The organism is Klebsiella sp. BDA134-6, from assembly GCF_015601345.1.
In the GTDB taxonomy this organism is placed as follows: Bacteria; Pseudomonadota; Gammaproteobacteria; order Enterobacterales; family Enterobacteriaceae; genus Klebsiella; species Klebsiella grimontii.
Genome location: NZ_CP064784.1, coordinates 5,685,951 through 5,742,184 on the forward strand (window position 1 = coordinate 5,685,951; position 56,234 = coordinate 5,742,184).

General features: G+C 57.1%; 56 protein-coding genes (2 of these 56 cut by a window edge). 30 read left to right on the forward strand and 26 right to left on the reverse strand.

The features are described 5' to 3' along the window. The 3 genes in view from ulaD to araD are tightly spaced (each overlapping or abutting the next) and all read left to right on the forward strand, a layout consistent with a single transcriptional unit that may run on beyond the window. Positions 1-390, forward strand: partial view of a 3-keto-L-gulonate-6-phosphate decarboxylase UlaD gene (gene ulaD, locus IYV58_RS26385; RefSeq protein WP_049113623.1) — the 3' portion only. The gene continues 273 nt to the left of window position 1, outside the view; only the last 390 of its 663 coding nucleotides appear in the window; its start codon lies off the left edge, out of view; it ends in the stop codon at positions 388-390. Further along, the gene (locus tag IYV58_RS26390) at positions 383-1,243 is read left to right on the forward strand and encodes an L-ribulose-5-phosphate 3-epimerase (RefSeq protein ID WP_004126521.1); all 861 of its coding nucleotides are present in this window, start codon (positions 383-385) and stop codon (positions 1,241-1,243) included. The genes ulaD and IYV58_RS26390 overlap by 8 nt, the downstream gene beginning before the upstream one ends. Continuing rightward, a complete protein-coding gene (gene araD / locus IYV58_RS26395) occupies positions 1,237-1,935 on the forward strand; it encodes an L-ribulose-5-phosphate 4-epimerase (protein WP_004126523.1) in 699 nt (232 codons plus the stop codon). The genes IYV58_RS26390 and araD overlap by 7 nt, the downstream gene beginning before the upstream one ends. Before the next feature lie 188 nt (positions 1,936-2,123). On the opposite strand, the gene IYV58_RS26400 is transcribed toward araD, so the two are convergent. Continuing rightward, complete coding sequence (locus tag IYV58_RS26400) at positions 2,124-2,927, reverse strand: AraC family transcriptional regulator (RefSeq protein WP_195729335.1); 804 nt, start codon at positions 2,925-2,927, stop codon at positions 2,124-2,126. Positions 2,928-3,179: 252 nt separating this feature from the next. Between IYV58_RS26400 and IYV58_RS26405 the strand changes: the two genes are divergently transcribed. Next, positions 3,180-4,580: an MFS transporter gene (locus IYV58_RS26405; protein ID WP_195729336.1), complete on the forward strand. Its 1,401-nt coding sequence runs from the start codon at positions 3,180-3,182 to the stop codon at positions 4,578-4,580. 10 nt (positions 4,581-4,590) lie between these two features. Further along, complete coding sequence (locus IYV58_RS26410) at positions 4,591-6,552, forward strand: glycoside hydrolase family 127 protein (protein WP_049113620.1); 1,962 nt, start codon at positions 4,591-4,593, stop codon at positions 6,550-6,552. A 107-nt stretch (positions 6,553-6,659) separates the two neighbouring features. Here IYV58_RS26410 and selB read toward each other — a convergent pair whose 3' ends face one another. The 5 genes from selB to IYV58_RS26435 form a co-directional block, all read right to left on the reverse strand. Next, positions 6,660-8,501: a selenocysteine-specific translation elongation factor gene (gene selB / locus IYV58_RS26415; RefSeq protein ID WP_087828420.1), complete on the reverse strand. Its 1,842-nt coding sequence runs from the start codon at positions 8,499-8,501 to the stop codon at positions 6,660-6,662. Beyond that, a complete protein-coding gene (gene selA / locus IYV58_RS26420; RefSeq protein ID WP_004126533.1) occupies positions 8,498-9,886 on the reverse strand; it encodes an L-seryl-tRNA(Sec) selenium transferase in 1,389 nt (462 codons plus the stop codon). Before selA ends, selB begins: the two co-directional genes overlap by 4 nt. Positions 9,887-9,981: 95 nt before the next feature. After that, positions 9,982-10,590: a glutathione S-transferase gene (locus IYV58_RS26425; protein ID WP_004126536.1), complete on the reverse strand. Its 609-nt coding sequence runs from the start codon at positions 10,588-10,590 to the stop codon at positions 9,982-9,984. Between the two features lie 91 nt (positions 10,591-10,681). After that, positions 10,682-11,818, reverse strand: a complete 1,137-nt coding sequence (locus IYV58_RS26430; protein WP_024359733.1) for an HlyD family secretion protein — start codon at positions 11,816-11,818, stop codon at positions 10,682-10,684. Between the two features lie 3 nt (positions 11,819-11,821). Then, positions 11,822-12,193, reverse strand: coding sequence for a DUF3302 domain-containing protein (locus tag IYV58_RS26435; protein WP_087828417.1), 372 nt, complete (start codon positions 12,191-12,193; stop codon positions 11,822-11,824). Positions 12,194-12,728: 535 nt separating this feature from the next. Here IYV58_RS26435 and IYV58_RS26440 point away from each other — a divergent pair. The 3 genes from IYV58_RS26440 to mtlR all read left to right on the forward strand — a co-directional run bounded on the left by IYV58_RS26440 (position 12,729) and on the right by mtlR (position 16,506). Then, positions 12,729-14,639 carry a PTS mannitol transporter subunit IICBA gene (locus tag IYV58_RS26440; protein WP_049114682.1) on the forward strand — a complete coding sequence of 637 codons (1,911 nt, stop codon included), beginning with the start codon at positions 12,729-12,731 and terminating at the stop codon, positions 14,637-14,639. A gap of 125 nt (positions 14,640-14,764) precedes the next feature. Beyond that, positions 14,765-15,913, forward strand: coding sequence for a mannitol-1-phosphate 5-dehydrogenase (mtlD, locus tag IYV58_RS26445; RefSeq protein WP_049114683.1), 1,149 nt, complete (start codon positions 14,765-14,767; stop codon positions 15,911-15,913). After that, a complete protein-coding gene (gene mtlR / locus IYV58_RS26450; protein ID WP_004137764.1) occupies positions 15,910-16,506 on the forward strand; it encodes a mannitol operon repressor MtlR in 597 nt (198 codons plus the stop codon). The genes mtlD and mtlR overlap by 4 nt, the downstream gene beginning before the upstream one ends. Here the strand turns inward: mtlR and IYV58_RS26455 are convergent. Next, a complete protein-coding gene (locus IYV58_RS26455) occupies positions 16,495-16,719 on the reverse strand; it encodes a hypothetical protein (RefSeq protein WP_112166023.1) in 225 nt (74 codons plus the stop codon). The two genes, mtlR and IYV58_RS26455, sit on opposite strands and share 12 nt — an antisense overlap. A gap of 274 nt (positions 16,720-16,993) precedes the next feature. Between IYV58_RS26455 and IYV58_RS26460 the strand changes: the two genes are divergently transcribed. The 5 genes from IYV58_RS26460 to trmL all read left to right on the forward strand — a co-directional run bounded on the left by IYV58_RS26460 (position 16,994) and on the right by trmL (position 21,947). Further along, positions 16,994-17,356: a YibL family ribosome-associated protein gene (locus IYV58_RS26460; RefSeq protein ID WP_004126558.1), complete on the forward strand. Its 363-nt coding sequence runs from the start codon at positions 16,994-16,996 to the stop codon at positions 17,354-17,356. Between the two features lie 346 nt (positions 17,357-17,702). Next, positions 17,703-19,358 carry an L-lactate permease gene (gene lldP, locus IYV58_RS26465; RefSeq protein WP_195729337.1) on the forward strand — a complete coding sequence of 552 codons (1,656 nt, stop codon included), beginning with the start codon at positions 17,703-17,705 and terminating at the stop codon, positions 19,356-19,358. After that, a complete protein-coding gene (lldR, locus tag IYV58_RS26470; RefSeq protein WP_004126569.1) occupies positions 19,355-20,128 on the forward strand; it encodes a transcriptional regulator LldR in 774 nt (257 codons plus the stop codon). Before lldP ends, lldR begins: the two co-directional genes overlap by 4 nt. Then, positions 20,128-21,357, forward strand: coding sequence for an FMN-dependent L-lactate dehydrogenase LldD (lldD, locus tag IYV58_RS26475; protein ID WP_142468112.1), 1,230 nt, complete (start codon positions 20,128-20,130; stop codon positions 21,355-21,357). The genes lldR and lldD overlap by 1 nt, the downstream gene beginning before the upstream one ends. A 116-nt stretch (positions 21,358-21,473) precedes the next feature. Next, positions 21,474-21,947 (forward strand): tRNA (uridine(34)/cytosine(34)/5-carboxymethylaminomethyluridine(34)-2'-O)-methyltransferase TrmL, encoded by a 474-nt coding sequence (gene trmL, locus IYV58_RS26480; protein ID WP_004126574.1) that lies wholly within the window; start codon positions 21,474-21,476, stop codon positions 21,945-21,947. Positions 21,948-22,052: 105 nt separating this feature from the next. Here trmL and cysE read toward each other — a convergent pair whose 3' ends face one another. From cysE to IYV58_RS26505, 5 genes are all read right to left on the reverse strand, one after another. Then, positions 22,053-22,874, reverse strand: coding sequence for a serine O-acetyltransferase (gene cysE, locus IYV58_RS26485; protein ID WP_004106845.1), 822 nt, complete (start codon positions 22,872-22,874; stop codon positions 22,053-22,055). 80 nt (positions 22,875-22,954) lie between these two features. Further along, entirely contained in the window at positions 22,955-23,971 is a 1,017-nt protein-coding gene (gene gpsA, locus IYV58_RS26490) for an NAD(P)H-dependent glycerol-3-phosphate dehydrogenase (protein ID WP_049114115.1), read from the reverse strand. Further along, positions 23,971-24,438, reverse strand: a complete 468-nt coding sequence (gene secB, locus IYV58_RS26495; RefSeq protein ID WP_004106849.1) for a protein-export chaperone SecB — start codon at positions 24,436-24,438, stop codon at positions 23,971-23,973. The genes gpsA and secB overlap by 1 nt, the downstream gene beginning before the upstream one ends. A 59-nt stretch (positions 24,439-24,497) precedes the next feature. Continuing rightward, positions 24,498-24,749 (reverse strand): glutaredoxin 3, encoded by a 252-nt coding sequence (gene grxC / locus IYV58_RS26500; RefSeq protein ID WP_004106850.1) that lies wholly within the window; start codon positions 24,747-24,749, stop codon positions 24,498-24,500. A 111-nt stretch (positions 24,750-24,860) separates the two neighbouring features. Further along, positions 24,861-25,292 (reverse strand): rhodanese-like domain-containing protein, encoded by a 432-nt coding sequence (locus tag IYV58_RS26505; protein WP_004126582.1) that lies wholly within the window; start codon positions 25,290-25,292, stop codon positions 24,861-24,863. Between the two features lie 245 nt (positions 25,293-25,537). On the opposite strand from IYV58_RS26505, the gene gpmM reads away from it, so the two are divergent. Genes gpmM through IYV58_RS26520 form a run of 3 tightly spaced genes read left to right on the forward strand, consistent with a single transcriptional unit; the run spans position 25,538 to position 29,299 of the window. Then, the gene (gpmM, locus tag IYV58_RS26510) at positions 25,538-27,082 is read left to right on the forward strand and encodes a 2,3-bisphosphoglycerate-independent phosphoglycerate mutase (protein WP_004126585.1); all 1,545 of its coding nucleotides are present in this window, start codon (positions 25,538-25,540) and stop codon (positions 27,080-27,082) included. 9 nt (positions 27,083-27,091) lie between these two features. Continuing rightward, on the forward strand, positions 27,092-28,363 hold the full coding sequence (envC, locus tag IYV58_RS26515; protein ID WP_004126588.1) for a murein hydrolase activator EnvC: 1,272 nt from the start codon (positions 27,092-27,094) through the stop codon (positions 28,361-28,363). A gap of 3 nt (positions 28,364-28,366) precedes the next feature. After that, complete coding sequence (locus tag IYV58_RS26520; RefSeq protein ID WP_004126591.1) at positions 28,367-29,299, forward strand: divergent polysaccharide deacetylase family protein; 933 nt, start codon at positions 28,367-28,369, stop codon at positions 29,297-29,299. Here IYV58_RS26520 and IYV58_RS26525 read toward each other — a convergent pair. The 3 genes from IYV58_RS26525 to kbl form a co-directional block, all read right to left on the reverse strand. Beyond that, entirely contained in the window at positions 29,296-30,093 is a 798-nt protein-coding gene (locus IYV58_RS26525; RefSeq protein ID WP_112166030.1) for a glycosyltransferase family 2 protein, read from the reverse strand. The two genes, IYV58_RS26520 and IYV58_RS26525, sit on opposite strands and share 4 nt — an antisense overlap. A gap of 161 nt (positions 30,094-30,254) precedes the next feature. Further along, positions 30,255-31,280 (reverse strand): L-threonine 3-dehydrogenase, encoded by a 1,026-nt coding sequence (gene tdh, locus IYV58_RS26530; protein WP_004126597.1) that lies wholly within the window; start codon positions 31,278-31,280, stop codon positions 30,255-30,257. Positions 31,281-31,289: 9 nt separating this feature from the next. Further along, the gene (kbl, locus tag IYV58_RS26535) at positions 31,290-32,483 is read right to left on the reverse strand and encodes a glycine C-acetyltransferase (protein WP_004126601.1); all 1,194 of its coding nucleotides are present in this window, start codon (positions 32,481-32,483) and stop codon (positions 31,290-31,292) included. 214 nt (positions 32,484-32,697) lie between these two features. Between kbl and rfaD the strand changes: the two genes are divergently transcribed. The 5 genes from rfaD to IYV58_RS26560 are packed head-to-tail and all read left to right on the forward strand — an operon-like array spanning position 32,698 to position 37,725. After that, positions 32,698-33,630, forward strand: a complete 933-nt coding sequence (gene rfaD, locus IYV58_RS26540; RefSeq protein ID WP_004126603.1) for an ADP-glyceromanno-heptose 6-epimerase — start codon at positions 32,698-32,700, stop codon at positions 33,628-33,630. A 9-nt stretch (positions 33,631-33,639) separates the two neighbouring features. Beyond that, on the forward strand, positions 33,640-34,698 hold the full coding sequence (gene rfaF, locus IYV58_RS26545; protein ID WP_195729338.1) for an ADP-heptose--LPS heptosyltransferase RfaF: 1,059 nt from the start codon (positions 33,640-33,642) through the stop codon (positions 34,696-34,698). A 3-nt stretch (positions 34,699-34,701) separates the two neighbouring features. Continuing rightward, positions 34,702-35,673 (forward strand): lipopolysaccharide heptosyltransferase RfaC, encoded by a 972-nt coding sequence (gene rfaC, locus IYV58_RS26550; RefSeq protein ID WP_004126608.1) that lies wholly within the window; start codon positions 34,702-34,704, stop codon positions 35,671-35,673. Continuing rightward, a complete protein-coding gene (locus tag IYV58_RS26555; protein ID WP_004126611.1) occupies positions 35,673-36,581 on the forward strand; it encodes a hypothetical protein in 909 nt (302 codons plus the stop codon). The genes rfaC and IYV58_RS26555 overlap by 1 nt, the downstream gene beginning before the upstream one ends. Then, positions 36,559-37,725, forward strand: a complete 1,167-nt coding sequence (locus IYV58_RS26560) for an O-antigen ligase family protein (RefSeq protein ID WP_195729339.1) — start codon at positions 36,559-36,561, stop codon at positions 37,723-37,725. The genes IYV58_RS26555 and IYV58_RS26560 overlap by 23 nt, the downstream gene beginning before the upstream one ends. 26 nt (positions 37,726-37,751) lie before the next feature. Here IYV58_RS26560 and IYV58_RS26565 read toward each other — a convergent pair whose 3' ends face one another. Further along, on the reverse strand, positions 37,752-38,834 hold the full coding sequence (locus IYV58_RS26565) for a glycosyltransferase family 9 protein (protein WP_004126617.1): 1,083 nt from the start codon (positions 38,832-38,834) through the stop codon (positions 37,752-37,754). 21 nt (positions 38,835-38,855) lie between these two features. Further along, positions 38,856-39,818: a polysaccharide deacetylase family protein gene (locus IYV58_RS26570; protein WP_195729340.1), complete on the reverse strand. Its 963-nt coding sequence runs from the start codon at positions 39,816-39,818 to the stop codon at positions 38,856-38,858. Between the two features lie 111 nt (positions 39,819-39,929). Here IYV58_RS26570 and rfaQ point away from each other — a divergent pair, with 111 nt between their 5' ends. The 7 genes from rfaQ (at position 39,930) to coaD (ending at position 46,863) form a co-directional block, all read left to right on the forward strand. Continuing rightward, complete coding sequence (gene rfaQ / locus IYV58_RS26575) at positions 39,930-41,006, forward strand: putative lipopolysaccharide heptosyltransferase III (RefSeq protein WP_049115843.1); 1,077 nt, start codon at positions 39,930-39,932, stop codon at positions 41,004-41,006. Beyond that, positions 41,003-42,130 carry a glycosyltransferase family 4 protein gene (locus IYV58_RS26580; protein WP_004126625.1) on the forward strand — a complete coding sequence of 376 codons (1,128 nt, stop codon included), beginning with the start codon at positions 41,003-41,005 and terminating at the stop codon, positions 42,128-42,130. Before rfaQ ends, IYV58_RS26580 begins: the two co-directional genes overlap by 4 nt. 2 nt (positions 42,131-42,132) lie before the next feature. After that, positions 42,133-43,227, forward strand: a complete 1,095-nt coding sequence (locus IYV58_RS26585) for a glycosyltransferase (protein ID WP_112166040.1) — start codon at positions 42,133-42,135, stop codon at positions 43,225-43,227. A 30-nt stretch (positions 43,228-43,257) separates the two neighbouring features. Continuing rightward, on the forward strand, positions 43,258-44,247 hold the full coding sequence (locus IYV58_RS26590) for a glycosyltransferase (protein WP_172879829.1): 990 nt from the start codon (positions 43,258-43,260) through the stop codon (positions 44,245-44,247). Positions 44,248-44,339: 92 nt separating this feature from the next. Then, positions 44,340-45,614, forward strand: coding sequence for a lipid IV(A) 3-deoxy-D-manno-octulosonic acid transferase (gene waaA / locus IYV58_RS26595; protein ID WP_004126633.1), 1,275 nt, complete (start codon positions 44,340-44,342; stop codon positions 45,612-45,614). Beyond that, positions 45,614-46,390, forward strand: a complete 777-nt coding sequence (locus IYV58_RS26600; RefSeq protein WP_049115847.1) for a glycosyltransferase family 2 protein — start codon at positions 45,614-45,616, stop codon at positions 46,388-46,390. The genes waaA and IYV58_RS26600 overlap by 1 nt, the downstream gene beginning before the upstream one ends. Then, complete coding sequence (gene coaD, locus IYV58_RS26605; protein ID WP_004106901.1) at positions 46,387-46,863, forward strand: pantetheine-phosphate adenylyltransferase; 477 nt, start codon at positions 46,387-46,389, stop codon at positions 46,861-46,863. Before IYV58_RS26600 ends, coaD begins: the two co-directional genes overlap by 4 nt. A 101-nt stretch (positions 46,864-46,964) precedes the next feature. Here the strand turns inward: coaD and mutM are convergent, their stop codons facing one another. The 9 genes from mutM to radC all read right to left on the reverse strand — a co-directional run bounded on the left by mutM (position 46,965) and on the right by radC (position 54,445). Then, on the reverse strand, positions 46,965-47,774 hold the full coding sequence (gene mutM / locus IYV58_RS26610; protein ID WP_049112648.1) for a bifunctional DNA-formamidopyrimidine glycosylase/DNA-(apurinic or apyrimidinic site) lyase: 810 nt from the start codon (positions 47,772-47,774) through the stop codon (positions 46,965-46,967). Positions 47,775-47,837: 63 nt separating this feature from the next. Next, positions 47,838-50,171 carry a TonB family protein gene (locus IYV58_RS26615; RefSeq protein ID WP_195729341.1) on the reverse strand — a complete coding sequence of 778 codons (2,334 nt, stop codon included), beginning with the start codon at positions 50,169-50,171 and terminating at the stop codon, positions 47,838-47,840. After that, on the reverse strand, positions 50,172-50,819 hold the full coding sequence (locus tag IYV58_RS28420) for a hypothetical protein (RefSeq protein ID WP_227676874.1): 648 nt from the start codon (positions 50,817-50,819) through the stop codon (positions 50,172-50,174). A gap of 186 nt (positions 50,820-51,005) precedes the next feature. Next, positions 51,006-51,545, reverse strand: a complete 540-nt coding sequence (locus IYV58_RS28425; protein ID WP_227676876.1) for a hypothetical protein — start codon at positions 51,543-51,545, stop codon at positions 51,006-51,008. Continuing rightward, entirely contained in the window at positions 51,535-52,260 is a 726-nt protein-coding gene (locus IYV58_RS26625; protein ID WP_049112654.1) for a PP2C family serine/threonine-protein phosphatase, read from the reverse strand. The genes IYV58_RS28425 and IYV58_RS26625 overlap by 11 nt, the downstream gene beginning before the upstream one ends. 4 nt (positions 52,261-52,264) lie before the next feature. Next, positions 52,265-52,942: a vWA domain-containing protein gene (locus IYV58_RS26630; protein ID WP_004126649.1), complete on the reverse strand. Its 678-nt coding sequence runs from the start codon at positions 52,940-52,942 to the stop codon at positions 52,265-52,267. Between the two features lie 195 nt (positions 52,943-53,137). Next, positions 53,138-53,305, reverse strand: a complete 168-nt coding sequence (gene rpmG / locus IYV58_RS26635; protein WP_003024094.1) for a 50S ribosomal protein L33 — start codon at positions 53,303-53,305, stop codon at positions 53,138-53,140. 20 nt (positions 53,306-53,325) lie between these two features. Continuing rightward, on the reverse strand, positions 53,326-53,562 hold the full coding sequence (gene rpmB / locus IYV58_RS26640; RefSeq protein ID WP_002436699.1) for a 50S ribosomal protein L28: 237 nt from the start codon (positions 53,560-53,562) through the stop codon (positions 53,326-53,328). Between the two features lie 217 nt (positions 53,563-53,779). Next, on the reverse strand, positions 53,780-54,445 hold the full coding sequence (gene radC, locus IYV58_RS26645) for a RadC family protein (RefSeq protein WP_004126657.1): 666 nt from the start codon (positions 54,443-54,445) through the stop codon (positions 53,780-53,782). 175 nt (positions 54,446-54,620) lie between these two features. Between radC and coaBC the strand changes: the two genes are divergently transcribed. Together coaBC and dut are read left to right on the forward strand one after the other, a co-directional pair. Beyond that, positions 54,621-55,832, forward strand: coding sequence for a bifunctional phosphopantothenoylcysteine decarboxylase/phosphopantothenate--cysteine ligase CoaBC (gene coaBC / locus IYV58_RS26650; RefSeq protein WP_071988288.1), 1,212 nt, complete (start codon positions 54,621-54,623; stop codon positions 55,830-55,832). Further along, positions 55,810-56,234, forward strand: partial view of a dUTP diphosphatase gene (gene dut / locus IYV58_RS26655; protein WP_004126662.1) — the 5' portion only. The gene runs 34 nt beyond the window's last position; 425 of the gene's 459 nt are visible here — the first part of the coding sequence; its start codon is at positions 55,810-55,812; its stop codon lies beyond the right edge, outside the window. Before coaBC ends, dut begins: the two co-directional genes overlap by 23 nt.

Below are 56,234 nucleotides of genomic sequence, written 5' to 3' on the forward strand. Positions count from 1 at the left end.
CTCGCCACGGTCGAGAAAGGCCACGCCGTGGCCCAGGCCTGCGGCGGTGAGATTCAGATGGAGCTGTTCGGCAACTGGACGCTGGATGACGCCCGCGCCTGGTACCGTACCGGCGTCCATCAGGCGATTTACCATCGCGGACGCGATGCCCAGGCCAGCGGGCAGCAGTGGGGGGAGGCGGATCTGGCGCGCATGCAAGCGCTCTCCGACATCGGCCTTGAGCTATCGATCACCGGCGGCATTACCCCGGCGGATCTGCCGCTGTTCAAAGATATCAACGTCAAAGCCTTTATTGCCGGGCGTGCGCTGGCAGGCGCCGCCCATCCGGCGCGGGTTGCCGCCGAATTCCACGCGCAAATCGACGCTATCTGGGGAGAACAGCATGCGTAGCCACCCGTTAGGTATTTATGAAAAAGCGCTGGCGAAGGATCTCAGCTGGCCTGAGCGGCTGGTGCTGGCCAAAAGCTGCGGTTTTGATTTTGTCGAAATGTCGGTGGACGAGACCGACGAACGCCTTTCGCGCCTGGAGTGGACCCCGGGCCAGCGGGCATCGCTGGTGAGCGCAATGCTGGAAACCGGCGTCGCCATCCCCTCAATGTGCCTGTCCGCCCATCGCCGTTTCCCCTTTGGCAGCCGCGATGAAGCGGTACGCGATCGGGCGCGGGAGATCATGACCAAAGCCATCCGCCTGGCGCGCGATCTGGGGATCCGCACCATCCAGTTGGCGGGTTACGACGTTTATTACGAAGAGCACGATGAAGGCACCCGGCAGCGTTTTGCCGAAGGGCTGGCCTGGGCGGTAGAACAGGCCGCTGCCGCGCAGGTAATGCTGGCGGTGGAGATCATGGACACCGCCTTTATGAACTCCATCAGCAAATGGAAAAAGTGGGACGAGATGCTTTCGTCACCGTGGTTTACCGTCTACCCGGACGTCGGCAACCTCAGCGCCTGGGGAAACGACGTCACCGCCGAGCTGAAGCTGGGCATCGATCGTATCGCCGCCATCCACCTGAAAGATACGCTGCCCGTGACCGACGATAGCCCCGGACAGTTCCGCGACGTGCCGTTCGGCGAAGGATGCGTCGATTTTGTCGGCATTTTTAAGACGCTGCGCGAGCTGAACTACCGCGGTTCATTTTTGATTGAGATGTGGACGGAGAAAGCCAGCGAGCCGGTGCTGGAGATTATCCAGGCCCGGCGCTGGATTGAATCACGGATGCAGGAAGGGGGATTCACATGTTAGAACAACTGAAAGCCGAGGTACTGGCGGCAAACCTGGCGCTCCCGGCGCACGGACTGGTCACCTTTACCTGGGGCAACGTCAGCGCGGTCGATGAAACGCGCAAGCTGATGGTCATTAAGCCCTCCGGCGTCGAGTATGAGGTGATGACCGCCGACGATATGGTGGTCATAGAGATCGCCAGCGGTAGAGTCGTTGAAGGCGCTAAAAAACCCTCTTCGGATACGCCAACGCATCTGGCGCTTTATCGCCGCTATCCGCAGATAGGCGGGATCGTGCATACCCACTCCCGCCACGCGACGATCTGGTCGCAGGCCGGGCTCGATCTCCCCGCCTGGGGTACCACCCACGCCGACTACTTCTATGGCGCGATCCCCTGTACCAGACGGATGACCGTTGAGGAGATTAACGGCGAGTATGAGTATCAGACCGGCGAGGTGATTATCAAAACCTTTGAACAGCGCGGCCTGGATCCGACGCAAATCCCGGCGGTATTGGTCCATTCGCACGGCCCGTTTGCCTGGGGTAAAGATGCGGCCGACGCCGTACATAACGCCGTGGTGCTGGAGGAGTGTGCCTATATGGGGCTCTTCTCGCGCCAGCTGTCGCCACAGCTGCCGGATATGCAGTCTGAACTGCTCGATAAACACTATCTGCGTAAACACGGCGCAAACGCCTATTACGGACAAAACTAACACCTCGGGACTCCCCGGATCGCGGCTAACGCCTTATCAGGGCTACCGGCGGTCTGCGGTCCCGTAGCCCGGGCAGGCGCTTTGCGCCGCCCCCGGGGAAAGCGTGCAGGATGTTGCAGAATTCTCCCGGAGGCGATGCTGCGCATCAGTCCGAGCTGCCCGTCCCCGTCGGGAAAAGCCCATCAACCCTACGCCGAATTAATATGTTCCTTGCAGTAACGACGCTTCCACGCCGCCGGCGTCAGGCTGGTGTGCTTGCGGAAAATCTTGCGAAAATAGCCAACATCGTTAAACCCGCATTTCATCGCCACCTCGGTAAGCGACAGGGAATCGCTGATAAGCAGCTTTTCCGCCGCCCTTACCCGCTGACGGTGCAGCGCTTCGGTTAACGTCAGCCGGAAAACATGGCGATAAACGCGCCCCAGATAATCCACATTGCAGTGCAGCTCCTGCGCCAGTGTGGATGCGGAAAGGGGCAAATGAAACCGGGTACGAATGATTTGCTGCGCTCGCCACGCCAGCGCGTTACCGGGACTGTCGGCGGGCTGTTCGCCTGCTGCCGCCGAAATTTGCTGCAAAATCAGCAACAGAATCAGCTCCAGCGCCACGCTACGATGAATATTTTCCTGCTCGCGTAAGAATTGGCGGAACAACGAAATAATATACTGCGGGTCATTAAAGCGCATGTGTTGTGGAATAGAAAGCAGCGTATCACCCTCACCCGACATCACTTCAAAATGCAGCCAGTAGAATTTTAAATCTGCCGGAAACTGTCCGATCCCCACATGTAATCGCTGCGGCCAGAGCAGCAAACTGTCCCCGGCATTGACGCTAAAAATCTCGTTGTTTTCGCGAATCGTTAATGTCCCTTTTTCCACAAAGATTATTTCCCAGGAGTGAAGCCGGCGCGCCGGATGGCTGCCGACGCCGCGGGAAATAAACAATCCGCCGTTCTGCACTTTAATCGGAAGTGACATGGATAATTCAAGCATAGATATTCAATATTCCGCTTTTAATATCATTAACAACCCCTATTCCCTTTGATTATTCACGATAAAATAGCCGTCTGCTGGATCGAAATCACATTTTTAGCATCAGGTCGGAATCGTCCTCTTTTTATACTTTTCCCTTCCCTTGTTGCCCCCAACATTTGGTGCAGAATAAATAGCGTAATTTGCAAATAACACAATTAAAGCCCGCACTTCAGTGGGATATTATTCGCACATCCTCTCCGGGAGTTATTTATGACTTCGGCTCCGATTACCACAACTGATTTGGCACAGCGTGCCCAGGACGACAAATTATCCCTTCGGGAAAAAATAGGCTACGGACTCGGCGACGCGGGCGGGACGGTGATTACCTGCCTGATCATGAACTTTTTAACTTTTTTCTATACCGATGTCTTCGGCCTGACGCCCGCGCTGGTCGGGACCCTATTCCTGGCCCTGCGCGTTTTCGACGCTGTTTCCGACCCGATCATGGGCGTGCTGGCCGACCGTACCCAGAGCCGCTGGGGACGCTTTCGTCCCTGGCAGCTGTGGATTGCCGTGCCAATCGGCGTTATCGGCGTCCTGACGTTTACCGTGCCCGACGCCAGCATGGGGGTAAAAATCGCCTGGGCGTTCGGCACCTATCTGCTGCTGTCGGTGAGCTACACCGCGATTAACGTCCCCTACTGCGCGCTGATCAACACCATGACCACGCGCCATAGCGAGGTTATCTCATGTCAGGCATGGCGTTTTGTGCTGTGCGGCGTGGCGGGATTCTTAGTCTCCGTTGGGCTGCCGTGGCTGGTGACAGCGCTCGGCAAGGGCGATACCGCGCAGGGCTATCAGTACGGCGTCGGCGTACTCTGCGCCATCGCGGTGGCGATGTTCCTGTGCTGCTTCTTCTGGGTTCGCGAACGCGTCTCGCTGGATGTCATGGGGAAATTTACCCTGCGCGAGCACATCGCCGGGCTGCGTAAAAACGACCAGCTGCTGCTGATGCTGGTAATGTCGTTCCTGCTGATCAACGTTTTTAATATCCGCGGCGGCGGCTATATGTACTTCATCACCTACGTGCTGGGCGGCTCCACCGGCTACACCTCGCTGTTCTTCACCATGGTAACCTTCGCCTCGATTGCGGGCTCCGTGATCATCAACCTGCTCTCGCGCCGCTTCGATACCGTCAAACTCTACTACTACACCAACCTGGTGCTAGCCGCGCTGGCCGTGGCGATGTGGTTTTTGCCAACCGGGCAAGCGTACCAGACCCTGTGGCTGGTCGTCATTCTCGGTAACGGCATTATTCTCGGCTTTACCCTTCCGCTGCACTTTTCGCTGATGGCCTTCTCCGACGACTACGGCGAATGGAAAACCGGGGTGCGCTCTTCCGGGATGAACTTCGCTTTTAACCTGTTCTTTATCAAGCTGGCATGGGCTTCCAGCGCCGGCATTATCAGCGTCGTGTTTATCTACGTGGCTTATCAGCCGGGCGTGGAAAACCAAACGGCCTCATCCCTGGCGGGCATCTCCTCAATGGAGACCCTGCTGCCCGCCCTGTTCCATCTGATGCTGGCCTTCACTATTCGCGCCTGCAAGCTTAACAATCCTATGATGGCGCGCATTGCCACTGACCTGCGCACGCGTCACGTTCAGTCTTAAGGAGTCCGTCATGCCCGTTATGGAAGTCGATCTGCACAAACTGAAAATCAACGACCCGTTCCTCGGCCAGTACCAGCAACTGGTACGCGATGTCGTCATCCCCTACCAGTGGGATGCGCTTAATGACCGCATCGAAGAGGCGGACCCGAGTCATGCGATAGAGAACTTCCGCATCGCCGCCGGTCGACAGGAGGGCGAATTCTACGGCATGGTCTTTCAGGACAGCGACGTGGCGAAATGGCTGGAGGCGGTGGCCTGGTCGCTGTGCCAGAAGCCGGACGCCGGGCTGGAAAAAACTGCCGACGAGGTGATTGAACTGGTCGCGGCCGCCCAGTGTGAAGATGGCTATCTGAATACATATTTCACGGTCAAAGCGCCAGAGGAGCGCTGGACAAACCTCGCCGAATGCCATGAACTATACTGCGCCGGGCACATGATTGAAGCGGGCGTCGCCTTCTTCCAGGCCACCGGAAAACGTCGTCTGTTGGATGTCGTCTGCCGCCTCGCTGACCACATCGATAGCGTGTTTGGCCCCGGAGATAATCAGCTGCACGGCTATCCTGGCCATCCGGAAATCGAGCTGGCGTTAATGCGCCTGTACGACGTCACTCAGGAGCCGCGCTATATCGCGCTGGTGAAGTACTTCGTTGAGGCGCGCGGAACGCAGCCGCATTTTTACGATATCGAATATGAGAAGCGCGGCAAAACTTCTTACTGGAACACCTACGGTCCGGCGTGGATGGTGATGGATAAGCCCTACAGCCAGGCGCATCAATCGATTTCCGAACAGCCGGTCGCCATCGGCCACGCGGTCCGTTTCGTCTATCTGATGACCGGTGTTGCCCATCTCGCCCGTTTAAGTCAGGACGAGGGCAAGCGCCAGGATTGTCTGCGTCTGTGGAAAAATATGGCCCAGCGTCAGCTGTATATCACCGGCGGCATCGGTTCGCAGAGCAGCGGGGAGGCCTTCAGCAGCGACTATGACCTGCCAAACGACACGGTCTATGCCGAAAGCTGTGCTTCCATTGGCCTGATGATGTTTGCCCGCCGGATGCTGGAGATGGAAGCCGACAGCCAGTACGCCGACGTGATGGAGCGCGCGCTGTATAACACCGTGCTGGGTGGAATGGCGCTCGACGGCAAGCACTTCTTCTACGTCAACCCGCTGGAAGTGAATCCAAAATCCTTAAAATTCAACCATATTTACGATCACGTTAAGCCCGTCCGCCAGCGCTGGTTCGGATGCGCCTGCTGCCCGCCGAATATCGCCCGCGTGCTCACCTCGCTGGGGCACTATATCTACTCGCCGCACGACGACGCCCTGTACATCAACCTGTATGTCGGCAACAGCGTGGAGATCCCGGTCGGCAATGAGGCACTGCGCCTGCGCATCAGCGGCAACTATCCATGGCAGGAACAGGTGAAGATAGTCGTCGATTCATCTTCACCTGTGCATCATACCCTGGCCCTGCGCCTGCCGGACTGGTGCGATAAGCCGCAGGTGACGCTCAACGGCGTGCCGGTTACGCAGGACGTACGCAAAGGGTATCTGCACATCAGCCATCTCTGGCAGGAGGGCGACACGCTACAGTTAACCCTGCCGATGCCGGTGCGCCGCATTTACGGTAACCCGCTGGTGCGCCACCAGGCCGGTTTGGTCGCCGTCCAGCGCGGTCCGCTGGTTTACTGCCTGGAGCAGGCGGATAACGGCGAGCAATTGCATAACCTGCAGCTGCCGCGCGACGCCCGGTTTAGCACTGTAGAGGGCAAAGGGATTTTTGCCCGCAAGATACTTCTCCAGGCGCCTGGCTATAAGCAAACGGCGGAAGATGCCGAAAACCAGGCTCTGTGGAACTATGACCGTGCGCAGTCCTCCCGTCAGCCGCAAGTATTAACCTTTATTCCGTGGTTTAGCTGGGCCAACCGCGGCGAAGGCGAGATGCGTATCTGGGTGAACGAGACGGAAGCGTAAGTGTGAACATTCCCCGGTGGCGCTGTGCTTACCGGGGCTACAAGGTTTGTGCGTTATCGTAGCCCGGGTAAGGCGTTCACGCCGCGACCCGGGACAACCTGCTTATTCTAAAGGAACAATGCCTTATCGCGCAGAATATGGTCATTACCGCGACGACGGGTAAAGCCGATACGGTCGAAATACTCGAGGATCTGAATCGCCAGCTTACGCCCGACGTTCAGGGTATCGCGAAAATCCGCCGCGCAGGTTGAGCCTCTTTCCAGATCCAGCTCGCGGATCATTTTGGCAAACGCCACAATCCGATCGTTGCGATAGTAGCGATCTTTAACGATCGCGGTAATCATCCCCTGCTGCGCCGCCTGGCGTAATACCGCCCGCATTAACGACTCTTCTACGTTGGCTTCACGCGCCAGATCGCGAACCCACCATGGCTCATCGGCAAACAACCCGGCAACCCGCTGCCAGATGGCCTGCTGCTCGTCGGTAAAGCCCGCTTTATGCTCCGGCAGATGCAGCCAGCCGTGGTGGCTATGAACAATACCGCTTTCACGCATCTGCTCAATCAGCAGCAGCACCAGCGCTTCATCTTCCATCGGCAGCGCAATACGCCGCAAGCGTTCGCGGCCCGGCCCGGGCTCATCGCGATGCTGGTCGTGGTAACGCGCCAGGGCGTCGAGCAGTTTCCGTTGCCAGCGCGCGGCGAGCGGGGCGCTCAGCAGACTATTGCCCGCCTGCAGGTAATCAGGACGGTTAATCAGCGCCTTCAGCCCTTCGTCGCTGAGCTGACGCGCCCAGGCGAAATCATCGAGGCGCACCGCATCGCGCTGAAGGTGAATATCCAGCGCCTGGACGTCATCGCCCTGCGCGGCGGCCAGCGCGTGCAGCCACTGTAAATACTCCGGCTTACGCTTGCCCCGGCGCGGCGGATTGAGGGTCACCACTCGCGCGCCGGCCAGCGTCAGGCGCGCGGAAATATCGCGCAGCACCAGACGGTCGTTATCCGCCAGCCGCAGCGGCGTATCGAGAACCAGCTCCGCCAGCGCGCCTTCGAGCAGCGACACGCGGCCGGTAATATGGCTGGCGGCATGGTGGATATGCAGCGGCTGCCACTGGCTAAGCGGCGTGTGGCACTGGAGTTCGACAATGACCCGTTCAGAGGCTTCCGGCGGCCGTAGCGACAGCAGCCAGTCACCGCGGTTGAGATCCTCTTTTTGCGCATCGCCGACAATATTCAGGGCGATGCGCTGACCGGCCCACGCTTTTGCCACCGGCTGATTCTGCGCGTGCAGGCCGCGCACGCGCATCGGTTTATCGACGCCGGTCAGCCACAGCGTATCGCCAACGTTAATCTCGCCGGATAACGCCGTCCCGGTGACCACCAGCCCCGCACCTTTGACGGTAAACGCCCGGTCGATCGCCAGGCGAAAACGCTGATGCTGCGGGTGAGCGCGCGCGGAAAGCTGCAGGAGATGATCGCGCAGCCCGGCGATACCCAGACCTTCCGTCGCCGCGACGGCGAACAGGGTCGCGCCGGTAAAGCCGAACTCCGCCAGCACCGCCTCGACCTCCGCCTTCACTTCCTCAACCCGCGCCGTTTCTACGCGGTCCGCTTTGGTCAGCGCCACGGTTAACGTCGGCTGCCCGGTAAGCTGGAGGATCGCCAGATGCTCGCGCGTCTGCGCCATCACCCCATCATCGCAGGCCACCACCAGCAGCGCGTGATCGATACCGCCAACGCCGGCCAGCATATTGGACAGAAACTTTTCGTGACCGGGGACGTCGATAAAACCCAGCACCCGCCCGTCGGGCTGCGGCCAGTAGGCGTAGCCGAGGTCGATAGTCATCCCGCGCGCTTTCTCTTCCGGCAGGCGATCGGCGTTGATGCCGGTAATCGCCTGCAGCAGCGTGGTTTTGCCGTGGTCAACGTGGCCGGCAGTGGCAATAATCATCTCAATAACATCTCCATAAACCGGGTTTCATCCTCAAGACAGCGCAGATCCAGCCACAGGCGGCCATCGTAGATCCTGCCAATAACCGGCACGGGCAACAGACGCCAGCGCGCCGCCAGGGCTTCCAGCCGGCTGCCGCGGCCATCGCGCGGGGTCAAGGTCAACGCCGCGCTGGGCAAGCGGTCCACCGGCAGCGAGCCGCTACCAATCTGCGACAGGCATGGCTCAACTTGCAGGTCAAAATCAGCATAATGCGCAGCCAGCGCGGCCTGAATGCGCTCGCCCTGCAGGCGAATCTCGTCCGCCTGGCGAGTCAGCAGACGCAGGGTCGGCAGTTCAGCGGCCAGCTTTTCCGGATGCAGATAGAGGCGCAGCGTCGCCTCGAGCGCCGCGAGGGTCATTTTATCCGCCCGCAGGGCGCGCTTGAGCGGGTGGTTCTGCAAACGGTCGATCAGCGCTTTTTTACCGACGATAATTCCCGCCTGCGGACCGCCCAGCAGTTTATCGCCGGAGAAGCTCACCAGGCTGACGCCGGCGGCAATCATCTCCTGCGGCATCGGCTCTTTCGGCAGGCCGTACTGGCTTAAATCAACCAGCGAGCCGCTGCCGAGATCGGCGACCACCGGGATATTCAGCTCGCGGCCAATCTCCGCCAGCGTCGCCTCATCGACCGCTTTAGTAAAGCCCTCGATGCTGTAGTTGCTGGTGTGCACCTTCATCAGCAGGCCGGTATTGTCATTCACCGCCTGACGATAATCTTTCGCGTGGGTGCGGTTCGTGGTTCCGACCTCATGCAGGACACAGCCCGCCTGGCGCATCACGTCGGGAATACGGAACGCGCCGCCGATCTCCACCAGCTCGCCGCGCGACACCACCACCTCACTGCCGCTGGCGGTTGCCGCCAGCATCAGCAGCACCGCTGCCGCATTGTTGTTGACGATACAGGCGTCTTCCGCGCCGGTGATCTGGCAAAGCAGGTCGGCCAGCGCGCGATCGCGGTGGCCGCGTCCGGCATCGTCAAGATCGTATTCCAGCGTCACCGGCGCGCGCATCGCCTGGGTCACCGCCTCCACCGCCGCTTCCGCCTGAATCGCCCGCCCAAGGTTGGTGTGTAGCACGGTACCGGTCAGGTTGAACACCGGGCGCAGCGCACTTTGCTGTCTCTGCGTCAAACGACGCGAGGTCTCCATTAGCCACGCTTCGCACCAGTCCGGCAGCGCCTGGTTCAGGCGGATGTATTCCCGCGCCTCGTCCAGCATCTGACGCAGCAGCGCCACCGTCTGGGCATGACCGTATTGCATCAACAGCGGTGAAAATGCGGGGTCGCGGAGTAAACGGTCGATGGCCGGAAGCCGGGTATAAAGCGCACGAATTTCGCTAGTCATGAATGAACCTATTTTCCCCCCTCCCAACGGGAGAGGGAGTCAACAAATGAGCAGCAATTGTAATGCCTCCGCGCAAAAACTGTTACCTGTCTGGGTCAACTCACCGGCGGTTCAGTGCGCGCAAAGCTGGCGCGTTGAAAGAGGGAATCCACCAGCCGAACCAGCTTCGGTCGAGTAGCGCACCAGCCCGGCGCGACGCGACGGAAATTGAGATAAGCAATGGCGCAGGCGGTCGAAATGGTTGCCAGATTGACCTCATCAGGACGTAATGTCCCGTCACCTGCATACCCTTCCAGCGCATCAAGCCCGCGCGCAATTTTTTCGCGCTGGCGCAGCAGTTCGCTTTCCGACTGCTGGGCCGCCGGGCGCGTTTTCTCCCGTACCAGCGTTTGCGCAGCCTCCATCACGCCATCAGCCAGCGCTTCAATTTGACGCAATTTCAGCGCGGCCTTCGGTGCCACAGGCAACATATCCGGCGCGATGCCGAGCAGCTCCAGATATTGCGCAATAATGGGCGAGTCGTACCAGCATTCACCGTCGTCGGTGACCAGAGCGGGTACTTTTCCCAGCGGATTATACTGCGCCACGCCGTTGGTCTCGTGGTAAGGGAATTCGTTGACGAACTCGAAGGGGATCGCTTTTTCCAGCAATATGACGGAAATTTTGCGCACAAAGGGACTGGTGTAGCTGCCGATCAGTTTCATTGCCTGCTCCTTTCGCCAACAAAGTAGTAAGTATGGCGCAGACGCAGGCAAATAGCAGAGAGAGCAATCACCTCATGCCGGACCGACCCCGCTAATGGTCCAGATAGAGATAGTGCATCCAGCTGGTCATCCGCAGCAGCACCTTGCGCATCACCGAAACGTGGGTGAAATGATCGGAGTAGACCGCCACTTGGGCGTAAATGCCGTCAGGCAGGGCGTCTACGGCGGCATCAGGCTCCAGCTCAATGGTCGCCAGCACGCCGTCGGTGCCCGGCGTCACCGTCAGCGCCTGCAGCGTGCCCTGCGCCTGGTATGTTCCCCCCGGCACGACTGGCAGGATGCTAACCAGCTTGCCGCGAAAGACCTGTCCCGGCAGCGCGTTGAACACCGCTTCAGCATCGTCACCCTTCTCCAGCCTGAGCAGCGAATTTTGCCGGAACTGCGCCACAATCAGCCGTTTTTGCTGGGGGATAAAGACCATCACCGGACGCAGCGGCAGCGAGGCGGCATAGGTCCCAGGACGAATTAACACCTGGGTGATATAACCATCGCTGGGCGCGCGCACGGTCGTCTGATCGAGGTTATATTTCGCCTCCGCCAGCTGCGCGCGCAGGCTCACCACCTGCGACTGCTCACCGTTTATCATGCTGTCGAGCTGGCTCTGGATCTGTGCCTGCTCCGCGACAGACCCTTTCACCATTGCATCCTGCGCCAGATAGTTTTGCCGGGCATTATCGATATCGCTTTCAGAAAACGGATTGACCCGCGCCTGGCTTCCTTTCAGGTAGCGCTGATAATCCTTGTACAGACGGTCGCGCTCCGCCGAAACGCGCGTGGTATTGGCCTGAGCCTCAGAAAGCTGGGCTTTAAGGGTATTAATGCTGTGCAGCGCAGTAACAAGGTCGGCCTGCAGCCTGTCCACCCGGGCCTGATAACGCGCCGGATCGATGGTAAACAGCACCTCGCCCTTTTTAACCCGTTGATTTGCTTTATCCGTGACGCTGCTGACCACCCCGGTGACTTGCGGCGTAATAGGAATAGAAATAACCGCTTTTTGCGCGGTAAAGGTATACGGGTGGTTATAGTTCATTAATAAAATAAGCGCGCTAACAATAAATACGCCGCCCAGCGCCGCGGTGGGAACCGTCCATTTATTTACCGGGATCTTAAATATTTTAAATATTGACCAGGCAATTGCCACATAGGTCAAAATAATTAGCAGATCCATGAGTTATTTCTCCACCGAAGGAGGTTGAGCTGACGGTCTAAGACCGTTTATTTGCTGCTCGAGCGCGATAACCCGCTGGCGCAGTTCGCTGATTTCGTCCCCCTCTTCCACCGCCTCAGACGGCGTCTCGTCCCGCCGATGCTGCATACCCCAGCCGCGTTCTGGCCGGTAAAGCGTGGCCCATATCCATAAAAACGGCCAGATGACGTGCAGCGTAAAAAGGCTCACCCAGCCCGCGACGTGAATCGCATCGGCATGCGGATGATTACGTTTCTTCGCGATCAGGTAAGGAATATCATGAAGAATGATGATTCCATAAAAAATCACCAGAAATACAAAGATCAGAACACCGAGCGCAAAATAATTGAGAAACATAATTTCCTCGGATTTACGCTAATTATTTTCAGGATATGTGCCGGGCCGGATGAAAAATGGGCCGACAAAATGAGCATAATTCACCCGTATCATTTTCGCCATTGATGACTAAAATGTTCTTTAAGCGATCGCGTTGCTGAGTGACGTATCAGCAAGCGGAACGCGGCATAACCTGCGCGAGATCACACCAGGCTAAATCCTGGTGAAAATATTTTGTGATAAACATCACAGATAAATAACAAAGTGCCAAAGTAAATTTGTGATTTTCATCACATAAAAATGCATTATCCCCCCTTAAAACCCGGTCTGTTGTTTATTTACACATCCATTTTGTGATGCAGATCACTACAAAAGACCGTCATCGCCCTATATTCATGTGATCCAAATCACATAAAAATCCATCGACTGGACAGCTTAACGATTCAGTGCCAGATTTCGCACTATCACTCAGGGCCCGGCTACCTCTGCCGCCTTATTAACAACAAGCCTCGGGCTTTCAGCCTGCCGATAGCAAAAACAGAAGAAGGGGTGTTTTATGTCATCCGATATCAAGATCAAAGTGCAAAGCTTTGGTCGTTTCCTCAGCAATATGGTGATGCCAAATATCGGCGCGTTTATCGCGTGGGGTATTATCACCGCTCTATTCATTCCGACAGGATGGTTACCGAACGAAACGCTGGCGAAGCTGGTTGGTCCGATGATCACCTATCTGCTGCCGCTGCTGATCGGTTATACCGGCGGTAAGCTGGTTGGCGGCGAGCGCGGCGGCGTGGTCGGCGCGATTACCACCATGGGCGTTATCGTCGGCGCGGATATGCCGATGTTCCTCGGCTCCATGATCGCCGGCCCGCTGGGCGGCTGGGCAATTAAAAAATTCGACGTCTGGGTAGACGGTAAGATCAAATCCGGTTTTGAGATGCTGGTGAATAACTTCTCCGCAGGCATCATCGGTATGATCCTCGCCATTCTGGCGTTTCTCGGCATTGGCCCGGCGGTTGAAGTCCTGTCGAAAATTCTGGCCGCAGGCGTTAACTTCATGGTGGCGCACGAGATGCTGCCGCTGGCGTCTATCTTTGTTGAACCGGCGAAAATCCTGTTCCTCAACAACGCCATTAACCACGGTATTTTCTCGCCGCTGGGTATTCAGCAATCCCACGAGCTGGGCAAATCGATCTTCTTCCTGATCGAAGCTAACCCAGGTCCGGGGATGGGCGTCCTGCTGGCGTATATGTTCTTCGGCCGCGGCAGCGCCAAACAGTCTGCGGGCGGTGCGGCAATCATCCACTTCCTCGGCGGTATCCACGAGATTTACTTCCCGTACGTGCTGATGAACCCGCGCCTGATTCTGGCCGTTATCCTCGGCGGGATGACCGGCGTATTCACGCTGACCATCTTTAACGGCGGTCTGGTCTCTCCGGCTTCCCCGGGCTCCATCCTGGCCGTGCTGGCGATGACGCCGAAAGGCGCCTACTTCGCTAATATCGCCGCGATTGTCGCCGCGATGGCCGTTTCCTTCGTGGTCGCAGCGGTTCTGCTGAAAACCAGCAAAGTGAAAGAAGAAGATGATATCGAAGCCGCGACCCGTCGCATGCACGATATGAAAGCCGAATCCAAAGGCGCCGCTACTCCGCTGGCCGCTGGCGATGTCGCGAACGACCTGAGCCACGTACGTAAAATCATCGTCGCCTGCGACGCCGGTATGGGCTCCAGCGCCATGGGCGCAGGCGTGCTGCGTAAGAAAGTGCAGGATGCCGGGCTGAGCAATATCTCCGTGACTAACTGTGCGATTAACAACCTGCCGCCGGATGTGGACCTGGTCATCACCCACCGCGATCTGACCGAGCGGGCGATGCGTCAGGTGCCGCAGGCGCAGCATATTTCGCTGACTAACTTCCTCGACAGCGGCCTGTACACCAGCCTGACTGAACGTCTGGTTGCGGCGCAGCGCCATACTGACAACGAAGAGAAAGTCCGCGATAGCCTGAAAGACAGCTTCGAGGCGGCTGACACCAACCTGTTCAAACTCGGCGCGGAGAACATCTTCCTCGGTCGTAAAGCGGCGACCAAAGAAGAAGCGATTCTGTTTGCCGGCGAGCAGCTGGTGAAAGGCGGCTACGTTGAGCCGGAATACGTCCAGGCGATGCTGGACCGTGAAAAGCTGACCTCCACCTATCTGGGTGAGTCTATCGCGGTACCGCACGGCACGATTGAAGCGAAAGATCGCGTCCTGAAAACCGGCATCGTCTTCTGCCAGTATCCCGAAGGCGTGCGCTTCGGCGAAGAAGAGGACGAGGTGGCTCGCCTGGTTATCGGTATCGCGGCTCGTAATAACGAGCATATTCAGGTCATTACCAGCCTGACGAACGCGCTGGACGATGAATCTGTGATTGAGCGTCTGACGAAAACCACCAGCGTTGAAGAAGTTCTGACGCTGTTGAAAGGGTAATTTGTCTCCCGGCGGTGCGCCGGGAAACGCCCCCCTCTCTCCTTAGTCATGGGGAGAGGGTTTGGGTGAGGGAAAAGCCTCACCCCAGCCCTCTCAGGTAAAAACATTAATTTAAGGTTAATACTATGAAAGCATTACATTTTGGCGCAGGTAATATCGGTCGTGGCTTTATCGGCAAACTGCTGGCGGACGCGGGGATACAGCTGACGTTTGCGGATGTAAATCAGGTCGTTCTTGATGCCCTGAATGCCCGTCATAGCTATCAGGTTCACGTAGTCGGCGAGAACGAGCAGGTTGATACCGTTTCCGGCGTTGATGCCGTCAGCAGCATCGGCGATGAAGTCGTGGAGCTGATCGCCCACGTGGATCTGCTGACCACCGCCGTCGGCCCGGTCGTGCTCGAGCGCATCGCACCGGCGATTGCCAAAGGCCTGGCTAAACGCAAGGCCCAGGGCGTTACGGCCCCACTGAATATCATCGCCTGCGAGAATATGGTTCGCGGCACCAGCCAGCTTAAGGGCCACGTTTTTAACGCCCTGGCCGAAGAGGATAAAGCCTGGGTTGAAGCCAACGTCGGCTTCGTTGATTCCGCCGTTGACCGCATCGTTCCGCCGTCCGCTTCCGCCACTCACGATCCGCTGGAAGTCACCGTGGAAACCTTCAGCGAGTGGATTGTCGACAAGACCCAGTTCAAAGGCGAACTGCCGAACATCCCAGGTATGGAATTAACCGATAACCTGATGGCATTTGTCGAACGTAAGCTATTCACCTTAAACACCGGACATGCTATAACCGCCTACCTCGGAAAACTGGCGGGCCACCAGACGATTCGCGACGCGATTCTTGATGAGAATATTCGCGCTGTGGTCAAAGGGGCAATGGAAGAGAGCGGCGCGGTGCTGATCAAACGCTATGCCTTTGATGCGCAAAAGCACGCTGCATACATCCAGAAAATTATTGGTCGTTTTGAGAACCCGTATCTGAAAGATGACGTTGAGCGCGTTGGCCGCCAGCCGCTGCGCAAACTGAGCGCGGGGGATCGCTTAATTAAGCCGCTGCTCGGCACGCTGGAATATGGCCTGCCGCATCGGAATCTGGTGAAAGGGATCGCCGCGGCGATGCATTTCCGCAGCGAAGAGGACCCGCAGGCGCAGGAACTGGCGGCGCTGATTGCCGAGAAAGGTCCGCAGGCTGCGCTGGCGCAGATTTCGGGTCTGGACGCGGCAAGCGAAGTGGTGGCGGAGGCCGTTAACGACTACAGCGCCACCAAATGAGGCAAGACCTGGCGCGGTCCGAACCGCGCCCATTACTCATGTCAGATATGCAGGCAATAATGGAAGAAACACAGGCATTTGAAAACCGTGTGCTTGAACGTCTGAATGCTGGCAAAACCGTAAGAAGCTTCCTGATCGCCACCGTTGAACTGTTGACGGAAGCGGTCAATATTCTGGTGCTTCAGGTATTCCGTAAAGACGACTACGCGGTGAAATACGCAGTGGAGCCGTTGCTGGACGGCGACGGGCCGCTTGGCGACCTTTCTGTACGCCTGAAGCTGATTTACGGCCTTGGGGTGATTAGCCGCGCCGAATATGAAGACGCTGAACTGCTGATGGCCCTGCGCGAAGAACTGAACCACGACGGTAATGAGTACAGCTTTACCGACGATGAGATCCTTGGACCGTTTGGCGAACTGCACTGCGTAGCCGCTCTGCCGCCAACGCCGCTATTTGATGAGAGCGATGCGGACCTGCTGGCAATGCAAAAGCTGCGCTACCAGCAGGTCGTACGTTCGACAATGATGCTATCTCTGACCGAGCTGATTTCTAAAATCAGCTTAAAAAAAGCCTTTCAAAAATCAACCCTCTGATTCTGGCTCTTGCTGGTCGCACGTCGGCCGATAAAGCTGACGATAATACTCAAGACGCCGCAGAAATAGCGCTTCTTTATCAGCCGGAATATCCGGCGGTATATGCTGCAAACGCGGAGATTTTTTCAGATATTCCATAAAAGCCTGGCTTGAAGCCATAAAATCTACGGCCTTATCAATAATGCGCGGTACGCCGTCGCCGATTTTCGCCATCACGCTCTCCTCTGCTCGGGAATGATCTTATTAAGGATTAGCCAAAAACAGGCTTTCAGATGAGGAAAACGTGCTGAATGACCGACAGGCTTCACAGAAATGAATATTCGCCAACTCTGGCTAAAAATGATTTTTATGTTCAATAGGTTATTGAATGCCGTTACGGCTGTTATGACCAAAAAACGGCGACGTTTTGATAAATTACTACCCACAACCCAAGCGACAGCACATACTATAGTCTGATAATGCCCCTTTCTTAATAGATTAAGCCATCATGAAAGAAGTCGAAAAAAACGAAATTAAACGTCTGAGCGATCGTCTTGACGCCATCCGCCACCAGCAGGCCGATCTGTCCCTGGTTGAAGCCGCAGAAAAATACGCCGAGCTGGAAAAAGAAAAAACCACCATTGAGGCAGAAATCATCCGCCTGCGTGAGATTCAAGGCCAGAAGCTGAGCAAAGAAGCGCAAAAGCTGATGGACATGCCGCATCGCCGCGCCATCACCAAAAAAGAGCAGGCCGATATGGGCAAACTCAAGAAAAGCGTGCGCGGTCTGGTTGTTGTTCACCCGATGACCGCGCTGGGTCGCGAAATGGGCCTCAAAGAGATGACCGGCTTCGCCAAAACCGCGTTCTAATCCTGTCGTCCCCGGTGGCGGCTAACGCCTTACCGGGGCTATGGGTTCACCGCCGTCTACGAGATGGTAGCCCGGACAGATGCGCAGCATCGCCTCCGGGATCTATTCTGTTTCTAACGCTATTCATCGCCCCAACTGGCCCTACCAATTATTTCTTAAATCGCCCAATGGTTCACATATCCATCATTTTTCGTCACAGACATATTGCTCATCAATAACATTTGATTAACCATTCGTTGTCGTTAATCCTACAATCGCAATTTGGCTGGGCCAATTTTACAAATGATGTGACCTGCTAAGAGCGCAAGACTCAGCACGGCATCATAACGGCCCGATGGAGACCTGCATGAACCTCTGGCAACAAAATTACGATCCGGCCGGCAACATCTGGCTATCGAGTCTTATCGCATCGCTACCGATTCTATTTTTCTTTTTTGCCCTGTTAAAGCTCAAGCTGAAAGGGTACGTTGCCGCGACCTGGACCGTGCTCATTGCGCTCTCCGTCGCTCTGCTGTTCTACAAAATGCCGGTTGACCACGCGCTGGCCTCCGTCATCTACGGCTTCTTCTACGGCCTGTGGCCAATCGCGTGGATTATTATCGCTGCGGTCTTCGTCTATAAAATCTCGGTGAAAACCGGGCAGTTCGACATTATCCGCTCATCGATTTTGTCGATCACCCCGGATCAGCGTCTGCAAATGCTGATTGTCGGTTTCTCCTTCGGCGCGTTCCTCGAAGGGGCCGCCGGTTTTGGCGCGCCGGTCGCCATCACCGCAGCGCTGCTGGTGGGGCTCGGCTTTAACCCGCTGTATGCGGCAGGCCTCTGTCTGATCGTCAACACCGCGCCGGTCGCGTTTGGCGCGATGGGCATTCCGATTCTGGTCGCCGGACAGGTGACGGGCCTCGACAGTTTCGAAATCGGCCAGATGGTTGGCCGCCAGCTGCCGTTCCTGACCATCATCGTGCTGTTCTGGATCATGGCGATTATGGACGGCTGGCGCGGCATTAAAGAGACCTGGCCCGCAGTCATGGTCGCCGGCGGCTCCTTCGCGATTGCTCAGTACCTCAGCTCTAACTTCCTCGGCCCGGAGCTGCCGGACATTATCTCTTCACTGGTATCGCTGGTCTGCCTGACGCTGTTCCTCAAACGCTGGCAGCCGGTTCGCATCTTCCGCTTCGGCGATATGGGCGCATCGCAGGTCGATATGAACCTGGCGCACACCCGCTACACGCCGGGACAGGTGATTCGCGCGTGGTCGCCGTTCCTGTTTCTGACCGCAACCGTGACCCTGTGGAGCGTGCCGCCGTTCAAAGCGCTGTTCGCCCCGGGCGGCGCGATGTACGATTTTGTGATTAATATTTCCGTGCCGTTTCTCGACAAAATGGTGGCCCGCATGCCGCCGGTGGTCAACGAAGCCACGCCTTACGCCGCGGTCTATAAGTTTGACTGGCTCTCCGCCACCGGCACCGCCATCCTGTTCGCCGCGCTGCTTTCCATCGTCTGGCTGCGCATGAAGCCGAAGGACGCGATCTCGACCTTTGGCAGCACGCTGAAAGAGCTGGCGCTGCCGATTTACTCCATCGGCATGGTACTGGCGTTCGCCTTTATTTCTAACTATTCCGGTCTATCCTCAACGCTGGCCCTTGCGCTGGCGCATACCGGCCATGCGTTTACCTTCTTCTCGCCGTTCCTCGGCTGGCTGGGGGTATTCCTGACTGGTTCGGATACCTCGTCGAACGCGCTGTTTGCCGCGCTACAAGCGACGGCGGCCCAGCAGATTGGCGTCTCCGATATCCTGCTGGTCGCCGCTAACACCACCGGCGGCGTGACCGGGAAAATGATCTCCCCACAGTCCATCGCCATCGCCTGTGCGGCGGTCGGTCTGGTTGGGAAGGAGTCGGACCTGTTCCGCTTTACCGTGAAACATAGTCTGATTTTCACCTGCATGGTCGGCGTGATCACCACCCTGCAGGCCTACGTCTTAACCTGGATGATCCCGTGATAGTGATGCCAAAACGCCTTGCCGACGATGTAGCCCGTCGCGTGCGGGCGCTGATTGAAGAACAAAAGCTGGAGGCGGGCATGCGATTGCCCGCCGAACGTCAGCTGGCGGCGCAGCTGGGCGTATCGCGCAATTCCCTGCGCGAAGCGCTGGCGATGTTAGTCAACGAAGGGGTGCTGCTCAGTCGTCGCGGCGGGGGCACCTTCGTGCGCTGGCAGCATGAAGCGTGGTCGGAGCAAAACATCGTCCAGCCGCTGAAGACGCTGCTCTCCGACGACCCCGATTACAGCTTTGATATTCTCGAAGCCCGTCACGCCATCGAAGCCAGTACCGCCTGGCATGCGGCAATGCGGGCAACCGATGCCGAAAAAGAGAAAATCCGCCTCTGCTTTGAAGCCACCCAAAGCGAAGATCCGGACCTGGCCTCGCAGGCCGACGTCCGCTTCCACCTGGCGATTGCCGAAGCCTCGCACAACGTGGTGCTGCTGCAAACCATGCGCGGTTTTTTCGACCTCTTACAGTCCTCAGTCAAGGAGAGCCGCCAGCGGATGTATCTCGTCCCGCCGGTATTCGCTCGCTTGACCGAACAGCACCAGGCGGTCATGGAGGCGATTATCGCCGGTGACCCGGAAGGTGCCAGAAAGGCGATGATGGCCCATTTGGGCTTTGTTCACGCCACGATCAAACGCTTTGATGAAGACCAGGCCCGCCAGGCGCGAATTACCCGCCTGCCCGGTGACCATAACGAAAATTCCAGGGAGAACTTGTGATGATTATTTCCGCCGCCAGCGACTACCGCGCCGCCGCACAGCGTATCCTGCCACCGTTCCTGTTCCACTATATCGACGGCGGCGCTTACGCCGAGCACACCCTGCGCCGCAACGTTGAGGACCTGTCCGACGTCGCGCTCCGCCAGCGTATTCTGCGCAATATGTCGGACCTGAGCCTGGAAACCACCTTATTCAACGAGAAGCTGGCGATGCCGACAGCCCTGGCGCCGGTTGGACTGTGCGGGATGTACGCCCGCCGTGGTGAAGTGCAGGCCGCTGGCGCAGCGGATGAAAAAGGTATTCCGTTTACCCTCTCTACCGTTTCCGTCTGCCCGATTGAAGAGGTCGCCCCGACCATTAAGCGCCCAATGTGGTTCCAGCTATACGTCCTGCGCGACCGCGGTTTTATGCGCAATGCGCTGGAGCGGGCGAAGGCGGCGGGCTGTTCGACGCTGGTCTTTACCGTCGATATGCCGACCCCCGGCGCGCGCTATCGCGACGCTCACTCCGGGATGAGCGGCCCGAACGCGGCAATGCGCCGCTACTGGCAGGCGGTGACTCATCCTCAGTGGGCATGGGACGTCGGATTAAACGGTCGGCCGCACGATTTGGGCAATATCTCCGCCTACCTCGGCAAGCCGACCGGTCTGGAGGACTATATCGGCTGGCTGGCGAATAACTTCGATCCTTCGATTTCCTGGAAAGACCTTGAGTGGATCCGCGACTTTTGGGACGGTCCGATGGTGATCAAGGGGATCCTCGATCCGGAAGACGCCCGCGACGCGGTGCGCTTCGGCGCTGACGGCATCGTGGTTTCCAACCACGGCGGCCGCCAACTTGACGGCGTGCTCTCTTCCGCCCGCGCCCTGCCCGCGATTGCCGATGCGGTTAAAGGCGACATTACCATCCTCGCCGATAGCGGCATCCGCAACGGTCTCGATGTCGTACGCATGATCGCCCTTGGCGCCGACAGCGTGCTGCTGGGCCGCGCATACCTCTATGCGCTCGCCACCCACGGCAAGCAGGGTGTCGCCAATCTGCTGAACCTGATCGAGAAAGAGATGAAGGTGGCGATGACGCTGACCGGCGCGAAAACTATCGGCGAAATCAGCCGTGAATCTTTAGTGCAAAACGCCGATGCGCTGCGGACCTTTGATACGATCGTAGCAGGAAACCCGGCAGTGACCCCTCTCCCCCAGGGAGAGGGAAACGTCCGGCAGGCGGGTTAACGCCATCGGGCTCACAGGCCGGCGCCGGTTTTCTCCCGCACCCTTTCCGCGAGAGGGTCGGGGTGAGGGTTAACCAAATATCTGCTATTCTGCCCCCCCGCAATTAAGGGGGCAGTATGCTGAACATCGTCTTATTCGAACCAGAAATCCCGCCAAATACCGGGAATATCATCCGCCTGTGCGCTAACACCGGCTTCAATCTGCATATTATCGAACCCATGGGTTTTGCCTGGGATGATAAGCGTCTTCGCCGCGCCGGGCTGGATTACCATGAGTTCGCCGCCGTCCAGCGCCATCGTGATTACGCCGCTTTTATTGAAAGCGCAAAGCCGCAGCGTCTGTTCGCCCTGACCACCAAAGGGACCCCGGCGCATAGCGCGGTGAGCTATCAGGATGGCGATTTTCTGCTGTTTGGCCCGGAAACCCGCGGCCTGCCGGCCAGCATTCTCGATGCCCTGCCGCCAGAGCAAAAAATTCGTATTCCGATGATGCCGGACAGCCGCAGCATGAACCTGTCGAACGCGGTGTCGGTGGTGGTGTATGAAGCCTGGCGCCAGCTGGGCTATCCCGGAGCGGTGCTGCGCAGCTAGCCTGAGCGATTCCCGGATTGCGGCGCGTAGGACCTGTCCGGGCTACCGGACAGCGCTCTGTTTTGTAGCCCGGATAGATGCGCAGCATCGTCTCCGGGAAATCAATCAGATACCGTCGCCGTACTCGAAGGTATGGTGTATGCCGTTAAAGTGCTGATCCATATCCATCGCTGGCTTATCGCTCTCCGGCTTGCCCACGATGCGGGCGGGAACGCCTGCGGCGGTGGTATGCGGCGGCACCGGCTGTAGCACCACCGAACCCGCGCCGATTTTTGCCCCGCGTCCGACTTCGATATTGCCGAGGATCTTCGCCCCGGCGCCAATCATCACGCCTTCGCGAATTTTCGGATGACGATCGCCGCTGGTTTTACCGGTACCGCCAAGGGTCACGGATTGTAGAATCGACACATCGTCTTCAATCACCGCCGTTTCACCGACGACGATACCCGTCGCGTGGTCAAGCATGATGCCACGGCCAATCTTCGCCGCCGGGTGGATGTCCACCTGGAACGATACGGAAACCTGATTTTGCAGGAAGATCGCCAGCGCCCGACGCCCCTGATTCCACAACCAGTGGCCGATACGATAGGCCTGCAGCGCGTGGAACCCTTTCAGATAGAGCAGCGGCGTCGAGTATTTGTCCACCGCCGGGTCGCGGGTACGAACCGCCTGAATATCGCAGGCGGCGGAGGCGATCATTTCCGGGTCGGCGGCGTAGGCCTCTTCCACCACTTCACGAATCGCGATGGCGGGCATGATCGGAGAAGCCAGTTTATTCGCCAGCATATAGCTCAGGGCGCTGCCGAGATTTTCGTGCTTGAGTAGCGTGGCGTGGTAAAAACTGGCGAGCATCGGCTCACAGTCAGCTAAAGCCCGAGCTTCGGCTTTAATATTATTCCAGACGATATCCAGTTCTTCACACGGCATTGCTGACTCCAGACGATATAATAATGACCGGCCAGTTCTTTGCTGGCCGGGTCACTCAGGTGATCCAGGTTCCATCGCAGTTAGTTGCTACGCTCGTCCTTGCGTGCACGACCTAATAAGGTCAATGCTGCCTCGCGCGCAATTTTTCCGCAATACAATACCTGATAAATTTCCTCGGTTATTGGCATTTCGACGCCTAAACGCTGCGCCAGAACGCGAACCTCTTTGGTATTGCGATAGCCTTCAACCACCTGACCAATCTTCTCCTGCGCGCTTTGCACGTCCATGCCCTGACCGAGCATCATGCCGAAGCGGCGGTTACGCGACTGGTTATCGGTGCAGGTGAGCACCAGATCGCCTAAGCCCGCCATCCCCATAAAGGTCTCCGGATCGGCGCCAAGCGCCTCCCCGAGGCGGGACATCTCAACCAGCCCGCGGGTAATCAGCGCGGTACGCGCGTTGGCGCCAAAGCCGATGCCGTCAGACATGCCGGCGCCGATAGCGATGACGTTTTTCACCGCGCCGCCGAGCTGCACGCCGATAAAGTCCGGGTTGATATAGACGCGGAAGCTCTTGCCGCAGTGCAGCAGGCTTTGCAAATCATCAGCGAACTGCGGGTCCGTAGACGCCAGCGAGATCGCGGTCGGCAGGCCTGCCGCCAGCTCTTTGGCGAAGGTCGGGCCGGAAATCACCGCCAGCGGAATAGCGTCGCCCAGCGCTTCACGGGCCACGTCCTGCAGCAGGCGTCCGGTTTCGGCTTCCAGACCTTTTGTTGCCCATACCAGACGCGCGTCAGGGCGCATCAGCGGCTTGATCTGGCGCAGAACCTGCCCAAAGACGTGACTGGGCACCACCACGAGAATATCGCGGCTGGCGGCAAGCGCCGTTGCCAGGTCGCTCTCAAGGTGCAGCGTATCCGGGAATGGAACATCGGGAAGGAACGCAGCGTTGCAGCGATCGTTCTGCAGCGTCGCGATATGTTTCGGGTCATGGCCCCAGAGGACAACCTCGTGGCCATTTCTTGCCAGGGTGATGGCAAGAGCGGTGCCGTAAGAGCCGGCACCGATCACAGTCATTGCAGCGTTAAGCGCGTTCATCAGGCATCCTGATGTTGTTCAGCACCTTCGCCAGCCTGCTGCTGCAGATAGTTCATAAACAGCGCATCGAAGTTCACTGGCGCAAGGTTCAGTTGCGGGAAGGTACCGCGAGAAACCAGGCTGGTGATGCACTCGCGCGCGTACGGGAACAGAATGTTCGGGCAGTATGCGCCGAGGCAGTGCGCCATCTGGGTACCGTCGATGCCTTCGATGGAGAAAATACCGCCCTGCTGTACTTCACACAGGAACGCGGTTTCTTCGCCCAGAGAGGCGGTTACGGTTACGCGCAGCACCACTTCATACACGCCTTCAGCCAGCTGGCTGGAAGCCGTATCCAGATCAAGTTTAACTTCCGGCTGCCAATCTTTCTGAAAAACTTGCGGCGCGTTCGGCGCTTCAAAAGAGATATCTTTGGTGTAGATGCGCTGAATCTGGAAAGTCATTTCGGTGCTGTTTTGTTCTGACATAGTAAAACCCTTTCGTGTTGTCCTTAAGTACGCCCGTCCAATGGGGATGAGCGCAAAAATTAGCGCAGGAGGGGATCGAGTCCACCACGTGAATCAAGCGCATACAAGTCGTCACAGCCGCCAATGTGCTGCGCATCAATAAAAATCTGCGGAACCGTCGTCCGACCGCTGCGCTGAATCATTTCTTCACGCTTCGCAGCATCGCCATCGATAGGCAACTCGTTGAACGTCACGCCCTTGCTGTTCAGCAGCGCTTTTGCACGTACGCAGAACGGGCAGGTCGCTTTGGTATAGATATCAATATTGGCCATGACTTCACTCCTGTTTTTACCCCCGAGAGTTTCACGCCGCAGGCGCTATCTTCCCGCTGGCGAATAGCCGCCGCAGGGAAAACCGCGCTGCGCCATAAAGACGCGGGTAAATTATTTACCGCGTACCAGAGGAAGGTTCTCGCCGCTCCAGCCAGCGATGCCCTCTTTCAGTACGAAGACCTTTTCAAAGCCGGCTTTGTTCAGCGCGCTGGCGGGTTCTTGCGCCTGCATACCTGAGCCGTCTACTACTATAATGGGTTGTGCTTTGTGCTTTTCCAACTCGCCGACGTTATTTGCTTTGATATCGCTCGGCAGCAGGTTAATAGAACCCGCAATGTGGCCTTTACGGAAATCGTCACGCTGACGCAGGTCGACAACCACGGCATCTTCTTTGTTGATCAGGCGCGTCGCTTCACCACGGGTGATGACTTTAACTTTCGACATCAATCCTTTAAAGGTGGTGAACAGCACCGCCACCAGCAGCGCGACCCACGCGATGCTCAGGACGGGGTGACGGCTGATGAATTGCATAATTTCTTGCATGGGGGGTTACAACTCCCGACTAAGTGATAAAAAAACCAGGGAAGGAGTATACCTGTGCATTGCGGCAAATACAGCCAGTGAGCGCGATGTAATGTATTTTCTGCGGCCCGTCACGAAAAAAAACCGCTCTCGCCGCAACGATGCGCTCTGGCCGCCCTCTTTCTTTGATCTTTTACGGTGATTTGATCGATTCAGCTGTAGTAAAATTACGCAAATTTTCTGTCTTTGAGCATGAGGTTGTCGCAATGTCGGTTTCTAAAAAACCTATGGTACTGGTGATTCTGGATGGCTATGGCTACCGTGAAGACCAGCAGGATAACGCTATTTATAGCGCTAAAACCCCTGTTATGGACGCACTGTGGGCAAAACGTCCGCACACTCTGATCGATGCTTCAGGCCTGGAAGTCGGTCTGCCGGATCGTCAAATGGGCAACTCTGAAGTAGGCCACGTTAATCTCGGCGCGGGCCGCATCGTGTACCAGGATCTGACCCGCCTGGACGTTGAAATCAAAGAACGCACCTTCTTCGCCAACCCGGTACTGACCGGCGCGGTCGATAAAGCCGTCGCCGCGGGCAAAGCCGTGCATATCATGGGCCTGATGTCGCCGGGCGGCGTCCACAGCCACGAAGACCACATCATGGCGATGGTGGAACTGGCAGCCGAGCGCGGCGCGGATAAAATCTATCTGCACGCCTTCCTCGACGGCCGCGATACCCCGCCGCGCAGCGCTGAAAAGACGCTGGCGAAATTCGAAGACAAATTTGCCGCGCTGGGCAAAGGCCGCGTCGCCTCGATCATTGGCCGCTACTACGCCATGGACCGCGACAATCGTTGGGATCGCGTTGAGCAGGCTTACGATCTGATGACCCTGGCAAAAGGCGAGTTCCAGGCCGATACCGCCGTTGCAGGCCTGCAGGCCGCTTATGCGCGCGATGAGAACGATGAGTTCGTGAAAGCGACCGTTATCCGCGCCGCAGGCCAGGCCGACGCGGCGATGGAAGACGGCGATGCGCTGATTTTCATGAATTTCCGCGCCGACCGCGCCCGCGAAATTACTCGCGCCTTCGTTAACGCCGATTTCGACGGCTTCGCCCGTAAGAAAGTAGTGAACCTCGATTTCGTCATGCTGACCGAATACGCCGCGGACATTAAAGTCGCCTGTGCTTATCCGCCGGCGTCCCTGACCAATACCTTCGGCGAATGGATGGCGAAGAACGACAAAACCCAGCTGCGCATCTCCGAAACCGAAAAATACGCTCACGTAACTTTCTTCTTCAACGGCGGCGTTGAAGAGCCGTTCAAAGGCGAAGAGCGCATTCTGATCAACTCGCCGAAGGTCGCGACCTACGATCTGCAGCCGGAAATGAGCTCCGCCGAGCTGACCGAAAAACTGGTTGCCGCCATCAAGGGCGGTCAGTTCGACACCATCATCTGTAACTACCCGAACGGCGATATGGTTGGCCATACCGGAGTGATGGAAGCCGCCGTTAAAGCGGTGGAAGCGCTGGATCACTGCATCGACCAGGTTAGCAAAGCCGTTGAATCCGTTGGCGGACAGCTGCTGATCACCGCAGACCACGGCAACGCCGAGCAGATGCGCGACCCGGCCACCGGTCAGGCGCATACCGCGCACACCAACCTGCCGGTTCCGCTGATTTACGTTGGCGATAAAAACGTCAAAGCGGTTAACGGCGGCAAACTTTCCGACATCGCGCCGACCATGCTGACGCTGATGGGAATGGAAATCCCGCAAGAGATGACTGGCAAGCCGCTGTTCATCGTGGAATAATCCTTCCCCATGAGGGGAAAGGCGACTTATTCAACTACATGGATCGCAACGGCAGTTCGATCCGTCCTTTACGCCAGCGCGCTTAGCGCTGGCGTATTGCTGTGCGCCGCATCTGCTCACGCCGACGACAGCGACCAGCTTAAATCCATTCAGGCCGATATCGCCGCTAAACAGCGGGCGATTAAGCAGCAGCAGCAGCAGCGCGCTTCCCTGGTCGCTCAGCTTAAAGCGCAGGAGGAGGCTATCTCCGCCGCCGCGCGCAAGCTGCGCGAAACTCAGGAAACGCTGAACCAGCTAAATAAGCAGATCGACGAAATGAACGCCGCGCTGGCTAAGCTGGAGCGTCAGCGCGCCTCGCAGGAGCGTAATCTTTCCGCGCAACTCGACGCCGCGTTTCGTCAGGGGCCACATACCGGTATCCAGATGATCCTCAGCGGCGAAGAGGGGCAGCGTAATCAACGCCTGCAGGCTTACTTTGGCTATCTGAACCAGGCGCGCCAGGAAACCATCGCCCAGTTGAAGAAAACCCGCGAAGACATGGCGGTGCAAAAATCGATGCTGGAAGAGAAACAGAGCCAGCAGCAAACCTTGGTGTACGAACAGCGCGCCCAGCAGAGCAAGCTGGAGCAGGCGCGCAACGAGCGTAAAAAGACCCTCGCCAGCCTGGAATCCTCCATTCAGCAAGGCCAGCAGCAGCTCAGCGAGATGCGGGCTAACGAATCACGCCTGCGCGGCCGTATCGCCCAGGCGGCGGCGGCGGCCAAAGCGCGGGCGGATCGCGAAGCCCGCGAAGCGCAGGATGTGCGCGATCGCCAGCAGGAAGCCTCGCGTAAAGGCACCACCTACAAACCTACCGAAAGCGAACGCTCGCTGATGTCCCGCACCGGCGGGCTTGGCTCACCGCGCGGCCAGGCATTCTGGCCGGTTCGCGGCTCAATTCTCCATCGCTATGGCGAACAGCTGCAAGGTGAACTACGTTGGAAGGGGATGGTTATCGCTGCGTCTGAAGGCACCGAGGTCAAAGCCGTTGCCGATGGTCGGGTTATTCTCGCCGACTGGCTGCAGGGCTATGGCCTGGTGGTGGTCGTTGAACACGGCAAAGGCGACATGAGTCTTTACGGCTATAACCAAAGCGCGCTGGTCAGCGTCGGCACTCAGGTCCGGGCGGGCCAGCCGATCGCTCTCGTAGGCAGCAGCGGCGGTCAGGGCCGTCCGTCGCTGTATTTCGAAATTCGCCGCCAGGGTCAGGCGGTCAATCCACAGCCGTGGTTGGGAAGATAAGTTTTGCTTCAATTTCGCAGAATCGCACTCGCGGTAACCGGTACGCTGGTTATCGCGTCGCCGGTATTTGCCGGCAAACTCTCCATTGTTATCGACGACTTTGGCTATCGTCCACAAACGGAAAACCAGGTGCTGGCGCTGCCAGCGACGATCTCCGTTGCCGTACTCCCTAATGCGCCCCACGCCCGCGAAATGGCGACCAAAGCGCATAATCTCGGCCACGAGGTGCTCATCCACCTGCCGATGGCGCCGCTCAGCAAACAGCCGCTGGAAAAAGATACTCTCCGTCCGGATATGAACAGCAGCGAGATAGAGCGCATTATCCGCGAAGCCTACGGCAAGGTCCCTTACGCCGTGGGGCTGAATAACCATATGGGCAGCGCGATGACGTCGAACCTCTTCGGCATGCAGAAGGTGATGCAGGCGCTCGAGCGCTACAATCTCTACTTTCTCGATAGCGTCACCATCGGCAATACCCAAGCCATGCGCGCGGCGCAGGGCACCGGCGTAAAGGTGATTAAGCGTAAGGTTTTCCTCGACGATACCCAAAACGAAGCGGATATCCGCTATCAGTTCAACCGCGCTATCGCTTTGGCGCGGCGCAACGGTTCCGCCATTGCTATCGGCCACCCGCACCCGACGACGGTGCGCGTGCTGCAGCAGATGGTGTATAACCTGCCGCCGGATATCACTCTGGTTCGCCCGAGCAGCCTGCTCAACGAACCGCAGGTGGATACCTCTACGCCGAACACCGCGCCGCGGGTTCAGCCGCCGCGCAATCCGTTCCGCGGCGTGAAGCAGTGCAAATCTAAACGTCCGCCGGAGCCGGTCAACGCCAGCCGCTTCTTTACCATTCTGAGCGAAAGCATCGCCCAGAGTACGCTGTTGCAGTATTACCAGCTGAAGTGGCAGGGCTGGGATCAGCCCACCAACTAAATCGTCCGGGAATCCGTGTGCTTATCCGCCGCGGATTCCGGCTTGTCCTGATGGGCGTACCAGGCTTTAAAGTATTTAAGAAAGCTGTAAAAGGTCGCGTAAAGCCCGGTGACCACGCCGACCTTGCCCTTTCGCCACGCTCCGCTAAACAGATACCACTTAAAGAAAGCGCCAATCGCGCTGATCGCTCCGCGCCCAAGAGACGGCCTGATCTTCTGATATTTAACCAGCCGCGTGGTGTAGCTATTGAGCTTATTAAACACTTCATGCAGGGAGTAGAAAGTGTCGTGGCGCACGCATCCCGGTAGCCTGGCCGAGTACGAAAAACCGACGACCTGATCGTCTACCGGACGCTCGTTGAACCGGGCGGCAGAACGGTTATACAAGCGAACCGGGAAATCCGGCGAGGATACCGGGTAAATAGTTCGCACCTCTTCACCCAGCACGAACCAGTAGCGCGGCAGACGCCAGGCGCAGGTTGGATCGGGCTCATCCCCCGCCTTCAGCGCCAGAATAGCTGCCACCACCTCGTCATCAAGAATCTCATCGCTATCCATACACAGCACCCAGTCGTGGCTGGCGAGGGAGGTCGCGTAGTTCATCTGCGAGCCGTGAGTGGTATAAGCATGATAGTGAACGGTGAGACCGAACTGTTGGCAAATCTGCAGCGTGGCGTCCGTACTGCCTGAATCGATGACGATAAATTCATCGGCTACCTTAAGCAAAGGTGGTAAAACCTCCCGTAATAAGCGGGATGAATTACAGGTCAATAAGCATACAGAAAGTTTAAGCATAATCTTTGTAGGGTTAAACCATGGTTAAACTGACTGTATAAACGAATAGGCGAGAAAGCGATTTAGAAAAAGTGCGGAGTGGATTAAGTATCACAAAAATGTAGGACAACTCTCAAAAAAGCGCCCGCAGGGCGCTTTTTTAAAATGCAGACCGAGGGAAATTAATCCCAGCTGAGAATGACTTTGCCAGACTGGCCGGAACGCATCGCGTCAAAGCCCTGCTGGAAATCATCAATACCAAAGCGGTGAGTGATGATCGGCGACAGATCGAGACCGGACTGGATGAGCGCGGCCATCTTGTACCAGGTTTCGAACATTTCGCGACCATAAATCCCTTTGATAAACAGCCCCTTGAAAATCACCTTGGTCCAGTCGATAGACATATCCGACGGCGGGATCCCCAGCATGGCGATGCGCCCGCCGTGGTTCATGGTATCGAGCATGGTGCGGAACGCCGGCGGCGCGCCGGACATCTCCAGACCCACGTCGAAACCTTCGGTCATGCCCAGTTCGGCCATCACATCGTTAAGGTTCTCTTTAGAAACGTTCACCGCCCGGGTGACGCCCATTTTGCGCGCCAGCTCCAGACGATATTCGTTAACGTCGGTAATCACCACGTTACGCGCGCCAACGTGTTTCGCCACCGCGGCGGCCATCACGCCGATCGGGCCGGCGCCGGAAACCAGCACATCTTCACCGACGAGGTCGAATGAAAGCGCGGTATGCACGGCGTTGCCAAATGGGTCGAAAATCGACGCCAGATCGTCAGAGATATTGTCGGGGATTTTAAAGGCGTTAAACGCCGGGATCACCAGATATTCGGCAAAACAGCCCGGACGGTTGACGCCGACGCCCGTGGTATTGCGGCACAGATGCGTACGCCCGGCGCGGCAGTTACGGCAGTGGCCGCAGGTGATATGCCCTTCGCCGGAAACGCGGTCGCCAAGCTTAAAGCCGCGAACTTCCTGACCGATACCCACCACTTCGCCGACATATTCATGGCCCACCACCATCGGCACCGGAATGGTCTTTTGCGACCACTCGTCCCAGTTGTAGATGTGCACGTCGGTACCGCAAATCGCGGTCTTGCGAATTTTAATCAGCAAATCGTTATGGCCGACTTCCGGTTCCGGCACGTCGGTCATCCAGATGCCTTCTTCCGCCTTCAGTTTGGATAACGCTTTCATCTCACACCCTCAGGCAATGACGCCCAGTTGTTTACCGATGCGGGTAAAGGCTTCCACCGCACGTTCAATTTGTTCAGGGGTATGCGCCGCAGACATCTGGGTACGGATACGCGCCTGGCCTTTTGGTACCACCGGGTAGAAGAATCCGGTGACGTAAATCCCTTCTTTTTGCAGCTCGCGCGCGAACTGCTGCGCCACGGTGGCTTCACCGAGCATCACCGGGATAATGGCGTGATCGGCGCCCGCAAGGGTAAACCCTGCCGCGGTCATTTTTTCACGGAACAGGCGCGCGTTAGCCCACAGGCGATCGCGCAGCTCGCTGCCCGCTTCCACCATCTCCAGCACTTTGATGGAAGCGGCGACAATCGCCGGCGCCAGCGAGTTGGAGAACAGATACGGACGCGAGCGCTGGCGCAGCCACTCGACAACTTCTTTACGCGCGGCGGTATAGCCGCCGGACGCGCCGCCCAGCGCCTTACCCAGCGTACCGGTGATAATATCGACGCGGCCCATCACGTCGCAGTACTCATGGGAACCGCGGCCGTTTTCACCCACAAAACCCACGGCGTGAGAATCATCCACCATCACCAGCGCGTCGTATTTGTCCGCCAGATCGCAAACGCCCTTCAGGTTGGCGATCACCCCGTCCATTGAGAACACGCCGTCGGTGGCAATCAGCACATGGCGCGCGCCGGCGTCACGCGCCTCTTTCAGACGGGCTTCCAGCTCCACCATATCGTTGTTGGCGTAGCGGAAGCGCTTCGCTTTACACAGGCGCACGCCGTCGATGATCGACGCGTGGTTCAGGGCATCGGAGATAATCGCATCTTCTGCGCCGAGCAGGGTTTCAAACAGGCCGCCGTTAGCATCAAAACAGGAGGAGTAGAGAATCGCATCTTCCATACCGAGAAAATCGGCCAGCTTCTTCTCAAGCGCTTTATGGCTGTCCTGGGTCCCGCAGATAAAACGCACGGAGGCCATACCGAAGCCGTGGCTATCCATGCCGCTTTTCGCGGCGGCAATCAGTTCCGGGTGGTTCGCGAGGCCGAGATAGTTATTGGCGCAGAAGTTAATCACCTGACTGCCGCCGACGGTGATATCCGCCTGCTGCGCCGAAGTAATAATCCGTTCTTCTTTAAACAACCCTTCCGCGCGCGCGGTATCCAGGTCATTGGTTAACTGTTTGTAGAAATCACCACGCATTGCAACTCTCCAGATTCGGCAAAATTTGGCACATATTACCTAAAGCTATACGCTGATACGAGATGATGCATTACTGCATGAATTATTTGCAGCATAAATCACGAGTCCCTCTCTACCTTATCGGCGAATGGCTGAAGCCTTTTCGATGTAGTGATATGATAAGAGTATTCATGTCCGGATTGTCTCTGGACTACCCACTTCAAAGGTTACAGTTATGATCATCGTTACCGGCGGCGCAGGCTTTATCGGCAGCAATATCGTTAAAGCACTGAATGACCAGGGCATTACCGACATTCTGGTCGTAGATAATCTGAAAGACGGCACCAAATTCATCAATCTGGTGGATTTGAACATTGCCGACTACATGGATAAAGAAGACTTTCTGATCCAGATTATGGCGGGCGAAGAGTTCGGCGATATCGACGCTATTTTCCATGAAGGCGCCTGCTCTTCCACCACGGAGTGGGATGGCAAGTACATGATGGATAACAACTATCAGTACTCAAAAGAGGTGCTTCACTACTGTCTGGAGCGTGAAATCCCGTTCCTGTACGCCTCTTCCGCGGCGACCTACGGCGGCCGCACCAGCGACTTTATCGAATCCCGCGAATACGAGCAGCCGCTCAACGTTTACGGCTACTCCAAGTTTCTGTTTGATGAATATGTCCGTCAGATCCTGCCGGAAGCGAACTCGCAGATCGTCGGCTTCCGCTATTTCAACGTCTACGGGCCGCGCGAAGGCCATAAAGGCAGCATGGCCAGCGTCGCTTTCCATCTGAATACTCAGCTGAATAATGGCGAAAGTCCGAAATTGTTTGAAGGCAGCGACGGCTTCAAGCGCGACTTCGTCTACGTCGGCGACGTCGCGGCGGTGAACCTGTGGTTCTGGGAAAACGGCGTATCCGGCATTTTCAACCTTGGCACCGGCCGCGCGGAGTCTTTCCAGGCTGTCGCAGACGCAACGCTGGCTTACCACCAGAAAGGCAGCATCGAGTACATTCCGTTCCCGGATAAGCTGAAAGGCCGCTATCAGGCGTTTACCCAGGCGGATCTGACAAACCTGCGCGCAGCGGGCTACGATAAACCGTTTAAGACCGTTGCCGAAGGCGTAACGGAATATATGGCCTGGCTGAACCGCGACGCGTAAGAAGCAAGCATGAAAATACTGGTGATTGGCCCGTCTTGGGTGGGCGACATGATGATGTCGCAAAGTCTTTATCGTACGCTCAGGGCGCGCTATCCCCAGGCGATCATCGACGTGATGGCGCCCGCATGGTGCCGTCCGCTGCTATCGCGCATGCCGGAAGTCAACGAAGCAATCCCGATGCCGCTCGGCCACGGCGCGCTGGAAATCGGGGAACGGCGTAAGCTTGGGCACAGCCTGCGCGAACGTCGCTACGATCGCGCTTATGTGCTGCCCAACTCGTTTAAATCGGCCCTCGTGCCGTTCTTTGCGGGAATACCGCATCGCACCGGCTGGCTCGGCGAGATGCGCTACGGCCTGCTGAACGATGCCCGCAAGCTGGATAAAGACGCCTGGCCGCTGATGGTCGAACGCTACGTCGGTCTGGCCTACGACAAAGGCGTGATGCGCTGCGCGAAAGATCTGCCGCAGCCGCTGCTCTGGCCGCAGCTGCAGGTACATGAAGGCGAAAAATCGCAGGCCTGTAGCGCGTTTAACCTCTCAGCCGAGCGCCCGCTCATCGGCTTCTGCCCCGGCGCAGAGTTCGGCCCGGCAAAACGCTGGCCGCACTATCACTACGCCGAACTGGCGAAACAGCTGATCGACGAAGGCTTTCAGATCGTGCTGTTTGGCTCCGCGAAAGATCACGAAGCGGGCAATGAAATCCTCGCCGCCCTCAATACCGAACAGCAGGCATGGTGCCGCAATCTGGCCGGGGAGACTCAACTTGAGCAGGCAGTCATTCTGATCGCCGCCTGTAAAGCGGTGGTCAGCAACGATTCCGGCCTGATGCACGTCGCCGCCGCGCTCGACCGTCCGCTGGTGGCGCTCTACGGGCCCAGCAGCCCGGACTTCACTCCACCTCTGTCGCACAAAGCGCGCGTGATCCGCCTGATCAGTGGCTACCACAAAGTGCGTAAAGGCGACGCCGCCGAAGGCTATCATCAGAGTTTGATCGACATTACGCCACAGCGCGTGCTGGAAGAATTAAACGACCTGTTGCTGAAAAAAACGGAACAAGAGGAAGACTAACGGATGCGGGTACTGATCGTAAAAACCTCGTCCATGGGCGACGTGCTGCACACGCTGCCCGCGCTGAGCGACGCCGCGCTGGCCTTTCCCGGCATTCGTTTCGACTGGGTGGTTGAGGAAGGCTTCGCGCAGATCCCCTCCTGGCATGAGACCGTCGACCGGGTCATCCCGGTAGCGATTCGCCGCTGGCGCAAGGCGTGGTTTTCCGCGCCGATCAAAGCCGAGCGTAAGGCTTTCCGCGACGCCGTACGGGCGGAAAAATATGACGCGATCATCGATGCTCAGGGGCTGGTGAAGAGCGCCGCGCTGGTCACCCGGCTGGCCCGCGGCGTGAAGCACGGTATGGACTGGCAAACCGCCCGCGAGCCGCTGGCCAGCCTGTTTTACAACCGTCGCCACCATATTGCTAAACAGCAGCACGCCGTTGAGCGCACCCGCGAGCTGTTCGCAAAAAGCCTCGGCTACGCGAAGCCGGAAACCCAGGGCGACTACGCGATCGCCCGCCATTTTTTGCGTCAGACTGACCCGTCCGCTGCGCCGTATCTGGTGTTCCTCCACGCCACGACGCGCGATGATAAGCACTGGCCGGAAGAGAACTGGCGGGCGCTTATCGCCCTGCTGACCGACAGCGGCGTACGCATCAAACTGCCGTGGGGCGCCCCCCATGAAGAGGCGCGGGCCAGGCGCCTGGCGGAGGGGCACGATTTTGTCGACGTCCTGCCGCGCATGAGCCTGGAGCAGGTAGCAGAGGTTCTGGCAGGCGCGCGCGGGGTGGTTTCCGTCGACACGGGGCTGAGCCATCTTACCGCCGCGCTCGATAAACCGAACTTCACGCTGTACGGTCCGACCGATCCGGGGCTGATTGGCGGCTACGGTAAAAATCAGTACGTGGTGCGCCCGGAAAGCGGCAGCAGCACGGGGGATATACCCGCCTCCCGGATTCGGCAACTGTTGAAATCTCAGGAACTGGCTTAATGGGTTCATTATTTAAGCAGATCTATCGCTACACGCATCGACGCGCCTATCGCCATAACGAAAATCTCTGGCCGTTTACCCACATCACGCGCGCGGCGAGCGGTGAAATCCGCACCCTGAAATACAAAGGGAAAACGGTGCCGCTGGTTAATCTCAGCGAACTGAAGGATAGCGCCCAGGGCGAGGTGCTGCTGACCGCCACCGGCCCCTCTACGCGCCGTATTGATTTCACGCGGCTGCCGAAAAGCGTTCCGGTGATGGGGGTGAATGGCGCCTGGCATCTCTCTGATAAAATTAAATTTTCGTTCTATACCATTGTCGATATGGTCTTTTACGATAAAAAGCCGGACGTGATTCGTTCAGTGATTAGCCAACCCGATCTCGTGCTCTTCACCACCATGCACGGTATCGCCAAAATCCTCGACCGCCACGGCGCAGAGCTTCGCTGTCGTTTGGCATTAATTGAAGACGCCTGTTATAAAATTTATCAGCCCAAAGTCGCCAAAAGCGCGATGCCGCAGGTCTGGAAAGGCGTTGCGGCTTTACGCTTTCACCCGCAGCGGCAGGATATTTGCTTTAGCACCGATATCCGCCAGGGCATTTTCGATGCCGGAACCGTGGTCTACTGGGCCCTGCAAATTCTGATGTGGCTGGGATTTAAAACCATTCTGATAAGCGGTCTGGATATGAGTAACTTCAACCAGCCGCGATTCTACGAAACGGAACAGGATAAACTCCCCTCCTGGCTGGCAAATAAGGTGGATGACCTGGTCATGCCGTCCTTTTCGCACGCTGCCAACGTGCTGCAACAAAACCATATTCGGGTCGTTAACTTCTCTTTAGAAAGCGCGGTTCCGGAAACGATTTTCGCAAAGGTTTCTTTTGATGAGTACTTTAAAAATAAGTAGTTACGCCAGACAGGGCTACACCATTTTCTTCACTTTGTTTCTGTTTTTTAGCGCTGTTTTTTGCGTATCAACCCGGACAAACAACCTTCTTCATTTATCTATCTTGCTGTTTTTGCTTTCACTGCTTAACCAGGTTAACCGTCAGGCAATAGCGGAAAGCATCCGCCAGCGGTGGCCGGTTTATAGCCTGCTGGTGATATTCTGCGTTTACTATGCCCTGAGCAACATTTGGGGGCAGACGCCTCAGCATATCGACTCGCCGCTGACGCACGGCGCCTATTTAATTTTTTATCTCCTGCTGCTAACTACCCTGCTGGGCGACACCCGAACCCGACATCTGGCGCTGCTGAGCGTCGTTGCCGGGATCACGGTGCTCTCCATCTGGACGATGGCGATCGATTTCACCCTGGTCCTCAAAGAGCGCCTGGTGTCACCGGGCAATCCCGGGCCGACCAACGTTATCGACCTCGCAGGCTATTGCGGTATCGGTATCCTTATTTGCGCGATGCTGCTGAAGGAGAAAGGCAGCCACCTGCTGTATGTGCCGATGGCCATCATGCTGGTTATGTTGTTTCTGACCCAAAGCCGCGGCCCGATTATCGCCCTGCTGGTGGCGTTTGTTTGCACCCTGCACCTGCACGTCTTTACCCGCCGCAATCTTTTGATTGTCGCCGCGTTAGCATTGGTTCTGGGCGCGCTTTTCCTCTTTACGCCAACGGGAGACCTGCTGCTGGCGCGCTTTGAAGAGCTGGGCACACAAAGCGGATTGCGCTTGAGTATCTGGCGCCATACGGTCCAGGAAGTAGCCAGCCAGCCGTGGCTGGGTCGTGGCTTTGACTACGAGCTCAACTTTACCAACTACAGCGGCGAGCATATCACCACCACCCACAGCGTCTATCTTGGCGCACTGCTGAAAGGCGGCATCATCGGCCTGGCGCTGCTGCTGGCGGTGATTGCCGGAGGGTTATGGCAGGCATGGCGTAAACAGCAGGATGGCCGCTACGGGCTGGCGATTTTTATCTATGCGCTGATTTTTATGGCTTCGCAGGGCATGTTTATCATCAGCAACCCTCGCGAAAGCTGGCCGCTGTTTTGGCTACCGCTGGGCATTGCGCTCAGCGGCGACCTGAAGGCGAAACGCTAAGACAAGGGCCCGCAGCGGGCCCTTTTTTACGCCTGCTGGCGGGCGGCGATCAGGGCATCCGCCTGGGCTTTGATCACCGGCCAGACCGCGTCAATGGTCATGTCGGCGACGTTAGTCTCTTCGCAGACAATTTGTCTGGCCTTGTCATAACCCGGCGCCCAGATGGTATAGCCTGGCAAACCGGTATCTTTGAGTTTACGTTTGTTGTAAACCGCCACCATGGGCTTGTCGAACGCGCGAGCAATATGCACGATGGCGGTATCCGCCGTAATCACCAGATCGCAGTGGCGAACAATCTCAACCGCTGAATTAATATTGCTATCAGGCAGATGCAGCGCCGTTTCCAGATTAAGCTGACGAATTTTCTCGCTATGCCCGACCATCACGACGCTGATTTTATAAGGGAGCGTATATAAGCGCTCAATCAGGGCAGAAACCTGATGACGGCAAAAGTCTTTATCCGTTGAGGCGGTAAACGGGTTTATGGCAATACAGAGCTGACTCCCCTTGTGCTGAGCCATCAGTGTTTTGACTTTTTCCCGCTCAAAAGCATCGCCGGGCAGATGATAGTGGTAATGAGGGTGTTCTATGCCAAATAGCCTGGCGACGGCTTTATAGCGGGCGGAAATATGGCTGCTGCTATCCAGAAAAGGGATGGAGTGATCGTAAAGTTTATATTCTTGTTTATTAAAACCGATAACACAGCCAGGCTGCAAATCAGCCAGCAGTTTAAAACGCTCGTAGGTTTTCACATCATCAAAATCAACAACCGCGTCAAATCCTGCCGCACGCAGTGCGTTTAACGGCATCCGCGGCTGATATAAATAGACCTGCTCAAGAAAATCCGCGCCGGCAAGCATCTGCTTACAGACCGGCCCGGTCAGCACAGAAACCTTATAGCCCCGATCGGCTAAAAGCTTTGCGCAGCCGGTCGTTACGACCATATCCCCAACTTTGTCATCCAGGCGCAATAATAAAACATGCTGAATCTTCGCGGAATTAAAGGGCTGGCGTGCGCTTTTATTTCTGTAACGATAGTTAATTAAATTAAACTTAATTTCGCGGAAGAAGGCATTTTTCTTCCGCGTAAACTGCTTCACGATACGCATACGGTACCTGGTTGTGATCTTTTATCGCTGTGTGAGTTTCTGTTGGTAATACTCCGCCAACGTCATTCCCTTCACCTGCGGCGCCAGCCAGCTGAAAAAAGCGTCCAGATCGGCATATAAGCGCTCGATATCCTGCTCGTTTTTAAACGTTGGGCTGCCGCCGGGCATGTACTCTGAAGAGTGGAGCATATATTCGACGTAGTCATTACCCTGAGTCAACGTTTGTTCGACCACTTTTTTCATCGTCTCAACGTTACCGCCCATCGGACGCAGCCAGTGTACCGACGGCGAGCGTACTTTGCCGCGCAGGCGATCGTAGCCCTGCTTCAGGCCATTCATCCAGGCGGAATGCTTGTACTGAATGCTCATAGGCACTTCCAGCAGCGATGATTGCCCTTCACGACGGATATCATTCTCGTCAAGAAAATAGGCGTGCTGCGGGAAATGACGATAATCGGTGCCGCCGTCGCCCTGCGGCGCGCCTTTCGCCGTCTTCCAGTTCACTCTCGGGGTAACCGAGCAATCCACCAGATAGCCATACTCCACCAGCAGACGCGCGTAGCGCTCATCAAACGCCCACCGCCCGGCGCGATGGCTGACCATTTTGGTTTGGAAGGTGTCCTCCAGCAAACGGGTCATATAGTCGACTTTTGCCCGCATCGCCGCATCGCTGTACTCGATCAAATACGGTTTATGTCGCCAGTCGTCATCGGTGAGCGGATCGGTCGGCGGGCTGTTCCACGCGTGGAGATGCATACCAATTTCCGCGGTACCCCGGGCGATCGTATCTTTGGCAAATTCGATATAAACCGGGTCGATAGCCATTTCATAGTTGGTCAACCAGACCGGTTTAAAACCATACTTTTCGCAAAGCTGCTGAAAACGCGGTAGATAGCGCGCATTCTCGGTGGTGATGCTGTCATGTTTTTGCCAGAGGTTATCACCCTCTGTATCAATCGTGATGAGAAATGCGGGTTTGTGCACGAAAACGTCCTCAGGCCATACGTATCGGGTCATGGTAGAGCAAGACAAGGCTTCTCTCAATCTATCTGATCCCCTAGAATCGGAGCCCTGACCCTGAATGAAGAACAGAGAATGACGCCTGAAACCCGCACTTCCGGCCGCGTGAACCCGGCGCGAATCCTGGTTATTAAGCTTCGCCATCATGGCGATATGTTATTGATAACGCCGCTTATTCATGCGCTTAAGCAGCAATATCCCGCCGCCTGCGTGGATGTGCTGCTTTATGAAGAAACGCGGGATATGCTCGCAGCGAATACGGATATCCGCCACATTTACGGCATTGACCGGCGCTGGAAAAAACAGGGCGCTGGCCATCAGCTGAAGATGGAGTGGCGGCTGATTCGCACGCTCCGCCAGCAGCGCTACGATATGGTGCTCAATCTTGCCGATCAGTGGCCCAGCGCGATCATCACCAAACTGACCGGGGCGGCCATCCGTATCGGCTTTGACTTTCCGAAGCGTCGCCACCCGGCCTGGCGTTTTTGCCATACCGCCCTCGCCTCAACCGAGCGGCATAACCAGCTGCATACCGTGCAGCAGAATCTGTCGATTCTGGCGCCGCTTGGACTGGATATTGCTGACGCGCCGGCGAAGATGGGCTACAGCGAGCAGGACTGGCGCGCCAGCCGCGCGCTGCTGCCGGAAGGATTTCAGGATAACTATATCGTCATTCAGCCGACCTCCCGCTGGTTCTTTAAGTGCTGGCGCGAAGCGCGAATGAGCGCCCTGATAAACGCGCTTTCTGAAGCAGGCTACCCGGTCGTGCTGACCTCCGGCCCTGACGCCAGAGAGAAGCAGATGATCGACACCATTATGGCGGGCTGCCCCGATGCTCGCCTGCACTCCCTCGCCGGGCTGCTCACCCTGCGCCAGCTGGCGTCCGTCATCGACCATGCCCGCCTGTTCATCGGCGTCGACTCGGTGCCGATGCATATGGCCGCCGCGCTCGGTACGCCGCTGGTGGCGCTATTCGGCCCCTCCAAGCTCACCTTCTGGCGTCCATGGCAGGCGCAGGGCGAGGTGATTTGGGCGGGTGATTTCGGATCGATTCCCGATCCTGACGACATTGATACCAACACCAACGAACGCTTTCTCGATTTAATCCCCACCGACGCGGTCATCGCGGCGGCGAAAAAGGTACTGGCATGAGTAAATTCAGGCTGGCTCTGGTACGCCAGAAGTATCGCCCGGACGGCGGTGCGGAGCGCTTTGTCTCCCGCGCGCTGGAAGCCCTCGACGACAGCGATCTTGAACTGAACGTCATCACCCGCGAGTGGCAGGGGCCGGTGAAGCCCGAGTGGAACATCCACATCTGCAATCCGCGCAAGTGGGGGCGGATCAGCCGCGAGCGTGGGTTTGCCGACGCCGCCCGCCAGCTCTGGCAGCGCGAAGCCTTCGATCTGGTGCAAAGCCATGAGCGTATACCCGGCTGCGACCTGTACCGCGCCGGAGACGGCGTACACCGCCGCTGGCTGCAGCAGCGTTCGCGCATTTTGCCCGGCTGGAAAAGCCGCCTGCTGTTTGCCGACCGCTACCATCGCTATGTGATGCAGGCCGAGCGCGACATGTACCAGGACTCGCACCTGCGCGGCGTTATCTGCAACGCGGAGATGATTAAACGCGAGATTATTGAAGACTTCGGCCTGCCGGCGGAAAAAATTCACGTCATCTATAACGCTATTGATAACCAGCGTTTTCTGCCGCCGACGGAAGAAGCCTTTACCGCGCTGCGCGCCAAATGGAATCTGCCGATCCAGGCAACCTGCCTGATTTACGTCGGCTCCGGCTTTGAGCGCAAGGGGCTGGATGCGGCGATCCGCGCCATCGCGCCGACCAACCGCTATCTTCTGGTGGTGGGCAAAGATAAAGAGCAGAGTCGCTATCAGCAGCTGGCGAAAACGCTGAACTGCGAGGAACGGGTGCGCTTTTTCGGCATGCAGTCGGAAACCCTGCCATTCTATCAGATGGCCGACGCCCTGCTGCTGCCGACGCTTTACGATCCGTTCCCCAACGTCATTCTCGAAGCGATGGCCTGCGGCCTGCCGGTGATTACGACTACCGGCTGCGGCGGCGCGGAGTTTATCGTTCAGGGCAGCAACGGCTACGTTTGCGATGCGCTGGATATCCCGGCCCTGCAGGAGTCGGTTAACGCCCTGCCTGCTCGGGCTTTGGGTTCTGCAGAAGGCCAGCGCGCCCGCGAGCGGATCATGACCTGCACCAGCGAACGGCTCTCGGCACAGCTGCTCTCCCTCTATCAGGATTTGGTGAAATAACGATGCGCATACTGTTTGTTATCGACGGCCTGCCCGGCGGCGGCGCGGAAAAAGTCGTGCTGACGCTGGCAGCGCATTTTATCAGCCAGGGTGAACAGGTATCGCTTTTTTCCCTACGCGATGTCTGCGAGTATCCGCTACCGGCGGGGCTGGATTATCAGGTCATCGCCGACCGCTGCCGCAAACCCTGGCGCAAACTCACCGAGCTATCCCGGCGCGCGCGCCAGCTTGATGCGGCAATCGAGAAAGCAGAACAGCAGGGCCGTTTCGATCTGGTGCTATCCAATCTACATAAAACCGACCGCATCGTCTCCCGCAGCCGCCTGCTGAACGGGCGCAACGTCTGGTTCTGCCTGCACGGCGTGTTCTCCACGTCCTATCTCGGACACCGCAGCGGTTTTAACCGCTGGATGAAAAAGCAGAAGATCGGGCGCGTTTATCAGGGACGCAATGTCGTTACCGTCTCCGATGCGGTCGGTCAAGACCTGGTCGAGCAGTTCGCCATTCGCCCCGCCCAGCTGAAAACGATTTATAACCCGTTTGATATCGCCGCCCTGCGCGCCGCGGCCGAAGAGCCCAGCCAGCGCCCCGACGGCGACTATATTATCCACGTCGGCCGCTTTCACCCCGGCAAACGCCACGACCGCCTGATTGAGGCCTATGCGCAAAGCGGTATCGACGCGCCGCTGGTGCTGCTGGGGCAGGGCAAACCGGAACAAGAGCAGCGCCTGCGCCAGCTGGCGCAGCAGCTACAGGTTGCCGATCGCGTCCTGTTTAAAGGCTTCCAGAAAAACCCGCTGCCGTGGATCAAAGGCGCGCGGATGCTGGTCCTCAGCTCCGATAGCGAAGGCTTTGGCAACGTGGTGGTTGAGGCGCTGCTGCTGGATACGCCGGTCGCCAGCACCCGCTGCCCGGGCGGCGTGACCGAGATCCTCACCGGCGAGCTGTCGCGCGGCCTGGCGGATCTCAACAGCCCGGCGCTGGCTCAGACGATGCAAAGCATTTACCATAGCCCGCCGGCCATCGACGCAGCGGCGCTGGAGAAGTTCAGCGTGGCATCGATTTGTCAGCAGTATCGTCAGCTGCGCAGCGCCTGACGCCGTTATTCAACCAGGATCGAATGAGTTATGAGTCAAACGCCTTTACTAAGCATCGTAGCCGCCGTCTATAACGGCGAAAAATTCCTTGCGCAATTCTTTGAGTGCCTTGAGCAACAGCAGCTGGAAAGCTATGAACTGATCCTGGTGAACGACGGGTCGACGGACGGCAGCCTTGCGGTTATCGACCAGTGGAAAGAGCGCCTGCAAAGCGTGCTCGTGCTGGAGCAGGAAAACCAGGGCGTGTCGGTGGCGCGCAATACCGGCCTCGCCGCGGCGACCGGTAAGTACCTGACCTTCCCGGATATCGACGATAAGCTTTACCCGGGCATGTACCGTACGCTTCTGGAGATGGCGGAAAAGGGCAATCTTGACGTCGCCACCTGCAACGGCCGCTACGTCTACGAGACGAAAAAAGATATCCATCCTATTTTTCCGCTGGACCGGCTGCAGTCGACGGGCGTTTTGCCCGGCCACGTCTGGTTAAAGCAGGCGCTGGATTCTCGTAAGTTCCTGCATGTCACCTGGCTCAATATCTACCGCCGCGAGTTTATCGCCAGCCACCACTTCCATTTTGAGCCTGGCCTGCGCCATCAGGATATTCCCTGGACCACCGAAGTGCTGCTGGCGGCAGAACGCGTGCAGTACACCAGCGAACAGTTCTACGACTACTATATTCACTCGGAATCGGTATCGCATAAGCCGGACAACGACGACACGCTGATGCGTTCAGCGCGCCACTACATGAAGATTCTGGAGATGCTGGACGCCATCAACCAGCGCTATCCGGACAAGGTTCGCGATATTTCCGCCTGCCGCTGGCAGATCGCCAAAGAGGGGCTGGGAATTATTCATACCTTCGATAGCATGAAAGATGAGTCAAAAAAGCATATTATCATTAAAGAGTTTTTCGACCGCGGCATCTGGCGCCTGATCTGGAAAAACGCCCGTACGTTCCGTCTACGCTGGCGTCTTGGACGCCGCTATCTGCGCATCAAGCGCTATCGCGACGCGGCTTAATACTGAATCCCTTAGTTTCCGCCAAAGAGATAGCTTTACGCGGGTTAAATGCTTAGAATTTGCCCGCAAAAACATAAATACGGATAAATCGCTTGGAATTGCTTTATACCGCCCTACTTTACCTCATTCAGCCGCTGGTGTGGCTGCGACTGCTGTTACGCAGCCGTAAGGCCCCTGCCTATCGTAAACGCTGGAAGGAACGTTATGGCTTCTGCCAGAACAAGGTAGAACCGGGTGGCATCCTGCTGCATTCCGTTTCCGTTGGCGAAACCCTGGCGGCGATTCCGCTGGTGCGCGCGCTACGCCACCGTTACCCCTATCTGCCAATCACCGTCACCACCATGACGCCAACTGGCTCTGAACGCGCCATGTCCGCTTTCGGCAAAGACGTGCATCACGTCTATCTGCCTTACGATCTGCCCGGCGCGATGAACCGCTTCTTCAACACCGTTCAGCCGAAGCTGGTTATCGTCATGGAAACCGAACTCTGGCCGAACATGGTCGCCACGCTGCACAAGCGTAAAATCCCGCTGGTGATCGCCAACGCCCGCCTCTCCGAACGCTCGGCGAAAGGCTATGCCAAACTGGGGAAATTTATGCGTCGGCTGCTAAGCCGCATTACCCTTATCGCCGCGCAGAACGAAGAAGACGCTAGCCGCTTTATCGCCCTTGGCCTGAAACGCAATCAGCTGGCGGTCACCGGCAGCCTGAAGTTTGATATTTCGGTCACGCCGGAGCTGGCGGCTCGCGCCATCACCCTACGCCGCCAGTGGGCGCCCCACCGCCAGGTGTGGATTGCCACCAGCACCCACGACGGCGAAGAACAAATTATTCTTCAGGCGCATAAAAAGCTGCTCGAGCGTTTCCCCAACCTGCTGCTGATCCTTGTCCCTCGCCATCCGGAGCGCTTCAGCGACGCCCGCGAGATGGTACAGAAAGCGGGAATGAGCTACACCCTGCGCAGCACCGGCGAAATCCCGTCGAACAGTACCCAGGTGGTGATTGGCGATACCATGGGCGAGCTGATGCTGCTGTACGGTATTGCCGACCTCGCGTTTGTCGGCGGCAGCCTGGTAGAACGCGGCGGCCATAACCCGCTGGAGCCCGCCGCCCATGCGATACCGGTACTGATGGGTCCGTACACGTTCAACTTCAAAGATATCTGCGCCAAGCTGCAGCAGGACGATGGACTGATTACCGTCACCGACGCCGACTCGCTGGTAACGCAGGTGTCTAACCTGCTAACCGATGAAGATTACCGTCTGTGGTACGGCCGTCACGCGGTGGAAGTTCTGCACCAAAACCAGGGCGCGCTCTCCCGTCTGCTACAGTTACTACAACCCTACCTGCCGCAGCGGAGCCACTAATGTCGCCTCGCCTCTCGGTCGTGATGATCGCCAAAAACGCGGCGGATCTGCTGCCTGATTGTCTGGCCTCGGTAAGCTGGGCCGATGAGATAGTGCTGCTGGATTCCGGCAGCAACGACAATACCGTCGAACTCGCCCGCAGCCAGGGCGTTCAGGTACATATCAACCGCGACTGGCAGGGCTACGGCATTCAGCGCCAGCGCGCCCAGGCCTACGCCACCGGCGACTACGTGCTGATGATCGATACCGACGAGCGCGTGACCCCGGAGCTTGAGCAGTCCATCCGCAGCGTGCTGGCCGCGCCGCAAACCGGCGCGATATACAGCATCGCCCGGCGCAACTATTTCCTTGGCCGCTTTATGCGCCACAGCGGATGGTACCCCGACCGCGTGATGCGCCTGTACGAACGCGACCGTTACCGCTATAACGATAATCTGGTCCACGAATCTCTCGACGCCCAGGGCGCGCTGGTTATCGAACTCGCGGGCGACCTGCTGCATCTGACCTGCCGCGATTTTTCCGGCTTTCAGCAAAAGCAGCTGGCCTACGCCGCCGCCTGGGCGCAGGAGCGCCATCAAAGAGGGAAGAAGACCTCGCTGGCCGCTATCTTCGGCCATACGCTGGGCGCTTTTGTTAAAACGCTGCTGCTGCGCGGGGGCATTCTGGATGGGAAACAAGGTTGGCTGCTGGCGGTGGTCAACGCGCAATATACGTTTAATAAATACACCGAGCTGTGGGCCCTGAGCCGCGGCTACTCGGAGAAAGTGTCATTATGAGCACAAAAGCGATCTATCCGGGAACCTTCGACCCTATCACCAACGGCCATATCGATATCGTCACCCGCGCGGCCAGCATGTTCGATAAAGTGCTGCTGGCTATCGCCGCCAGCCCGAGCAAAAAGCCGATGTTCACTCTCGACGAGCGCATCGCGCTGGCCACCCAGGCAACGGCGCATCTGGTCAACGTTGAGGTTATTGGCTTCAGCGATTTAATGGCCAACTTCGCCCGCGCGCAGCAGGCGAATATTTTAATTCGCGGCCTGCGGGCGGTGGCGGATTTTGAATATGAGATGCAGCTAGCGCATATGAACCGTCATTTGATGCCGACGCTGGAGAGCGTGTTTCTGATGCCGTGCAAAGAGTGGTCGTTTATCTCCTCTTCGCTGGTAAAAGAAGTGGCGCGCCACCAGGGCGATGTCTCTCACTTTCTGCCGGCAAACGTTCACCAGGCGCTACTGAAGAAGCTGTAGTAAAGTTTTTTACCCATGCACTCCCCCGCTCGCGCTGCGCTTAGCCGCCCTGTAGCCCGGCTAAGCGCAGCGCGAGCCGGGTTCACGGTAACCCCCGCACTTTACTTCTGACACTGGCGGCAATAAAACGTCGCCCGCTGGGCGTGCTTACTGCCGATAACCGGCGTCCCGCAAATGCGGCACGGCTCGCCCTTGCGGCCATACACCTGCAGCTCTTGGGCAAAGTAGCCCGGTTTACCGTCGCTTTGCAGGAAATCTTTCAGCGTCGTCCCGCCCTGTTCGATGGAGCGCAGCAGGACCAGCTTAATCACTTTCACCAGCTGCTCGCACTCCTCCCGCGATAGAGAAGAAGCCAGCCTGTCGGGATGAATGCCCGCCGAAAAGAGCGATTCGCTGGCGTAGATATTGCCCACCCCGACCACCAGCTTATTATCCATTAGCCAGGGCTTAATCGCGGTTTTCTTCTTCGCGCACTTCGCCTGCAGATAATCGGCGTTGAACTCATCGCTCAGCGGCTCCGGCCCCAGATGCGCCAGCACCGGATGGCCTTGCAGCTCTTTAGTCCACAGCCAGGCGCCAAAGCGGCGCGGATCGGTATAGCGCAGGACCTTGCCGTTACTCATCACCAGGTCTACGTGATCGTGTTTTTCCGCGGGCAGCTCTTCGCTGAGGATACGCAGGCTGCCGGACATGCCGAGGTGGACGATAATCCAGCCGTCGGGCAGCTCCAGCAGCAGATATTTAGCACGGCGGCGTACGCTGAGCACCGGAACGTCGCTCAGACGATAGATCTCTTCAGAAACGGGCCAGCGCAGGCGCCCGTTGCGCACAACGGCGTGCAGGATGGTGGCTCCCACCAGGTGCGGCTCAATGCCGCGGCGACTGGTTTCTACTTCAGGTAATTCAGGCATATTTTTCTCATGTTAAAACAGCAGGCGCCCCTATTTTACCTCTTTCAGGAGGTAACGAAGCGTTTAGTGCTGAAAATTCACTCGGATAGTTATTCTCCTGCCGTCAGGCTGCGGCTTGAATTTCCAGCGCCAAAACATATCGATCGCCCGTGCATCATACTCTTCCACTTCGCTGCTTTTGCTCACCAGCACCAGCGTCGGAGCGCCATTTTTATCAATATCAACACTCAGCTCAGCGCGTTTGTCTCCTTGCGCCTGCGGCGTCTTCCATTCAACGTTGAAGAAAGACGCGAACACCTCATTCCGATCGATATCAACCGCCATACTCACCGGAAAGTCACCGGCAACAATGGTTTCATGACGGTCCAGCATTTTGCTCGCCGGTAAGACGTCTCCAGCCTTTGCGGTATCTTCACCTTTCGCTCTTTCCCCGAGGATATCGACATAATCCGCGTACACTTTTGCTGAAAGAATCGCATTACGTTCACCCATGCCAACCCGCATCAGCAGCTTAGTTTTGATATCGGCTAATTTCTGCTCGGTATCCGCGACGAGGGGCTGTAGCAACAGGGAATAGATCATCGCACCAATGTACAGCTCGGGGTCACGCTCGGCCCACAGACTACCCCAGGCCATCCATACCTGCGGGTCTTCCGGAGCCAGCGCCAGCAGCTGTGCCCACGTTGCCCGATTCTCTTCAAAAGAAGCAAAGCTCTTTCGCAGCGCCAGATCCTTCAATAGCGGCGCGTAGTACGGATGCGTATCAACCAGGGCCTCCATCGCCTCGGTCATTTCAGTGAAGGCTTCCATTCGGCCTTTGGTACTTTTATCCCGCTTTTTGAAGTAGACGAGCTGCAAATTTCGCGCCTCTTCCGCGCTGAGCTTCTTCTGCGGAAAGAGCGCTTTCATCCGGGTGAATTGCGCGGTCATCTCTTGCGCGGCAGTTTCCATCCCGGCTTTATTATGCCGGGCCGCCAGCCGGGCGATACGCATCGCCCGTGTTTCCATCTCCCGATAGTGTTCCTCAGGAGGCAGACGATCGCTGATAAACGTCACTGGTATCAGCAAACGCCTTCCCTGCGGGTTAGCGTGAAAACGCCACTGCTGCGCGTAGTGCAGCGCAGCCTTATCAAACTCTGGAACGCCGCTACTGCATTCAACCACCACGTTTAACAGATCGCCGCTAACGTGAGTATCCACCGAGAGCACCGTCGTCGCCGACTTGATAAATTTATATATCGCCGGATAGAGCATCGGAGACAACGTCTCTTTGGCGATTCCATATCTTTCGGCCTCAATACTCACGTGTCCGGGAAAGCGCTCGTTAACCGGGCTGACGCTATGCACAGGGCCTTGTTTAAACAGGATCGGTTTCGATAAAGGCAGTACCTTACCAGCCTCACCCTTTTCCGAGGCATAGCTGTCCAGTGGCAAATCGCAGGGATGGCTCTGCATTCTGGCCCGCAGAATTTGCAGGATTTGCCGATCTTCTGCCGGCATTTGCGCGATATACTCCTCTAACCGCTGCTGTAGCGCAGGCTGGCGCGGGCTATCCTTCAGGCCCTCCGCCATCAATAATCCGCTGGTGATGCTTTGCGTAAGCGGCTGAAACTGCGAATTTCGCACCCGCTCATCATCCCGGGACTGAATCAGCGCTAATGCCCAACCCAGCCAGGCGTCAGGGTTTTCCGGCACAATAGCGATTGCCCGACGAAACGCGCTTTCAGCCAGCGATTTATTGGCATCCGTGGCCAGCGTCAGGACGGCCGCAGCCAGCGTCAGATCGCCACGGTCCGGCATCCAGGACAAATAATCATCCACCTTCGGAAGGGCTTTTGCCTCTTGCTCAGGATAGCCCAATGCCTGTTGCCAGAACGCATCGGCAGCGGCGGCATCTTCTTCACTCCAGCCAAGCGGCAGCTCCGCCAGCGGTCTTTTCTGCGCGAGAAATTGCTCAATAATCTGATGCTGATTAAACGGCTCTCCGCCCAGGGTTATCTGAATAAAACGGGCATGGCGATCATAGAGAAATCCCTGCCAGGCGGGTGATTCCAGCTGATTCATACTGTGCCAGCGCCGCTGGTTCTGCTCGCCGATGGGGACATTGAATAACGTGATCCCCACGACAAAAACAACCTGCGCCACGGCGGCTGCCAGATAACCTTTATTACGCTGGGTAACCCCCACCCACATCAGGGCGGAAAAATAGAGCATTCCCCCCAGCCACAGGCCATAGAGATATACACGCTGGGGGTCGTTGAGCACCGCAGGTAAAAGCGAAAGCTTATCCACCAACATAAAGGGTGCAGACCAGAGAAAGAGCACCATATTCGGCGCGACAAAAAGCGCAATCAAAGACAAGATAACCAGCAGGTATTTTAACTTCGGCGTAATCATTTATGGCTTACTCCGAAAAATCGCCAGCAACCCCATCACGGTTATCCAGACAAAAATCAGGATTAACGCCGCGTTATCGTACCAGGCATGCCAGGGACCGCTCAGTTGGGTAAAATTGCGCGCTAATATGGCCATCACCAGCGTACTAATAAGAGCCAGGGCGCCATGCCATACAAACGAAGGGACTTTGCCGCGAATATTGCGCCACAGCAGCGTTAACGGCCCCGGCACGGCTGGCTGCCGAGGAACCGCGGCGGCTGACGCCGCATGAGGCTGCCGTTTTACAGGCGCAGGACGCGGGCGAATGGTTTGCGTCCTTTTATGCAGCTTCGCCTGTTTTACCCCCTCAGTAAGCTGTTTTTCACGCGCGCAGACCAGGCACGGCATTCCGGCGAAATGCTGATGCTTCTGACTACAGAGAATAATTTTTTGCGTGCTGCGTAGCGCATAAGGACGCAGCACCTGCGCCCATTCATCGGCGGAAGGACGTCGGGAGGCTGAATCGCTAAAAGCACGATCGAACAGCTTACGTAGCTCGAGCGGCAAGAGATGGTGAGTGCTGGCCGGTACCGGAGAGATACTGTTTGCGGCATCAATGCCGTAGGCGTAGCAGCCCACGGCAATACGCCCTGATAAATCATCAGGCACCTTCGCCGTTTGTGAACGGCCGCTATAGGGATGGATACCGTGGTTAAGCAGTTGGAAAATAATGACTGCCAGAGAAAAGCGATCCTGAGCCTCTTCCTGTTCTCCGGGTACTTGCCCGATGCGCTGAAACTCCGGCGCCAGGTAATCCGCCGTAAACTGCCCGGCCGGGAAACGTTCACCGACGCCCTAGATGCTAAAGCCATCGCAGTCCAGCAGCGCGATATAGAGGCTGTCACGATAAAACCGCAGGTTGATCGGCTTCATGTCGATCACCCGGTGCTGCCGAGCGTGCAGCGCGGATACCAGGGTTGCGAGGTTACAGGCCAGGCTCACTTTTGCGCCGATGCCTTCCGGCAGATTCTGCGCCTTCGCCTGCCGCGCCTGTAAAATATACTCCAGCTCAATGGTGCGCTGGGTATCCAGAACAGGCATAACAAAACCAACGACGCGCCTGCGCTCATCGAAAAGCAAATAATCAGGCCATGCCAGCTGAACAATCGCCTCATCTTCTGTCGGCGCAGGGATTTCCGGGCGCTGCGCCAGCATAGCGCCGAGCTTACGCTGGTAATAACCGGTATCGGTATGGGGATGGTAAATTTTGGCAACGCGGTCCGGGTCATCCGCCAGGAAATAGACGCTACCTGCACCGCCGCTCTTGATGAGTCTCCCCAGACGTACCGCGCGGCGCTGCTCGGTATAGCAGGTCGCAACCTTTTTATGCTTCATGACGCAGAGCTACCAGAAGCGTCTTGTCATCACCGGTTATCGCCCAGGAGCGCGGATCGTCAAGCGTGGCGCATATCGCTTCGCTCCCTTTAGCCTCGGAGACCTGCTGTAAATAGCGCAAAACAGGATCCATAAAAGGAGAGAACAGCGCATCGCCGCGCCGGTTTAGCGCGAACGGCTGCACGCCGTCAGACATCATCACCAGCTGCGTGGCGCGACCAGCAAACTGGCTGATACGTAAATGGTCTCGCCAGTCGTGACTGGTAAGAAACCAGGTCTGGTTAGCGTATTCTCCGTTCTCAGGTAAAGAGAAGTGCTCATCAGCATCAATATGCAACGCTGCAACACCGTCGCCGATATGTAGCATCACTGAGGCACTCTCCCCGAGCCACGCGGCCACAACAGTACAGGCAAAATCGCCTGCGGAGCGTTCCCGTTCTTGCGCCTGACTCAGAATGGTCTTGCGCACGCTCTCCACCAGAGTAGACAGCTGATTTTCATCGGGTACGGCGGTAAATTTTACCAGCCCCTCAACCAGCTCCCGGCTGACCAAAGCCGCCCCCTGTTCGCCATACGTGGCGGAGCCTGCGCCGTCACAAACGACGGCCACCAGGCGATCGCCCAAATTGCGATAGCAAAAAGCATCCTGACAGGGAAGGTTATTTTGTCGGTGGCTGCTGCCAATGACCGACGAAGCGTAAACGCGCCAGCTCATGGCATCAGACCGAAATTTCTGACCAGCTATCCGTCGGCGGCAGCTGTGCTTTACCGCCCGGCGTCGACTGCGAAACGACCTGCATACTGGCGCTCAGCCAGAGGAACAGCTCGCGGAACTGCAATCCTTTTAGCTGTTTCACGCCGTTAATGCCGCTACGGCTGAAGTGGCCCATTGATTCAGTAGCTTCTTTTCCTACGCTAATCGGGAATACGGCGACTTTGTTTGCCGCCTGCGCTTCGCGACACTCCTGCGCCGCGGCTTGCCAGTTGTCCGTAGGCTCGCCGTCCGACATCAAAAACAGCCATGGCCGGGTATAGGGTACACCAGCTGCTTTCAGACGCTGTTTTTCTGCCTCGATTTCGCTCAGCGCCAGGCTAACGGCCTGCCCGGTTGGCGTCAGTCCATTGGCTTCAAGTACGGGAGCCGTGAAGTCCATCGCATCACACCAGTCGCCATACAGTTCACATTCATCATAACCGCCGTATTTAATCACCAGCAGGCGGACGCGTTTAGCCGCGATGACATCCTGCTTCAGCTCTTCTTCCAGGAGCTTTAGCCCCTGATTGAGCTGAGCCATAGGTTGGCCGTCCATACTACCGGAACAATCGAGAACCAAAATTAAAGGCGTGCGCTGTTCACTATTATCAATAAATGAAACATCCGGAATTAAAGATGCCATAACAATCCCTGTCGGTGGTTTTCTGTACCGGCAGAATAAACACCTCATGCACTCAAGACAAGAAAAACCATTTCATTCATATAGTTAATGATTGAAAAGGAAAACATGGACGACTGATTAATACTGAAGGAGGGCTATAAAATGGAAACAAAAAACCCCGCCGAGGCGGGGTTTTTCTTTACAAGGAATCTAAAATTATTTGATTTTAGCTTCTTTGTATAAAACGTGCTGACGGACAACTGGATCGAACTTTTTCAGTTCCAGTTTTTCCGGCTTAGTACGTTTGTTCTTCGTGGTGGTATAGAAGTGACCAGTACCAGCAGAAGAAACCAGCTTGATTTTCTCACGAATACCTTTAGCCATGACTTATTTCCTCTAAGTACTTAGTACTTTTCGCCACGGGCACGCAGTTCGGACAGAACTGTATCGATGCCTTTCTTATCAATAACACGCATACCTTTAGCAGATACGCGCAGGGTGACAAAACGCTTCTCGCTCTCAACCCAGAAACGGTGAGAGTGCAGGTTCGGCAGGAAACGGCGTTTAGTCGCGTTCAGTGCGTGGGAACGGTTGTTACCGGTCACCGGACGCTTGCCAGTAACTTGGCAGACTCGGGACATGTCTATTCTCCAAAAATCAAATTAGCTCGAGCTTCGTATGGGGTATTGGCGCCTCGTCAGGCTTTACAGCCCGGTCATCGCATAGTTCTATTGAACTCTCGATTGCCAGGCCCAAATGCCAAACCCGAGATTCTCAAAGGTGGCGTAGTATACGCTGACTCGGCGATGTGCTCAAGTCCCGAACAGACAAAGATCCCGATGGATCGCGCGATCGGGGCTAAATCCAGCCGCGTTCAGCAAAAGATACGTACGCTCCGCGGCCGATTACAAGGTGATCAAGCACACGTATATCCATGAATCGACAACATTTTATCACTCTTTCGGTAATCAACCTGTCGGCCTTGCTCGGCTCAGGACTACCGGATGGATGATTATGTGCCAGGATCACCGCGGCGGCGTTCACTTTGATGGCTTCGCGTACGATTTCTCGCGGATGCACCTCAACGTGGCTAAGAGTACCAGAAAAAAGTCGGCTATGTTTCAATACCCGGTTCTGATTGTCTAAAAAGATCACCATGAAGATCTCGCGCTCTTCGTCGGCTAACTGACTTTGCAGAAATTCCCGCGTCATCGATGGGGTAACCAGCGAGGGTTCTTCGGTCATTCGCAGACTAAAATAGCGTCGCGCCAGTTCAGCAATCCCTTTTAGCTGCGCATATTTCGCCAGGCCAATGCCTTCGACCTCGGCAAACTGCGACTCCTCCGCCGATAACAGGCCGTACAGCGAGCCAAAACGCTGCAGCAACTCGCGCGAAAACGTCATCACATCCTGCGTGCGGGTACCGGTACGTAAAAATAGCGCCAACAGCTCAATATCCGACAAAACTTCGATACCGTAGCGCTGCATCTTTTCCCTCGGCATCAGGGATTCTTGTATTTCCATCGCGACCTCTCCTTCCCACTCCGCGCTATCCTGGCACAGCCTTTTTGCGCCGCCGATACGCAAGTTTTGTCCCTGCGTGGTGCCTCGCAAAGTGAATCTCTACCAGGCACACGATGCCGTGAGGATTGTGATAAGATGCGCGAATTCTGGTGTACCGCAACAGGAAAAAATCATGATGAGTCTGGCTGGTAAAAAGATCGTTCTTGGCGTGAGCGGCGGCATTGCCGCCTATAAAACGCCGGAACTGGTGCGCCGCCTGCGTGACCGCGGCGCGGATGTCCGCGTCGCCATGACGGAAGCCGCAAAAGCCTTTATTACGCCGTTAAGTTTACAGGCGGTATCCGGTTATCCGGTATCCGACAGCCTGCTCGACCCGGCCGCCGAAGCGGCAATGGGCCATATTGAGCTGGGGAAATGGGCTGACCTGGTCATTCTTGCCCCCGCCACCGCCGACTTAATCGCCCGCATCGCGGCAGGCATGGCCAACGATCTCGTCTCGACGATCTGTCTCGCTACGCCGTCGCCGGTCGCCGTCTTGCCCGCCATGAACCAGCAGATGTATCGCGCCGCCGCCACCCAGCATAATCTTGGCGTCATCGCCGCACGCGGCCTGCTGGTCTGGGGCCCGGACAGCGGCAGCCAGGCCTGCGGCGATATTGGCCCAGGGCGGATGCTCGACCCGCTGACCATTGTGGATATGGCCGCGCAGCATTTCTCTCCTGTCAAAGATTTGCAACATCTGAACATCATGATTACCGCGGGCCCCACCCGGGAGCCGCTGGATCCGGTGCGTTATATCACCAACCACAGTTCTGGTAAGATGGGCTTCGCGATTGCCGCCGCCGCCGCGCGCCGCGGGGCGAACGTCACGCTGGTGAGCGGCCCGGTTTCGCTGCCTACGCCGCCGTTTGTACACAGAATTGATGTTACCACCGCGCTGGAAATGGAAGCCGCGGTGCAAAACAGCGCGTCTCAACAGCAGATTTTTATTGGCTGTGCGGCAGTCGCCGACTACCGCGCGGTCGCCATCGCCGAAGAAAAAATTAAAAAACAAGGTGATGAATTAACCCTGAAAATGGTGAAAAATCCGGATATCGTCGCAGGGGTCGCTGCGCTTAAGGCCAACCGCCCTTACGTCGTTGGGTTTGCCGCCGAAACAAATAATGTGGAAGAATACGCACGGCAAAAGCGAGCCCGCAAAAATCTTGATCTGATTTGCGCAAATGATGTTTCACAGCCAAATCAAGGATTTAACAGCGACAGCAATGCATTACACCTTTTCTGGCAGGAGGGAGATAAGCGCTTACCACTTGAGCGCAAGGAACTCCTGGGCCAATTATTACTCGACGAGATCGTTACCCGTTATGATGAAAAAAATCGACGTTAAGATTCTGGACCCGCGCGTTGGTCAGCAATTTCCGCTGCCGACCTATGCCACCTCCGGCTCCGCCGGACTTGACCTGCGAGCCTGTCTCGATGACGCCGTAGAGCTGGCTCCCGGCGCAACCACCCTCGTGCCAACCGGACTGGCGATTCATATTGCCGATCCTTCTCTGGCCGCAGTCATTCTCCCACGCTCCGGGCTGGGCCATAAGCACGGTGTCGTACTGGGTAACCTGGTCGGTCTGATTGATTCTGACTATCAGGGCCAGCTGATGGTTTCCGTCTGGAACCGCAGCCAGCAGAGCTTCATCATCGAACCCGGCGAGCGCATCGCGCAAATGGTGTTTGTGCCTGTTGTGCAGGCGGAATTTAACCTGGTGGAAGATTTTGACGCCACCGATCGCGG

What these genes read in the sequence shown, in the direction of transcription:
- IYV58_RS26390 (WP_004126521.1), top strand. Translation starts at nt 383, where the DNA reads ATGCGTAGCCACCCGTTAGGTATTTATGAAAAAGCGCTGGCGAAGGAT.
- araD (WP_004126523.1), top strand. Translation starts at nt 1,237, where the DNA reads ATGTTAGAACAACTGAAAGCCGAGGTACTGGCGGCAAACCTGGCGCTC.
- IYV58_RS26400 (WP_195729335.1), bottom strand. Translation starts at nt 2,927, where the DNA reads ATGCTTGAATTATCCATGTCACTTCCGATTAAAGTGCAGAACGGCGGA.
- IYV58_RS26405 (WP_195729336.1), top strand. Translation starts at nt 3,180, where the DNA reads ATGACTTCGGCTCCGATTACCACAACTGATTTGGCACAGCGTGCCCAG.
- IYV58_RS26410 (WP_049113620.1), top strand. Translation starts at nt 4,591, where the DNA reads ATGCCCGTTATGGAAGTCGATCTGCACAAACTGAAAATCAACGACCCG.
- selB (WP_087828420.1), bottom strand. Translation starts at nt 8,501, where the DNA reads ATGATTATTGCCACTGCCGGCCACGTTGACCACGGCAAAACCACGCTG.
- selA (WP_004126533.1), bottom strand. Translation starts at nt 9,886, where the DNA reads ATGACTAGCGAAATTCGTGCGCTTTATACCCGGCTTCCGGCCATCGAC.
- IYV58_RS26425 (WP_004126536.1), bottom strand. Translation starts at nt 10,590, where the DNA reads ATGAAACTGATCGGCAGCTACACCAGTCCCTTTGTGCGCAAAATTTCC.
- IYV58_RS26430 (WP_024359733.1), bottom strand. Translation starts at nt 11,818, where the DNA reads ATGGATCTGCTAATTATTTTGACCTATGTGGCAATTGCCTGGTCAATA.
- IYV58_RS26435 (WP_087828417.1), bottom strand. Translation starts at nt 12,193, where the DNA reads ATGTTTCTCAATTATTTTGCGCTCGGTGTTCTGATCTTTGTATTTCTG.
- IYV58_RS26440 (WP_049114682.1), top strand. Translation starts at nt 12,729, where the DNA reads ATGTCATCCGATATCAAGATCAAAGTGCAAAGCTTTGGTCGTTTCCTC.
- mtlD (WP_049114683.1), top strand. Translation starts at nt 14,765, where the DNA reads ATGAAAGCATTACATTTTGGCGCAGGTAATATCGGTCGTGGCTTTATC.
- mtlR (WP_004137764.1), top strand. Translation starts at nt 15,910, where the DNA reads ATGAGGCAAGACCTGGCGCGGTCCGAACCGCGCCCATTACTCATGTCA.
- IYV58_RS26455 (WP_112166023.1), bottom strand. Translation starts at nt 16,719, where the DNA reads ATGGCGAAAATCGGCGACGGCGTACCGCGCATTATTGATAAGGCCGTA.
- IYV58_RS26460 (WP_004126558.1), top strand. Translation starts at nt 16,994, where the DNA reads ATGAAAGAAGTCGAAAAAAACGAAATTAAACGTCTGAGCGATCGTCTT.
- lldP (WP_195729337.1), top strand. Translation starts at nt 17,703, where the DNA reads ATGAACCTCTGGCAACAAAATTACGATCCGGCCGGCAACATCTGGCTA.
- lldD (WP_142468112.1), top strand. Translation starts at nt 20,128, where the DNA reads ATGATTATTTCCGCCGCCAGCGACTACCGCGCCGCCGCACAGCGTATC.
- trmL (WP_004126574.1), top strand. Translation starts at nt 21,474, where the DNA reads ATGCTGAACATCGTCTTATTCGAACCAGAAATCCCGCCAAATACCGGG.
- cysE (WP_004106845.1), bottom strand. Translation starts at nt 22,874, where the DNA reads ATGCCGTGTGAAGAACTGGATATCGTCTGGAATAATATTAAAGCCGAA.
- gpsA (WP_049114115.1), bottom strand. Translation starts at nt 23,971, where the DNA reads ATGAACGCGCTTAACGCTGCAATGACTGTGATCGGTGCCGGCTCTTAC.
- secB (WP_004106849.1), bottom strand. Translation starts at nt 24,438, where the DNA reads ATGTCAGAACAAAACAGCACCGAAATGACTTTCCAGATTCAGCGCATC.
- grxC (WP_004106850.1), bottom strand. Translation starts at nt 24,749, where the DNA reads ATGGCCAATATTGATATCTATACCAAAGCGACCTGCCCGTTCTGCGTA.
- IYV58_RS26505 (WP_004126582.1), bottom strand. Translation starts at nt 25,292, where the DNA reads ATGCAAGAAATTATGCAATTCATCAGCCGTCACCCCGTCCTGAGCATC.
- gpmM (WP_004126585.1), top strand. Translation starts at nt 25,538, where the DNA reads ATGTCGGTTTCTAAAAAACCTATGGTACTGGTGATTCTGGATGGCTAT.
- envC (WP_004126588.1), top strand. Translation starts at nt 27,092, where the DNA reads ATGAGGGGAAAGGCGACTTATTCAACTACATGGATCGCAACGGCAGTT.
- IYV58_RS26525 (WP_112166030.1), bottom strand. Translation starts at nt 30,093, where the DNA reads ATGCTTAAACTTTCTGTATGCTTATTGACCTGTAATTCATCCCGCTTA.
- tdh (WP_004126597.1), bottom strand. Translation starts at nt 31,280, where the DNA reads ATGAAAGCGTTATCCAAACTGAAGGCGGAAGAAGGCATCTGGATGACC.
- kbl (WP_004126601.1), bottom strand. Translation starts at nt 32,483, where the DNA reads ATGCGTGGTGATTTCTACAAACAGTTAACCAATGACCTGGATACCGCG.
- rfaD (WP_004126603.1), top strand. Translation starts at nt 32,698, where the DNA reads ATGATCATCGTTACCGGCGGCGCAGGCTTTATCGGCAGCAATATCGTT.
- rfaF (WP_195729338.1), top strand. Translation starts at nt 33,640, where the DNA reads ATGAAAATACTGGTGATTGGCCCGTCTTGGGTGGGCGACATGATGATG.
- rfaC (WP_004126608.1), top strand. Translation starts at nt 34,702, where the DNA reads ATGCGGGTACTGATCGTAAAAACCTCGTCCATGGGCGACGTGCTGCAC.
- IYV58_RS26555 (WP_004126611.1), top strand. Translation starts at nt 35,673, where the DNA reads ATGGGTTCATTATTTAAGCAGATCTATCGCTACACGCATCGACGCGCC.
- IYV58_RS26560 (WP_195729339.1), top strand. Translation starts at nt 36,559, where the DNA reads ATGAGTACTTTAAAAATAAGTAGTTACGCCAGACAGGGCTACACCATT.
- IYV58_RS26565 (WP_004126617.1), bottom strand. Translation starts at nt 38,834, where the DNA reads ATGCGTATCGTGAAGCAGTTTACGCGGAAGAAAAATGCCTTCTTCCGC.
- rfaQ (WP_049115843.1), top strand. Translation starts at nt 39,930, where the DNA reads ATGACGCCTGAAACCCGCACTTCCGGCCGCGTGAACCCGGCGCGAATC.
- IYV58_RS26580 (WP_004126625.1), top strand. Translation starts at nt 41,003, where the DNA reads ATGAGTAAATTCAGGCTGGCTCTGGTACGCCAGAAGTATCGCCCGGAC.
- IYV58_RS26585 (WP_112166040.1), top strand. Translation starts at nt 42,133, where the DNA reads ATGCGCATACTGTTTGTTATCGACGGCCTGCCCGGCGGCGGCGCGGAA.
- IYV58_RS26590 (WP_172879829.1), top strand. Translation starts at nt 43,258, where the DNA reads ATGAGTCAAACGCCTTTACTAAGCATCGTAGCCGCCGTCTATAACGGC.
- IYV58_RS26600 (WP_049115847.1), top strand. Translation starts at nt 45,614, where the DNA reads ATGTCGCCTCGCCTCTCGGTCGTGATGATCGCCAAAAACGCGGCGGAT.
- coaD (WP_004106901.1), top strand. Translation starts at nt 46,387, where the DNA reads ATGAGCACAAAAGCGATCTATCCGGGAACCTTCGACCCTATCACCAAC.
- mutM (WP_049112648.1), bottom strand. Translation starts at nt 47,774, where the DNA reads ATGCCTGAATTACCTGAAGTAGAAACCAGTCGCCGCGGCATTGAGCCG.
- IYV58_RS26615 (WP_195729341.1), bottom strand. Translation starts at nt 50,171, where the DNA reads ATGATTACGCCGAAGTTAAAATACCTGCTGGTTATCTTGTCTTTGATT.
- IYV58_RS28425 (WP_227676876.1), bottom strand. Translation starts at nt 51,545, where the DNA reads ATGAAGCATAAAAAGGTTGCGACCTGCTATACCGAGCAGCGCCGCGCG.
- IYV58_RS26625 (WP_049112654.1), bottom strand. Translation starts at nt 52,260, where the DNA reads ATGAGCTGGCGCGTTTACGCTTCGTCGGTCATTGGCAGCAGCCACCGA.
- IYV58_RS26630 (WP_004126649.1), bottom strand. Translation starts at nt 52,942, where the DNA reads ATGGCATCTTTAATTCCGGATGTTTCATTTATTGATAATAGTGAACAG.
- rpmG (WP_003024094.1), bottom strand. Translation starts at nt 53,305, where the DNA reads ATGGCTAAAGGTATTCGTGAGAAAATCAAGCTGGTTTCTTCTGCTGGT.
- rpmB (WP_002436699.1), bottom strand. Translation starts at nt 53,562, where the DNA reads ATGTCCCGAGTCTGCCAAGTTACTGGCAAGCGTCCGGTGACCGGTAAC.
- radC (WP_004126657.1), bottom strand. Translation starts at nt 54,445, where the DNA reads ATGGAAATACAAGAATCCCTGATGCCGAGGGAAAAGATGCAGCGCTAC.
- coaBC (WP_071988288.1), top strand. Translation starts at nt 54,621, where the DNA reads ATGAGTCTGGCTGGTAAAAAGATCGTTCTTGGCGTGAGCGGCGGCATT.